At 53.2% G+C, this 57671-nt stretch carries 46 protein-coding genes and 1 pseudogene (2 of these 47 only partly in view); 27 read left to right on the top strand and 20 right to left on the bottom strand.

Annotated elements, in window-relative coordinates; translation table 11 throughout:
* Positions 1-1843 carry the 3' portion of a ferredoxin gene (locus IPK01_04130; protein ID MBK7932681.1) on the top strand. The gene continues 341 nt to the left of window position 1, outside the view, so 1843 of the gene's 2184 nt are visible here — the last part of the coding sequence; its start codon lies beyond the left edge, outside the window; the stop codon is at positions 1841-1843.
* 632 nt (positions 1844-2475) lie between these two features.
* Here IPK01_04130 and IPK01_04125 read toward each other — a convergent pair.
* A complete protein-coding gene (locus IPK01_04125) occupies positions 2476-3930 on the bottom strand; it encodes a hypothetical protein (GenBank protein ID MBK7932680.1) in 1455 nt (484 codons plus the stop codon).
* A 112-nt stretch (positions 3931-4042) separates the two neighbouring features.
* Here IPK01_04125 and IPK01_04120 point away from each other — a divergent pair, with 112 nt between their 5' ends.
* From IPK01_04120 to IPK01_04105, 4 genes are all read left to right on the top strand, one after another.
* Positions 4043-4705, top strand: coding sequence for a Crp/Fnr family transcriptional regulator (locus tag IPK01_04120; protein MBK7932679.1), 663 nt, complete (start codon positions 4043-4045; stop codon positions 4703-4705).
* Between the two features lie 131 nt (positions 4706-4836).
* The gene (locus tag IPK01_04115) at positions 4837-5193 is read left to right on the top strand and encodes a hypothetical protein (protein MBK7932678.1); all 357 of its coding nucleotides are present in this window, start codon (positions 4837-4839) and stop codon (positions 5191-5193) included.
* 96 nt (positions 5194-5289) lie between these two features.
* Positions 5290-6027 (top strand): iron-sulfur cluster repair di-iron protein, encoded by a 738-nt coding sequence (gene ric / locus IPK01_04110; protein ID MBK7932677.1) that lies wholly within the window; start codon positions 5290-5292, stop codon positions 6025-6027.
* 5 nt (positions 6028-6032) lie between these two features.
* Positions 6033-6851 carry a YwiC-like family protein gene (locus IPK01_04105; GenBank protein MBK7932676.1) on the top strand — a complete coding sequence of 273 codons (819 nt, stop codon included), beginning with the start codon at positions 6033-6035 and terminating at the stop codon, positions 6849-6851.
* A gap of 9 nt (positions 6852-6860) precedes the next feature.
* Here the strand turns inward: IPK01_04105 and IPK01_04100 are convergent, their stop codons facing one another.
* The 10 genes from IPK01_04100 to IPK01_04055 are packed head-to-tail and all read right to left on the bottom strand — an operon-like array spanning position 6861 to position 19557.
* Positions 6861-7505: a molecular chaperone TorD family protein gene (locus tag IPK01_04100; GenBank protein MBK7932675.1), complete on the bottom strand. Its 645-nt coding sequence runs from the start codon at positions 7503-7505 to the stop codon at positions 6861-6863.
* 5 nt (positions 7506-7510) lie between these two features.
* Entirely contained in the window at positions 7511-7993 is a 483-nt protein-coding gene (locus IPK01_04095) for a hypothetical protein (GenBank protein MBK7932674.1), read from the bottom strand.
* Positions 7994-8041: 48 nt separating this feature from the next.
* Positions 8042-8851 (bottom strand): hypothetical protein, encoded by an 810-nt coding sequence (locus IPK01_04090; GenBank protein ID MBK7932673.1) that lies wholly within the window; start codon positions 8849-8851, stop codon positions 8042-8044.
* Positions 8852-8861: 10 nt separating this feature from the next.
* The gene (locus IPK01_04085) at positions 8862-10004 is read right to left on the bottom strand and encodes a dehydrogenase (GenBank protein ID MBK7932672.1); all 1143 of its coding nucleotides are present in this window, start codon (positions 10002-10004) and stop codon (positions 8862-8864) included.
* 30 nt (positions 10005-10034) lie between these two features.
* Positions 10035-10490: a hypothetical protein gene (locus IPK01_04080; GenBank protein ID MBK7932671.1), complete on the bottom strand. Its 456-nt coding sequence runs from the start codon at positions 10488-10490 to the stop codon at positions 10035-10037.
* Positions 10491-10495: 5 nt separating this feature from the next.
* Positions 10496-13927, bottom strand: a complete 3432-nt coding sequence (locus IPK01_04075; protein MBK7932670.1) for a molybdopterin-dependent oxidoreductase — start codon at positions 13925-13927, stop codon at positions 10496-10498.
* 23 nt (positions 13928-13950) lie between these two features.
* Positions 13951-15612 (bottom strand): c-type cytochrome, encoded by a 1662-nt coding sequence (locus IPK01_04070; protein MBK7932669.1) that lies wholly within the window; start codon positions 15610-15612, stop codon positions 13951-13953.
* A gap of 4 nt (positions 15613-15616) precedes the next feature.
* The gene (locus IPK01_04065) at positions 15617-17164 is read right to left on the bottom strand and encodes a cytochrome b N-terminal domain-containing protein (protein MBK7932668.1); all 1548 of its coding nucleotides are present in this window, start codon (positions 17162-17164) and stop codon (positions 15617-15619) included.
* Between the two features lie 3 nt (positions 17165-17167).
* A complete protein-coding gene (locus IPK01_04060; GenBank protein ID MBK7932667.1) occupies positions 17168-17647 on the bottom strand; it encodes a ubiquinol-cytochrome c reductase iron-sulfur subunit in 480 nt (159 codons plus the stop codon).
* Complete coding sequence (locus IPK01_04055) at positions 17644-19557, bottom strand: FAD-dependent oxidoreductase (protein MBK7932666.1); 1914 nt, start codon at positions 19555-19557, stop codon at positions 17644-17646. The genes IPK01_04060 and IPK01_04055 overlap by 4 nt, the downstream gene beginning before the upstream one ends.
* 258 nt (positions 19558-19815) lie before the next feature.
* On the opposite strand from IPK01_04055, the gene IPK01_04050 reads away from it, so the two are divergent.
* Positions 19816-21102, top strand: a complete 1287-nt coding sequence (locus IPK01_04050; GenBank protein ID MBK7932665.1) for an MFS transporter — start codon at positions 19816-19818, stop codon at positions 21100-21102.
* Between the two features lie 104 nt (positions 21103-21206).
* A complete protein-coding gene (locus IPK01_04045) occupies positions 21207-22961 on the top strand; it encodes a hypothetical protein (GenBank protein ID MBK7932664.1) in 1755 nt (584 codons plus the stop codon).
* A 662-nt stretch (positions 22962-23623) separates the two neighbouring features.
* On the opposite strand, the gene tnpA is transcribed toward IPK01_04045, so the two are convergent.
* Entirely contained in the window at positions 23624-24076 is a 453-nt protein-coding gene (gene tnpA / locus IPK01_04040; protein ID MBK7932663.1) for an IS200/IS605 family transposase, read from the bottom strand.
* A gap of 181 nt (positions 24077-24257) precedes the next feature.
* On the opposite strand from tnpA, the gene IPK01_04035 reads away from it, so the two are divergent.
* The 4 genes and pseudogenes from IPK01_04035 (at position 24258) to IPK01_04020 (ending at position 27144) form a co-directional block, all read left to right on the top strand.
* Positions 24258-24350, top strand: a complete 93-nt coding sequence (locus IPK01_04035; GenBank protein MBK7932662.1) for a hypothetical protein — start codon at positions 24258-24260, stop codon at positions 24348-24350.
* Positions 24351-24439: 89 nt separating this feature from the next.
* Positions 24440-24715 (top strand): helix-turn-helix transcriptional regulator, encoded by a 276-nt coding sequence (locus IPK01_04030; GenBank protein MBK7932661.1) that lies wholly within the window; start codon positions 24440-24442, stop codon positions 24713-24715.
* A gap of 17 nt (positions 24716-24732) precedes the next feature.
* Positions 24733-26161: pseudogene (gene dcm, locus IPK01_04025) on the top strand (DNA (cytosine-5-)-methyltransferase).
* Positions 26162-26223: 62 nt separating this feature from the next.
* Positions 26224-27144: a hypothetical protein gene (locus IPK01_04020; GenBank protein ID MBK7932660.1), complete on the top strand. Its 921-nt coding sequence runs from the start codon at positions 26224-26226 to the stop codon at positions 27142-27144.
* Positions 27145-27557: 413 nt separating this feature from the next.
* Here IPK01_04020 and IPK01_04015 read toward each other — a convergent pair whose 3' ends face one another.
* On the bottom strand, positions 27558-28148 hold the full coding sequence (locus IPK01_04015; GenBank protein ID MBK7932659.1) for a Spy/CpxP family protein refolding chaperone: 591 nt from the start codon (positions 28146-28148) through the stop codon (positions 27558-27560).
* Between the two features lie 343 nt (positions 28149-28491).
* On the opposite strand from IPK01_04015, the gene IPK01_04010 reads away from it, so the two are divergent.
* The 9 genes from IPK01_04010 (at position 28492) to IPK01_03970 (ending at position 46550) form a co-directional block, all read left to right on the top strand.
* Positions 28492-30417 (top strand): 1-deoxy-D-xylulose-5-phosphate synthase, encoded by a 1926-nt coding sequence (locus tag IPK01_04010; protein MBK7932658.1) that lies wholly within the window; start codon positions 28492-28494, stop codon positions 30415-30417.
* A gap of 3 nt (positions 30418-30420) precedes the next feature.
* Positions 30421-31197, top strand: coding sequence for a thioredoxin domain-containing protein (locus tag IPK01_04005; protein ID MBK7932657.1), 777 nt, complete (start codon positions 30421-30423; stop codon positions 31195-31197).
* Positions 31194-31640, top strand: a complete 447-nt coding sequence (locus IPK01_04000) for a vitamin K epoxide reductase family protein (protein ID MBK7932656.1) — start codon at positions 31194-31196, stop codon at positions 31638-31640. The genes IPK01_04005 and IPK01_04000 overlap by 4 nt, the downstream gene beginning before the upstream one ends.
* An 86-nt stretch (positions 31641-31726) precedes the next feature.
* Positions 31727-38659, top strand: a complete 6933-nt coding sequence (locus tag IPK01_03995; protein ID MBK7932655.1) for a carboxypeptidase regulatory-like domain-containing protein — start codon at positions 31727-31729, stop codon at positions 38657-38659.
* A gap of 55 nt (positions 38660-38714) precedes the next feature.
* Positions 38715-39290, top strand: a complete 576-nt coding sequence (locus IPK01_03990; GenBank protein MBK7932654.1) for a sigma-70 family RNA polymerase sigma factor — start codon at positions 38715-38717, stop codon at positions 39288-39290.
* Between the two features lie 3 nt (positions 39291-39293).
* Complete coding sequence (locus IPK01_03985) at positions 39294-42086, top strand: protein kinase (protein ID MBK7932653.1); 2793 nt, start codon at positions 39294-39296, stop codon at positions 42084-42086.
* 131 nt (positions 42087-42217) lie between these two features.
* Positions 42218-42778: a sigma-70 family RNA polymerase sigma factor gene (locus tag IPK01_03980; protein MBK7932652.1), complete on the top strand. Its 561-nt coding sequence runs from the start codon at positions 42218-42220 to the stop codon at positions 42776-42778.
* Entirely contained in the window at positions 42775-43653 is an 879-nt protein-coding gene (locus IPK01_03975) for an anti-sigma factor (protein ID MBK7932651.1), read from the top strand. Before IPK01_03980 ends, IPK01_03975 begins: the two co-directional genes overlap by 4 nt.
* 119 nt (positions 43654-43772) lie before the next feature.
* A complete protein-coding gene (locus IPK01_03970) occupies positions 43773-46550 on the top strand; it encodes an insulinase family protein (GenBank protein MBK7932650.1) in 2778 nt (925 codons plus the stop codon).
* Positions 46551-46665: 115 nt separating this feature from the next.
* Here the strand turns inward: IPK01_03970 and IPK01_03965 are convergent, their stop codons facing one another.
* Positions 46666-47172, bottom strand: a complete 507-nt coding sequence (locus IPK01_03965) for an RICIN domain-containing protein (protein MBK7932649.1) — start codon at positions 47170-47172, stop codon at positions 46666-46668.
* Positions 47173-47434: 262 nt separating this feature from the next.
* Here IPK01_03965 and IPK01_03960 point away from each other — a divergent pair, with 262 nt between their 5' ends.
* On the top strand, positions 47435-48511 hold the full coding sequence (locus IPK01_03960) for a class I fructose-bisphosphate aldolase (GenBank protein ID MBK7932648.1): 1077 nt from the start codon (positions 47435-47437) through the stop codon (positions 48509-48511).
* 61 nt (positions 48512-48572) lie between these two features.
* Here the strand turns inward: IPK01_03960 and IPK01_03955 are convergent, their stop codons facing one another.
* Genes IPK01_03955 through IPK01_03945 form a run of 3 tightly spaced genes read right to left on the bottom strand, consistent with a single transcriptional unit; the run spans position 48573 to position 49998 of the window.
* Positions 48573-49265 (bottom strand): MBL fold metallo-hydrolase, encoded by a 693-nt coding sequence (locus IPK01_03955; GenBank protein MBK7932647.1) that lies wholly within the window; start codon positions 49263-49265, stop codon positions 48573-48575.
* A gap of 5 nt (positions 49266-49270) precedes the next feature.
* Positions 49271-49555 carry a hypothetical protein gene (locus tag IPK01_03950; GenBank protein MBK7932646.1) on the bottom strand — a complete coding sequence of 95 codons (285 nt, stop codon included), beginning with the start codon at positions 49553-49555 and terminating at the stop codon, positions 49271-49273.
* Positions 49552-49998, bottom strand: a complete 447-nt coding sequence (locus IPK01_03945; protein MBK7932645.1) for a GNAT family N-acetyltransferase — start codon at positions 49996-49998, stop codon at positions 49552-49554. Before IPK01_03945 ends, IPK01_03950 begins: the two co-directional genes overlap by 4 nt.
* Before the next feature lie 72 nt (positions 49999-50070).
* Here IPK01_03945 and IPK01_03940 point away from each other — a divergent pair, with 72 nt between their 5' ends.
* On the top strand, positions 50071-51030 hold the full coding sequence (locus IPK01_03940) for a phosphoesterase (protein MBK7932644.1): 960 nt from the start codon (positions 50071-50073) through the stop codon (positions 51028-51030).
* Positions 51031-51084: 54 nt separating this feature from the next.
* Here IPK01_03940 and IPK01_03935 read toward each other — a convergent pair whose 3' ends face one another.
* Positions 51085-51630 (bottom strand): hypothetical protein, encoded by a 546-nt coding sequence (locus tag IPK01_03935; GenBank protein MBK7932643.1) that lies wholly within the window; start codon positions 51628-51630, stop codon positions 51085-51087.
* Positions 51631-51776: 146 nt separating this feature from the next.
* A complete protein-coding gene (locus IPK01_03930; protein ID MBK7932642.1) occupies positions 51777-53576 on the bottom strand; it encodes an amino acid permease in 1800 nt (599 codons plus the stop codon).
* A gap of 575 nt (positions 53577-54151) precedes the next feature.
* On the opposite strand from IPK01_03930, the gene IPK01_03925 reads away from it, so the two are divergent.
* From IPK01_03925 to IPK01_03905, 5 genes are all read left to right on the top strand, one after another.
* Positions 54152-54535, top strand: coding sequence for a hypothetical protein (locus IPK01_03925; protein MBK7932641.1), 384 nt, complete (start codon positions 54152-54154; stop codon positions 54533-54535).
* A gap of 27 nt (positions 54536-54562) precedes the next feature.
* Complete coding sequence (locus tag IPK01_03920; protein MBK7932640.1) at positions 54563-55069, top strand: hypothetical protein; 507 nt, start codon at positions 54563-54565, stop codon at positions 55067-55069.
* Positions 54951-55631 (top strand): hypothetical protein, encoded by a 681-nt coding sequence (locus IPK01_03915; GenBank protein MBK7932639.1) that lies wholly within the window; start codon positions 54951-54953, stop codon positions 55629-55631. The genes IPK01_03920 and IPK01_03915 overlap by 119 nt, the downstream gene beginning before the upstream one ends.
* Positions 55628-56257, top strand: a complete 630-nt coding sequence (gene terL / locus IPK01_03910; protein MBK7932638.1) for a phage terminase large subunit — start codon at positions 55628-55630, stop codon at positions 56255-56257. Before IPK01_03915 ends, terL begins: the two co-directional genes overlap by 4 nt.
* Before the next feature lie 208 nt (positions 56258-56465).
* Positions 56466-56738, top strand: coding sequence for a TMEM165/GDT1 family protein (locus IPK01_03905; GenBank protein MBK7932637.1), 273 nt, complete (start codon positions 56466-56468; stop codon positions 56736-56738).
* A gap of 174 nt (positions 56739-56912) precedes the next feature.
* Here the strand turns inward: IPK01_03905 and IPK01_03900 are convergent, their stop codons facing one another.
* Positions 56913-57671: the 3' portion of a carboxypeptidase regulatory-like domain-containing protein gene (locus IPK01_03900; GenBank protein ID MBK7932636.1), read on the bottom strand. 528 nt of this gene lie beyond the right edge of the window; 759 of the gene's 1287 nt are visible here — the last part of the coding sequence; the start codon falls outside the window, past its right edge — the gene reads right to left on this strand; it ends in the stop codon at positions 56913-56915.

Below are 57671 nucleotides of genomic sequence, written 5' to 3'. Positions count from 1 at the left end.
GGCCGCACGACTTTCGAACAATGCCGATCCGTCGATGGAAGATTCAGCCAAAAAGTTATGGTCACATTTTGACGCAGCCGGAACGTTGGTCGATGCAGATGCAGAATTTCCGTCACGCGTCGTATATCATGCGTGGAACGCGGTCCAGGAGACCAAAGCAAAGCGGTTTCGGGAGAAGGCGGAGCGGCTAATGCTAAGGCTCCGCGACATTCTCGACGCCGAAACCGTCGGCTCGGCCGCCGGGCGTGCGCCTGACCGGCTTAGAGCGGGCGTCGGAACGTCATTTGGGACAACCTTCGATTTTAATGCGATGTCGCGGATTTTAGTGGAAGGAAAGCCGGGTTTTGAGCTTTCGGGAGAACGACGCACAAGGATCAAGGGCCTTATCGAAGTGTTGGAAAGACAACGATTCTATCCGGTCGGAAAGAACGTTGATGAGCCTTACTCCTTTGCGTTTTTTAAGTGTTGTGATGCACTCGACGCGTACCAGGAGAGGCACGATGAAGCCGTGGAATTGCTGAGAACACTTGCGATTGCCGACCTCGAGACAAAGGGCGAGTATCGCGAATCGGTACACGACGTTCTCTTTGACGGTTTCGGTGCTAACGGCCTCGATGCTGAAGAGCTTGCTGAACTGCCCGACTATCTCGTCTGCACGGATGCCGGAACGCTTGATGCTGTCGATACGGCAAAGATGGTCGAGCTTCTCGCTGCGGGATTGCCGATCAAGGTGCTTGTCCGCACGGATGATGTTCTTGAACCGTCAAAGGTCGCCGAAGGCCACGTTGCACTGGGCCTGCGGGCCCGCCAGATCGTAGACACCGCTATCGGTTTGACGGACGTTTTCGTATATCAGTCCGGTGCATCGCATCTCTTTTCGATGCGTGAATCGATGATCCGTGCTCTGTCGTACGAAGGGCCGGCTCTGTTCAGTGTATTTTCGGGTGCGACCGGCCACAACGCAGATGTGCCGCCTTATTTGGTGGCGGCCGCAGCGATGGAATCGCGTGTATTTCCGGCTATGGTCTATGACCCGTCGGCCGGATCCGACTGGGCGACGCGGCTCGCGGTCAGTGAAAATCCGAGTCTTGACGATGATTGGCCGGTCCACAATTTTGCATTCGAAGACGAAACTCTGCAGGCGGGATCAGAGACCCTCGCGTTCACACTCGCGGACTTCATGTCTATGGACGACCGGTTCTTCGGGCACTTCGCAATAGTTCCGACAGACGAAAGCATCGACGTTCTGATCCCGGTTCCAAAGGCTTTAGAGACCGTGGTTGCCAGTATGCCAAACGAGATACCGGTCGTCATGCTCGTTGACTCAGACGGCTGCGTGCGGCGGGCGATAGTTGATGATCGGTTGCTGCGCGAAACGCGGCGATGCCTTACAATGTGGCACAGTCTGCAGGAACTCGGCGGGATCCATAATTCGCATGCGAAACGACTTTTAGCCAAAGAGCTAAAGTCACGGTTGGCAGAGACGACTGTGCAGCCGCAGACGGCCGAGGCTCCGCAGGCCGAAGCCGCTGCCGCATCGGAACCCGTAGCCGCCGTTGCCGCAACGAACGTCGAACCCGTCGCCGAGAAACACGGCGACGATCCGTACATCGAGTCAACTCGCTGCACGACCTGTAACGAATGCACGAACCTTAATCCGCGAATGTTCGCTTACAACGCCGAGAAGCAAGCGTATATCGCCGATCCCGACGCCGGCACTTACCGCCAGTTAGTCGAAGCCGCCGAGGGATGCCAAGTCTCGATAATTCACCCCGGAAAGCCCCGCAATCTAAAGGAGCCGGGCATAGAAGATCTGATCAGACGAGCCGCCGAATTTAACTAAGAGCTGGGCTGGAAGGCAGCTGGGTTCGAATAAATCTTGGCACGTTGATATGCTGTCGGTTTCCTGTTCCACTATTTTGTGCCGTACCAAATATTTTTACCTACGTGGTGGCGAGAATCGCGGCGACCAAGTGTATATTGCTAGTGTTACCGAGTGAGTTACCATAGATTGTTTAGAGTGAAAACCGCCTCATCGAACTTGGTCCTTTCCTTATCTTGAATTTGTCGATACCGATTTTGCATCGCAACTGGGGTCAACGCTATCCGGTGAATGCCAGCCACTAACTCGAAGCGACCCACTTCATTTCTCAATCCGTTCTCTTGGGTGCTGTATACCTTTCTTTACCTGAGTTACTTCGGTTATCTAGAAAGTTTTCTATGACTGCGGTGTTAACCAATGTTACCGCTTGTTACAAGTAATGACTGAAAATGGCCCTAAATCAAGGGGCAACAAAAGGCTACGGCCACCCATGAACTTTCGTTAGTTAACGTATGTTACAAGAAGGCATCGACTGTTAACCGAAGGGTTGTAAGTTCGAGTCTTACCTGCGGAGCCAATTAGATCAAACCGAAACGGGCACTCAAAAGGTGCCCGTTTTGCAATTCGACCATTCTTGCTGTTGCGCTGGGGCCTTAAAACGAATATGAAGCGCCCAGATTAACATGGTTTGAACTCCTGCGACCGCTAAGGAGGTAGGTCGTTATTATCCGCCGGAATTCGGCGCCAACTGTAAACTGAGGAGTGAACCTGTAAACCAGATTTCCTGCGAACGCCAAATTGCGGGTTCGCCATTCTCGGTTTGATACGGTAATCAAGTCTTTGTCATTTGGATCATCTATCCCCAGAGAGCCGTAGATGCCGAGCCGGTCTTTCATAATCGGCGGTGTGTATCCGAGCTGCACCCAACCACCGCGGGTGCCGATCGAGCGAACGCCGCCCGCGACGAGCGTTGTGCCCTGCCGATATGCAAAATCATTATTGTAGCTCTGAAAAACTCCGGCCTGAAAACCGCCCAGATTGCGGCCAAAAAAGGCTTCGCCCAGAAAGGACAAGCGATCAGCGAGCGGGAAGTTCCAGTCGAGTGCCACTCCCAATGACTCGATATCATTTCTGACGTTCGCTGTTCCGGTAAACACCTTTGATCGGCCGTAATGTGCGGAGATCGCGATCGAGCCAGGTTTTTTCGTTCGAAACCATGCTTTGTCGCTATACGCGAAACGGCTCTGAAAAAACGGGACATTTGAGGCGGCACCGCTGGTTGGCTGAACGGCAAAAGCGGCATTCGCAGCAAAATCGCCGGTTTGCGGAGCGAGGACTGCACCTTGCCAGGTTAAATGGCCGCCAATCTTCTGATCGATCCTGACTTGCGGCAGACGTGCCCAATTGTTACCGGCGGCGGCAAGCTGCGGATTACCGGCAGTTGCCATCGATACGGGATTTACAGGTGCAAAAACCATCCAGTCCTGACCGACGGTTAACGAAGTTCGCTCCCAATCAAGACGGGCGTTAGCCAGACGAACACGAAAGACCCCCATATTCTCACCGATGCCGATCGACGGAAAGCCGCCGAAGAAATCGGCTTCGATCACAGCGGCGAGTCGGGCGCTGCCAACTCTGGCCCCTTCGAGCTTTACGCCAAGCCTTGTCTGGCGCACGCTGGCACTAAAGTTGCCGGTGCCTGCCGGCGTTGCAAATATCGGAACGTCGGCGTTGTTTGTGCCGCTGCTGTTACCAAAGGCGTTAAAAAAGATAGTCCCGTACGGTGTGAGCCTGGCATTGCCGATATCTACGCCGAGGTTCTTCTTCTTTTCATCTGCCGGTTCGGCCTTTGGGGGCGTTACCGCTGTCGATTTGGCTGCGACGGTTTCGGCTGCAGGTAATATTGCCTTGTTTGTGGCGGCAGACGGCTCATTCGCATTTTGTAACTTTACTAGTTCGACGCTGATCGTCCTGAGTTGTTTCTCAAGTTCTTCGATGCGTTTCAAAAGATCTGCGACCGACGGTTGGCCGATCGTCTGAGCCTGCAAGGTGGTAGTAAATATCGCAGCAAATACGATAAATTTCGCTGCTTTTGACCAATTGTTCATTTTGACACCCCATCCATTGTTAAGGATTATCAGTTTTCGCCAAATCGGTTTATGATTTTCATCATAAAACGTGAAATATTAACGAATTAGATCTAGCTTCCAGGATGTTGTGATGAATTCGAACAACGGTTTCAATCAGATCGCAGAACATTTCAGCCCCGAGCTCACAGCGAGCCTTTTTTCAAAGGGCTCAACGAAGCAGGTCGCCGCGAACGAGCATTTGTTTTTCGAAGGTGATGAAGCTACGTTTCTCCCGATAGTGCTCAGCGGAAGGGTCAAAATGATCCGCTATCCTGAGGCTGGAAAGGAGATCATAATCGGGATATTTCAGTCCGGTGAGATGTTTGCGATCCCGCCGGCAATGGACGGGAAGCTTTTTCCAGCTTCAGCGGTCGCGATCGAGGAGACTAAACTGCTAATTCTTCCTCGAGACGAATTTCTACAATTGATGGAATCTTCGACCGAATTTTCGTTGATCGTCATGGGTCGGATGTGCGGCATTTTGCGCGATCGGGCCCATACGGTGCAAATACTTGCGACATCGTCGGCAGAGCAAAGGGTCGCTAACGTTCTGTTGCGCCTTGCCGGCGAATTACACGGCAATGCCGGCAAGAAAATTGCACATCGCCGCCAGGACATTGCCGAAATGGCAGGCCTTACTCTTGAGACGACGATCAGGGTCGTGAGGAAACTGGCAGCCAAGGATTGTTTCAGGATAGTCAGAGGCCGGATCATTCTTGAATCGCTCGAACCGCTTCGCAGATTGGTCAGGTAACATTTGAGCCGTATAGCATCGTTCCAAAGGTGATCTGAATCATAATTCGGCCGTCGCCAAGGTGATAAATTATCTGATAGAGAGGTTCATTTGAATAACGGACAATGAAGATCAGGATCAGAGGAAATACATTGCGTTTTCGTTTAGGCAGGACCGAAGTGGCAGATCTCGGCACGAACGGACGGATCGAAGAGACCGTAAACTTCGGCCCAGGCGATCAGAATAATTTTTATTACAGGCTGGAACGGGCAGACGGCGATGGGTTTGCGGGGACTTTTGCCGGCGGCAGGATAACCGTAAGCGTTCCGGGAATTCTCATTGACGATTGGGCTGGAAGCGAAGAAGTCAGCATTGAGGGAGCTCAGATCATCGACGAACGATCACAATTAAAATTCCTGATCGAAAAGGATTTCGTCTGCCTCAATGCCCATAACGACGAGGATCAATCTGACCGTTATCCGCACCCGAAGGGTGGCGATGCCTGCTGACGATGCGGGTCTTTTTCTAACATGACCCAGATCATATTTTTTTCTCCGATTCTACGCGATGATCATATCGAAGTATCGATTTGGAGGAATTTATAAATGATCAACGTTGTAGGGAAGACTGTGAGGGAAATAGCTTTGGAGATGCCGGTCACGACCCGTGTTTTTGAGGAATTCAAGATCGATTATTGCTGTCACGGAGATACTCTGTTTGACGAGGCTTGTCGAAATGTCGGTGCCAGTCCCGATGTTGTTTTGACCAAGATCGACAGTGTTTTGGATGTGCCCGTGGCGGCGAGCGATGCGTTTTCCGAAATGACGCTTGGAACTCTGATCGATCATATCTTGTTCAAACACCACGTTTATACCAAAAGCGAGATCGAACAACTGACGCCGCTGATGGCAAAGGTCGCGAGCCGCCACGGCGATCACAAGCCGTATCTGCTCGAGTTGAAGGGCCTTTTTCAGGACCTGTGTAACGACCTCGGGCCGCATATGACGAAAGAGGAAATGGTTCTGTTTCCATACATTAACCGGCTCGAATACGATCATGATAATCACCTTACTGCGGCATTTCCGCCGTTCGGAAGTGTGCAGCACCCGGTGAACATGATGAATATCGAACATGAGGAAGTTGGTGAGATACTCTCGAAAATGCGTGAGGTTACAAACGACTACACATTGCCGCCGGAGGCGTGCCCAAGCTTTACGGCGTTATATCACCGAATGATCGAACTCGAACGCGACCTGCACCAACACATCCATCTGGAGAACAATTTGCTCTTTCCTCGTGCGGTGCAGATCGAAAGCGACGTGTTTTCGCCGACGATCCATTAACATTGATGTCATCAGAAGAGGCTAAAGCAGCCCAATACCCCAAGATCCGTGCCAAATCCGTCGCCCTCCCGGTGGAACATGGATCCTGGGGATTCTTGTTTGAACCGCTTGTCGCGGGGATCGCGGTCGCGCCGGCCATCTCGTCGGTTTGGATCGCCGTGCTCGTGATCGGGGCATTCCTGATGCGGCATCCGATGAAAGTAATTCTCGCCGGCGGACGATTTCGACTCGGGTCGCCACAGGTAAGGCTCGCCTCGAAATTCCTGATCATTTTCGCGTTGGTGTTTTTGGTTGGAGCAGTTGGTAGTATTTGGAATGCCCAGCCGGCCAGTTTTATTCCGTTTGCCGTGATCTTGCCGTTCGCTGCGTATCAGATCTATTGCGACGCAACTCGCAGCTCCCGTCAACTGCTCGCCGAGCTGATCGGGTCCGTAGCGATCTCCTCGTCGATCGCCGTTATCGCTCTTGCGGCTGGTTGGGAAACGCCCAAGGCATACGCACTTTGGGCGATAGTTGTTGCTCGTTTGATACCGTCGATCTTATACGTCAGAAACCGCCTCTATCTAGAAAAGGGAAAGCCGTACTCGCATTTTGTCCCGATCGCCGCTCATATACTTGCGTTGGCGGCCGTATTGACATTGGCGGTTTTTGATCTCGGCTCATATCTGCCGACCATGATCTTTGCGATCCTATTTCTTAGATCGGTCATCGGCCTTTCCTCATATCGCAAAAAGGTCAAAGCGATGAAGATCGGCATTTGGGAAGTGATCTACGGGACGCTCGTAGCGGTGTCGATAATCGTGGGCCATTACATCGGTATTTAGGATCATACCTTAGCTCAGACCGCACGACATTTCGGATTCTGTATCTTGGTCCTCGAGAACCGGTAAATAGACCTGCCTTTCTTTGTCTTTGTCTTTTCCGACTCGTTCAAATAGAGCTTTACCCGCAAGCGACAAGTACTCGATCCCCGAGTTTGAAAGGATCTTCGACATTTGTTCTGCGTATTTTGACAGATGTTCGTCGATGAAAGTTCTAGACGCTTCTGCGGTGATCTCGGCGCTTTCAGCGTCTGAGTTTTCTAGAGCAAACGCTTCTTTTAACCGCAGATAAGCAATGAATCCCGTTTCGACAGCAATGTGATCGGGAACCTCTTTAGTCTCTGGTTTATAAGAAAACGCATCGTAGAAGCTCGAAAGTTCCGACAGCATATATCCTGGCTGAACCCAGCCGCGATAACTTATTTCGCGTCCCGGTGCCGGGCCGCCGGGACCGAAGATCGAATGAAAAAGCCCTTCGGCTGCTTCCTTTTGAGCCGATATTGCCGCTCGTTTCAGGTTTTTGTCGCCGATCGTCCGACTGAGCAAATCAATGTGTTCGAGCCAATCGGGGTTCGGACAATCGAATAGCAGACTCAAGAGCCGCCATTCGGCTGCCTCCTTTAGCAAATTCAGGTTTTCTGCCTTTTTGGTTTTCATATCATTCACCGTTTTTGATGTTTTTCGCCCCGAAGTGCAACCCTATCGAGAAGCCCGACCTTGTCCGGTTCGGACAGCACTGACTCTAGGATCGGATATAGATAATCGGTTTCACGCCGATCGTGGTGGCTGCAGAGCCGAAGGTAAAACGCCTCGCGATCGAGCAGCTGAAGCAAGGTTCTTTCTATTTCTGGTTCCGATGCCAAGCGTGCCGTCGTTTCGGCAAAGAGATCTATGAACGAACGCATCTTCTCATGATCGTCGAAGTAGAGCTTTGGAGCACCCGCATCCGGAAACTCTCCGCGTTCTGCGTATGCAGGGAGTAAGATCTCTTCCTCATCTCCCATGTGACTGAGCAGTGTTGATCGATGCGCCTCCAATAAATGCAGAGCTTTATCGAAATCAAAATGGAGTAAAGCTTTTTGATGCTCGAAGAATAGATCGTCGATCACTTTGTGAACCTTGATCAAGCTGCTAATTGACGCCATATCATTCTCCGCTCATTTGTTTTATGATCAACGGGACCCAGCCGGTTCTCATTTTTCGTGCACCAACTTCGGTGTGCGAACCTTCCCAGATCGCAAATGCGATCTGGGAGGGAGTGCCGGCGGAAAAGCCAGCCGGCGATGGCCTTGTGATAACGACTGCCCATCCTTTTTTCGTGCCATACCTTTTCCCTTTGAGATTGAATTTGGAGCAGGCGAGAGAGTACTCGGCCCTTCGGCGATCAGGTCCTCGACAGGTTGGTCACGAGGCCCGGCTCGGCGATTTCCCAATGCTCGGGCCGGTGCATACCGCAGAGCCGCTTCGGCCTGTGCCTTGGGGTCGGACTCAAGCGGCTTCGCCTCAGACGGATAATGATCGACCGTGGCGTTAGGGTAAAGTGCATTGATGTTATCGGCACGGCCTTCGACGATCGCCTGCCAATCTGCTCGCCAGAACGATATCTCGACATTCTTGCCGACTTCGCCCATTTGGGGTGCCGGAATGTTCGGATCTATCTTTGCCGGCAGCTGAACGGCACAGCCGTCAATGAAGTGCTTAGGTCCGGGCATATCGCTCTGAGTCTCATCGATCCATTCAAGCCGAAACGCGATCTCGCTTCCATTAGTGATCGCCTTGACGTTTACTTCGGCGGTTGACGCCTCCATCAGCCGAGGATCGACAAGGTCCTGAAGGATCATCTTGGACGTGTGCAGGGAGACATCATTCCAAACGGCCGCAGCCGGATCGAGTGTAATATCTTTTACCTGAACGACATTCACCTCCGTGGTCGGAACCTGAGCCTTGTGACACGAAAGCGAGAATGTTATCGCCAAAATGATAACGAAAATTATTGATCGCATAAATACCTCCTCACGGGCAATTGGTGCGCGTGATCTGGTAGAGCTTGTCGTATGCCGGGCGAATGTGAACAGGTTCTTTGAAGGGCACATTGACCAACTCCTTGCCGTTCTCATCCATTCCGATCGCTTTGTCACCGACTCGTTTCCATTTGCGGACGATCGCCTCGGTGGAACCAAAGAGGCCCAGCAGACTCGTAAGATCCTGGTCATTCGGGGCGTTGCGGTAGATCTCAACCGCTTTTTCGGTGCCGGGGCCGAACATTTGCCGGGTGAAAGCGGTCGGAACGTGGATCGGCGGAATGTAGTAAACGTTTGGCTCGAGCCCGAACTGAGGGAATAGCGGCAACGCGACCTTTTTAATATGGACGAGATAGTCGATCGGATTGTCTGCCTGTGCTTTGTCGGGAGTATTGATGTAGCCTGCAATGCGGATTTTTCCGATGCAATTGGCAAAGCACTGTGGTGACAGGCCCTGCTCGACTTTGGGAAAACATGCGATGCACTTTTCGGATGTTGATGTGAGCGGATTGAAGAATACCTTTTTATAGGGACATCCTCGAACACATTCTTGATAGCCGCGGCATCGGTCTTGATCTACGAGTACGATGCCGTCCTCGGGCCGCTTGTAAATTGAACCACGAGGGCAAGATGCAAGGCAGCCGGGATATGTGCAGTGATTGCAGATACGTGCCAAGTAATAGAACCACGCCATCGCATGCGGAATCTGGATGCTCGCACCATGCTCAATACCGCCGGCACAATCGTCTTCGCCGACATTAGGATAGGCGTAATCTTCTTCGTCGGGCCGCCAGCCGAGAACGCGTTCACCCGCCGGAGCCGATTCGAATATGGTACTGCCCTTGTAAACATGCTGACCGTTCTCCTGGCCCCAATTTTGGCCATCAAGGAGGCTCAGGAGATTGAGATCCCACGCGAGCGGGTATGAGCCGTATGGCTTCGTCTCAACATTATTCCAGAGCATGTACTCCTGGCCTTTGCCGGAGGTCCAGGTCGTTTTGCACGCCAGCGTGCAAGTCTGGCAGGCGATACACTTGTTCGTGTCGAAAACGGCGGCGAATTGTTTTTGCGGCCGGCTCTCCGGATACCAATAGGACATTTCCCGTCCGAGCTGCCAATTATGTACGCGTGCCATAGTTTTCTTCTCCCTTTAACAGTCTCTTCTTCACTTAGAAATCGCTGCCGAACCAACATCGGCGAATTTTATCTGCCGCCCAAGCAATGTTGTCCGTGTGACCAAGATCGAACCCGCGATCGCGATGATCAGTGCGATGACCGCAGACCATTTCGTGATCGCAGATTTGCGATAGCTCGTGACCAGGCCAAAAACTGACGCCAGACCGGCACAACCGATCGATAGGAACGCTAGCCTTGATGCCTGCTGATGTGCACGAACGGCGTCGCCGGCCGGGCCCGTGAGCATCCTGTTTTGGTGGCCGGCGATCTCTCCGGTGGCGAATGATGCCGTGCCGATCAGCATCACCGCAGCGAAGATCCAATACGCCGCTCGTGTGGACTTGTCATGCTTTCGCCAGATACCTAACGCGATGAGGATCATGCCGACGAAAGTAAGGATCATCGGATAGTGATTGATAAGTATGTGAAACTGTGATGCTTCCATCTCCCCTACTTAATAAAGTCTCCAGCGAGATATCGCTTCATTGCCTCTGATTCAGTCCGCGGCCGGATGCCGAGCTTAGTGGGACGCCATAGCGGCTCGTCGCCGATGCCGCCCGGCTCAGCCTTCGTGATCTTCACAAAAGATTCACGAGGTGCTCCCGTCGGGCAGTGAATATCGGCGGCAAAGCCCTTGCCCATTTCCTGACCGAACATCCCTTTGCGGACAAGCGAATCGGTCATCCAAGTCGGCTTAAGCCAACCGCGGGTCGCAGATTGGTGTGAACCGGAACGGAACATTGCCTGATAGTTCGTTCGCGGGTTCTTTGCGAGACCGTCCTTGCGTTCGCGTTGGCCCTGCATCGAGCCCGGAGTAGCAGCGTACATGTTGAACCACATACGCGTAACGCCCCTTGGCGTGCCGGGATAATATCTTGCACGGCAAAGCAGTCGGGCAAATTCGTAATTTTTCTTGTCTTTTTGCCATCCCCGGAACGGACGATCTTCGGGGTCGGCGTCGATCCAAACATAATCGCCGTCGTTCACACCCATTTCCTGGGCGTCTGTCGGATTTATATCGACGTAGCCCTCGGTGACGAACGGCGCCCGTTTGTCACGGCGGTATATGTCGCCGAACGGGCCAAAGAGCATGGCGTTCATATCCGTATCGATCGGCGTCGTATGTGATCCGTGGCGGAATTTCGGTGTGTGGAAAATGAACTTGTAATCATCCTTGATCAGCGGATGAGGCTTGGTTTTGGCTTCCTCCCAAGTGTAAACGACATTCCGTCCGCACCGAGTTTCGCATGAGAGGTCGTCGCGTTTTGCGCCATAGTCCTCGGGCCCCATTGGACGCATTGCCTCGTGCGGTCCTGAGATGATGATGTTCGGTTCGTAAAATGTCGAATCAACCGGCTCGCGATGGACCGGCAGATTTTCACCGGCCTCGATGAACTCGTCTTCCTCACGATAAAACTCTAGCCGACCGCTCTTGGTGTACCAAGGCGTCATATCGGTCAACTGGTCGTAGCCGACATTTTTCGGCGTCGTGCGGCTGTTAATAATCGCCGGAACGCCATTTACCGCCTTGTCGTGTAAATCGCCAAACTTGTAGCCCTTCGTATTCGTCGAGTGGTCAAGTATCCGCTGCAGATACACATCGGTGCGGTCCTCGCGGACGAATTTCCAATAGTCGTTGAACCGTTGGTCGCCTGTCAGATCGGCAAACTTCGACGAGACAAGCGAATAAATCTCGATGTCGCCCATCGTGTTGAAGATCCGGGGAATCGGCGTTTTGGGAAATATGAGCAGGAACGGATTTGTGACCGACGCGGTCATGTCAGGATGTTTCAATTCGGCCCATGAATCAACACCAAAGACGACGTCCGCCCATTCGCACGACGTGGACCACCACCATTCGTTTACTATGATCGATTCAATCTTCGGCAAAGCATTGACAACCATATTGTAGTGCCATTTGACGTTGCCGAGAATCGAATTCGCGTTGGCGAACCAGAGTGATTTCGTTGGGCAAGGCATGTGTGTTTTGCCGGTCAAGAGCTTATTGCCGACGCGGAGCGGATGATCTTCGTGATTATAATAGTGAGCCGACTCAGCCTTCCAATATTGTTTCGAACGTGCGGGTTTTGTCTCATCAAGCTCGATGTCGAAAGGGTTTTCGTTGATATACTGCGGTGCACCGTTGAAAAGCGCCGTGCGATAGTTGCCCGCGTACGAACCGACGTTGCCGCCGATCTTGCCGACGTTGCCGGTAAGACAGGCGAGCAGAAAAACGTCGCGGTCCTTGTTGTCGCTGTTAAAGAACTGATTCGGGCCCATTCCGACCGCAAAGAGCGTAGTTCCGAAATCTTTCGCAAAGTGACGGGCCAGATTCTGTACCGCGGCAGCTGGAGCCCAAGCAAGTTCCTCGACCGTTTGCGGCGTGAAATGCGACGCGTAGTCCTTGACCAGGTCAAAAACCGGCCGGCATTTTACCTTCGTGCCATCGGCGAGCGTGACTTCGATTGAGCCTTCGAGCATAGCGTCAACGGCCTTTGAGTTCTTGCCGACATCATCTCGGGTAAGAGCCTGAGCGGCGTTCTTTTTCGCATCCCAGAATACGTAGTCACCCCATTCGAGTCGGAGCTTTTCGGGCACAACGTTCTGCACTGTCTGCTGGATCGGCGGAGGAGCCTTTTCGCCGTCTTTGACGATTAATGTCTGTTTCAAAACGGCCGGATCACCGCCGAAAACCTCAGCCGCCTTCAAATATTTGAGCGTATCCATTCGAACAAGGATCGGCAGGTCGGTCCACTGCTGAACGTATTCCTTATCGTATAAATTCTCCTGCATTATGACGTTGGCAAAGCCGAGTGCAAGAGCAGGAGTTGTGCCGGGGCGGACGACTAGAACGTCATCTGCCTTTGTCGCAGTTGCCGAGTATTCGCAAGCAATAACGATGACCTTGGTACCTTTCATTCGGGCCTCGGTCAGCCAGTGGGCGTCGGGCATTTTTGTCGTGATCCAATTCATACCCCAGACGACGACCGTTTTTGCCTGTTCGACGGAATTGAGGTCAAATTCGACTGTCTGCTGTCCGGTAACCATCGTATGTCCAGGCGGAAGATCGGTGTGCCATGAGTAATTATCAAAACCCTTACCGCCCATCGCCTGATCAGGCCCGACGCCGCGGATCTTCGAATCGAGCAATGCCATCGAATTTGCCATTCGGTACATTCCGAAAACTCGTGTCATGCCGAGCAACGGCATGCCGCCGCGGAATTTCATCACCTGCGTGCCGACGCCTTGTGTGGCCTCGATCGTCGCTTCGTCATAGTGCTGTTCTGTTAACCTGCGTTTACCTTCATCACCTGTGTACGTCTCGGCGATGTTACTGAGGGCGGCAGCCACGATGGCCGCAGCATCGTCATGCGACATTCGAATCCATTCATCACGGCCGCGATTAAAATAGCTTTCGTCAGGCTTGCCGTCCTTGCCTCGAGGGAAGCCGTCATCGTGCCATTTCTTGTAACCGGCGCGGACCATCGTCCCGTTGACGCGGCGGTCGCCGTAGAATCGGCGCGTCAGAGCGAGTCCTTTCTGGCAGACACGAGGGTCCCAACGGTGCGATGTGCCATTGCCGAGCAGATCAACCGCCTCACCGTACTTCATTGTCGGGCCGATGCGTGTGATCACGCCCTGACGAACGTGAGCGTTGAGCAGGCAATTGTGCGTGTCGTTCGGCGCACAGGTGAACGTATATCGTGAATCGTATGCCCACAGGTCACGATATACCTTTTCCCAATCGCGATTCGGATATGCTGCAAGCGGATTTGTTACTGCCTCGAGGCCCCAGGCATTAGTTGTCGATGCGACAAGTGCCCCAAAACCCGCAGCTGATACCCTCGCCATGAACTCACGCCTAGAAATTTCGTTTTTCATATCGATCCTCTTCAATTATTTGCCTATCTAGAACCCATTGAACGCAGAAACACCACGATCGATTCGATATCCGCCTGCGTTAGCTCCCTCCGAACGGGCGACGAATTGCCAAATCCGAGCATTGTAGTTCCGCCGCGTCCGCGCCGGATCATCTCGACCAAATAGGTATCCGAAACACTTGTTAGAAATGCCTTATTGCCGAGAGCCGGTCCGTCGGCGCCGACACCGTTCTTTCCATGGCAGCCAGAGCAGTTGGACGCAAAAATAGCTTCACCGATCGCTGCATCGCCCGTCGCCCAGATCTGCGGCTTTGAATCGGGAATCGCCTGAATATTTCCGCCGAGTTGCCGTACGTAGGCGATGACCGATCGTATTTCGTCATCGGTGAATCCATTCGTTCTTTCGCCCCAGGGCAACATCGGACGTCCGGGACGGCCATTGCGAATCGACTGTAATAGAAAATCGTCCGATCCATACTGAAGAGCTTCCGGTGCGACGATCGACGGATTTGGTACAAGGCCAGGAAAGCGTTTTCCGCGGCCATCAGTTCCGTGGCAACTCGAACATACGGCTGAGTAGATCGTCTGGCCGTCATTGGCAAATTCTCGTTCGCCAAATCGCATCGCTCTTACACGATCCTTAGGAAGAAAGATATCGGGCAATGTCCTTCGACGCAGCGAGAGTGTGTAAAGCGTGAGCAGGTCTATCTGATTCTCATTTAGGCCAAGAGACGGCATCTGTGAACCCGCGACAGTTGATGCCGGCAAACGGAAATGCTGAACAATCCAATTGGTTAGCGTGTGGTCGCCGGGAACGCGACTAAAATTCAGTTGGTTAGGGTCCTTAAATCCGGAAAGTGAGAGGTTTACGCCCGCGTCACCGCCAAAAGATCCGACCGTATGACAACCTGCACATCCGACCGAATTGAACTGTGCCTTGGCCTCGATCAATTTCGGTGCACCCATTAATGTATCGAGGAATGTCTTGAGCGACGCACGGTCGGCATCGGTAATTTCGCGGAACGATGACGTCCAGGCGGCATCGGTCGCGGCCTGCGATTTGGCGAGATGTTTTTCGTACCAGTCCGCCTTATAGCCCTTGAGGCCGACGTGCGATAGATCCGGACCTTCCATACCGGTTAGATTCCCGCCCGGGCGAAGGGTGCCTCCGCGGCCGTCGAGGCGGTGGCATGCATAGCAATCAAGCCGCTCGAATGTTTTTCGTGCGTTCTCGAGCGTCGGCAGATTTGGGACGTTGAGCGGCGTGTGACAGGTTCCGCAGCTCGCGTACGCATATCTTGCGGGAAGCATCGGCTCGGTCCAAAAATGGACATTTCCGTGAGCATCGTCTTTCTCCGTTGCCTGGCCTTGGCCGCCGTGACAGGTCGTACATCCGATCTCGGTCGGTGAATGAACGACCGGTTTGTGAGCGGCTCCGACCTTCTGATCGGTCGTGATCTGTTCGCCGGACGCCATGCCGACATGGCACGTCACACAGCGGTCGGTGACCTTTAGATTCGGGTTGACTATCTGCCTCAGGCGAACGTCTATCGGCCCTTCGGCTGACTTGGCACTATTTTGGATCCCGTGCCAGTCCTTCATGAAATTTTCCGAAACGGCCGCTGCTGCGAGGAGCAGGAAAACGCCGATACTTGAGACCATCAACAAATATTTATTCTTGTTCATAGCGTCAATGGCCTCCCCAATCAGACGGCGACCAGAAGAAATCCCAGTTCGGCCCGCGGAAATATGTTCCGATCACAGTAAGGACGATGAATCCACACAAGAAGCACGTGAACAGTGCCAATGCACCAGCGCGTGTCGAGTTGTACTTCTTGACTGCCCAGATCGAATAAGTTGCGTAGATCGCCGTCAAAACAGTGCCGGGATTAATGAACGTTATAAACAGCTGAGGAATATCCGGGAACCATTCGCGGAGCCAACCGAATTTGATCGCAAACGCTTCGACAGCGATCGATGCAGCGAATCCAACGACGACCGACCATTTGACCAGTTTCCAGCCGCCGGGGCCGCCGAACCACTCGCCTGTGCCTTCCTTTTCACGATCCAAGAACGGAATAAGGCCGAGCCCGATCACGCATAACATCGGAATTCCGATCCCGCCCATGAAAGCGGAAAAAGACACGATCTCTTGCAAACCAAGGAAGTACCATGGTGCCTTTGCGGGATTTTCCGGAACGAGCGGATTTGCGAGTTCCTTAAGTGGTGCATCCGACACGAATGCCAAAGCGAGACAAATGAGCGTCGTCAGCATCAGAACACCGAGTTCGGCGTAGAAAAGATGGGGCATCGACGGAACGGTGTGTTCGGGGCCGCTGCCGACTGCGGGAGTTTTGCCTTTTACTACTGCGGCGAGATGGTATGTCTTGGTCGGGGCGTCGGTGAAAACAGGATAGAATTCCTTCGCTTCTTCCGCAACGCGTTCATCTGCGTCAGCAGGCTTTGCCAGGCCGCCGTCTTTTCGGATACGCCAGAAATGTACCGCCATCAGCATCAAAAGCGTCAACGGCAAGATCATCACGTGAAGAAGATAGAATCTGATCAACGCCTCTTCGCCTACCTTGTCTGAACCGAGCAAGATCTCACGCTGCAGTCCGCCGATATCTACCCATTGCGTGATCCCCAATGCGTCGGTTATTTCACGCGGAGACTGGGCAATATTCGCACCGATCGTGATCGCCCAGTACGCGAGTTGATCCCACGGGAGCAAATAGCCCGTGAACGAAAGGCCGAGCGTTGTCACCAACAGTCCCCAGCCGATAAACCAATTAAATTCACGCGGTTTGCGATACGATGACGTGTAAAACGCCCTCGCCATGTGAATGATGACAGCGATGACCATCACATTCGCGGCCCAGCGATGGATATTTCGCATAAATCGTCCGGTCGGCACGATAAAGTGAATGTCCTTGATCGATTGATACGCAACGTCCGGGTACGGCTTGTAGTAAAACATCAGCAGAATGCCGGTGATCAGCGTGATCAGAAATGCGGCGGTCGTCATTATGCCCAGGCCCATTGTTGTGCTCCACCTTAGGCTCCAGAGATGCGTTCGGACCGAGTGAAGATGGAGAAAGACATTGCCGAATATAAACGACGAACGTGTCCGATCCGTTTTTGGTGCTCCGCCGCGGAACATCGCCCGATAGACGTGATCCGGGATAGCCCGCAGGTTGATCCAAAATTCGTGTAATGCTGAATAGCCCTCTGCTTTCATGATCTACACCTTTGTTCCGGTCTTTACAGTCGCTTCCTCGTCAATGGTGAGTATTGAACCGTTCTTTGACACCTTTAGCCACGGCAGCGGTGTCGGAGCTGGGCCCTTTCTCACCGTACCGTCCTTTTGAAAGCCCGAACCATGACATGGGCAATCAAATCCTGCTGCACTCGTCTTAACAATGCAGCCCAAATGCGTGCAGACTGTCGAGATCGCGAAAACGCCTTCGCCATCACGAAAGACTGCGACGTTGCGTCCTGGCGGAACAAACGGCTCGCCTTCCGGCAGCGTGTCAGGGAGAGCAACGTTGAATTTCTTCGCCGGTGAAGCCGAGACCGCGGCTTTTGGCAGTTTGAGCATTCCGAAGATCGAAAGGGCAAAGGCAGCTGCCATCGAGCCAAGTGCGAATAGGCCCAAAAAATCACGTCGCGGCAACGGCTCGGGATCAAATCGTGATTGCTTCTCACTCGGATGTGTTGTCATTGAGAACTCCAGTTTGTCGAAAATGTGACTCTTTCCATTGATATGGCATCGACCGGGCAGCGGATCGCGCAAAGAGAGCAGCGGATGCATCGGTCCTCGTCCTTGAGGATCGCTGAGTTTTCGCTCAGCTCGACGTCAGCGCCGATCGATGAGCTGATCATCTGATCGATCTGGGTATCAAATTCAAGCCGATCCAACAAGATCAGTTTCAGGCACTCGGTCGGGCAGACATCCGCACAGCCTCCGCACAGAACACATCGGCTGCCGTCAAAGACCGGCGTCACGCCGCAGTCAAGACAGCGTGAAGCCTCCCGCATCGCCTCGTCCCGGCTATATCCGATCTCAACTACGTTTTCGGGATGTTCCAGACGTTCGGACGGTTCGATCGTCGGCACTTCGACTCGGCGGATCGATTCGTATCCGCGTTCGCGGCGGTAACGGTCGAGGACGATGTGGGTTTTTATGAGTTCTTGTTCGAGCGTCTTACCTGTCAGATATTGATATACGGAACGCGCCGCTGCCTTGCCAGAAGCGACGGCGTCGATCAGCAGACGCGTTCCGTGGGCGAGATCGCCGGCGACAAATACGCCTTTGCCGGTAGTTTGGAGCGTGATCTGATCGACCTTGAGCCAATCACCACGCATGCGTTCGATATCTTTGCCGCCATCTTCAAGGAACGAGAGTGCCGGTGCCTGGCCGACTGCGAGCAAGACCGTATCGCAGGGAATTACCTTTCTTTCCTCATCGTCATAGAGAGGTGAGAATTTCCGTTCTTCGTCATAGACCCTCAGGCATCTGCGAAACGCAACGCCGGTCACCTTGCCGCTTGCATCACGGACGATCTTGGGCGGGCCCCAGCCGTTACTGCGCCGGATGCCCTCTTCGTCGCCCTCGACGATCTCGATCGTGTCAGCGGGCATTTCTTCGGCCGCCCCGAGTGAAACGAGATGTACATTTGCGGTATCCGACAGCCTCGCGGCCGTTCGGGCAGTATCATAAGCGATCTGGCGGACGACGGATCGAGCGACGTCATACGCGACATTTCCGCCGCCGATTACGACGATCTCACGGCCCATTTCGAGATCTTCGCCGAGAGAGACCGAACGCAGAAGGTCGACACCGCCGATCACGCCCGGGCCATCTTCTCCCGTTAAATCAAGGCCGCGTGATGATTTGGCACCGACTGCGATGATCACTGCCGAAAAATCTTCTCGAAGCTCAGAGAACTTGATATCTTCGCCGACCTTCACACCACAACGGATCTCAACGCCTAAAGCCTCGATCACCGCGACTTCTTTTTCGATCAGGTCGCGGGGCAGCCTATACGCCGGCACGCCGACTGAAAGCATGCCGGCCGCTACAGGTTCGATCTCGAAAACGACCGGCTTGAATCCCAACAACGCCAGATCGTGTGCGGCCGAAAGTCCCGCCGGCCCGGCACCGATGATCGCGATCTTTTCACCATTTCCCGGTTCAACCGCACCATTGGCTCCGGCCCGGAGCAGGGCAGCCAGTTCCTCGACATCAGCCGCGACGGGCGGTATGAAATTCTTGACCGAAGCTAGAACTTCGCTCACCGGTCTGGCCTCAGGCCCAAATTGATCACAGGCGAAACGCTTTAACGCGCGGATAGCAATCGGCCGATCCTGGCCGACGAACTTGCCGTCGTCATTTACTTTTGGGATCTTGCCTCGGCGGCAGGCGATCTCACACGGGGCCCCGCAGATGCGGCCGCAGATCGAGGCGAATGGATTGGGGCCGCGGGCAATCAAATACGCCTCTTCGAAACGGCCGTCGACGATCGCGCGGACATATCCGCGAGCGTCCGTGTGCACCGGACAGGCTACTTGGCAGGAGATCAGGTTTTGATGGTAGTTCGCGTCCGGGACGTGAACATTCAGCGGTACCATACAATATCACCGTCAACAGATCTCAAAAACACCTTGAATTCTATTGTTCTTTCGGTCGGTGAAATATGACTTGGATCATAGAATGCGTGACTTATCACAGAAGTTGTTGGTTTGAGATCACCGAACAAGAAATTAGCTGCGATGCAATGGACAAAGGCCTATCAGCCAAACTTTAAGCCAATTATCAGAGCGCGTTTCGGCGTTTTGATTCCAAATTTTCTATAATTTAGTTCACGATGCCGCTCGGGCTTGAGAATTATGAAACAAACAAGAAGTAGCGGATTTTTTTACGGATGGATCATCGTAGCCATTTCCACTCTCGCATTGGTGATCAGCAACGGCGTTTCCATTGGCGGTTTGCCGGTTTTCTATAAGCCGATACAAGAGGATCTTTTAGCTATCGGCAGCGTGACGGCTCAGACCAAGGATGCCGTTACAGGCCTCGGCGCAGGACTTACGTTCTTGCTTGCCGGTATCTTTTCACTCGTAATCGGATTTCTGATCAATCGCTCGGGATCGAAACGCTTTATGATCGCCGGAACGCTGAGCCTGGGCAGCGGACTTGTCTACTATTCGTTCGCCGCCAAACCGCTTGACGTTTACCTGTCACATTCGCTGCTGGGGCTTTCTTTGGGACTGGTCGGTGTGATGATCCAGACGGTTCTGATCTCAAACTGGTTTCGCCGCCGCCGCGGACTGGCCATGGGCGTTGTGCTGACAGGAACCAGCTTTGGAGGGGTTCTGATACCGATCATCGCCACGCCGCTCATTTCAAACTATGGTTGGCGAGCGGCACTTCAACTGCTCAGTTTGTTGGTTTGGCTCGTTCTTTTGCCCGGAATTATACTCTTCGTCAAAGATCGAGCTCAGGACATCGGTCAAAATTACGACGGGGACGAGATACAGACGCCGGATGCAGATGAGACCGCTCCGGCTGAGGGAGCCACGTTTGGCGAAGCACTTAGATCACCCTTGTTTTGGCTGATCGGACTGTGTGCGATCCTGATCTTTTACCCGATATTTACTATCAGTCAGCAGTTCAATCTTTACCTTCAAAACAATGTCGGCGTCTCCAAAGAACTGGCGGCAACGGCACAGAGCGTATTGTTTGTGACCAGCGTTGGCGGCAAGTTCTTGTTCGGTTGGCTTTGTGACCGGTTCCCGACCCGGCTTGTGATCACGGTCTGCTGTTTTATTATGTTCCTGTCGACCGTAATGCTGGTCGGGTTCATTACCCATGCCACGATATTTATATTCCTGATACCATTCGGTCTCGGCTACGGCGGAACATTCGTCCTCATACAATTACTGACGGTCGAGAGCTTCGGACTTAAGGATATCGGCAAGATCCTCGGTGCGATCACGCTGATCGAAACGACCGGGGGCTTTCTGGGATCATTGATCACCGGGAGGTTGGCGAGTATGAACAACGGCGACTACACGCTTGCATTTTACGGTGTGACGATTGCCGCCGGCCTTGCGTTTTTATCGACCTTTGCGGTCAATATCTTTAGTAAACGCCGGCACTTAGCTGAACAGAACTGACTTAGATAGATCTGCGCAGACCATCGATATCAAATAAGAAAATATTTGTGAAAGCCGCGGCCTACTAGGTGTTTTATTAGCTTGCAGGTTCGAGAATTTGTACGATGACCCTGATCGCCGGAATTGTTAGCCGAAAACCAAATACGCCGCCGCCGGTCTCGATATGCGAGACATTGCGGCAGAAAATATCGCGCCTTGAGGGCCAAAAGATCGACGTGTTTGCGGATGAGCGAAGTTTCCTTGTCAAACTGGATATAGGTGCGTTTGGCGAATCGGCCGTTCACCGAGGCAGTGGCGGCTCGATCACGCTTGTGACGGGCGACCCGCTGCTTGGCCGCGAAACGGGATCTGATACCGGCCGCGAGGCGGACACGGCGGCGATCGATCTGGACATGGAGTCGGGAACCTACCGGAATCTGACTGCAGCAAACGGGGCATTCAGCGCCGTCAACTATCGGCCAGAGCGGAACGAAATAAGACTGGTCGCGGACAAGCTCGGGTTGAGGCCGCTGTATTACTGGATCGGCCCTGAATTTGTCATTTTCGCAAGCGCGATGCGTATCCTCGAAAAGGTCGATGCGATACCGAAACGCCTCGATGTCCGGGCCGTGACGGAGCTGGTCGGGCTCGGATATCCGCTTGCCGATCTGACGCCGTACACCGATATTCGCTTGCTCAAGGCGGCCGAGATACTGTCGGTGGCCGGCGAATCGGTATCGAGCGAAACGTATTGGAATTGGGACCTGATCGAAGAAGCGGACAGGCCCGAGGATGAGGTTTTAACGGAACTCTATTCCTCGTTTATGGGCGCGGTCGACCGACGCAACCAACGCGACTCGGTCACGGCGGCATACCTTAGCGGCGGGCTTGACTCGCGGTGCATCGTAGCGGCTTTGGTCGAACAGAAAGCCTCCGTCCACACATACAATTTCTCGCGGTCGAAAACACAGGATCAGGTATTCGGCCGCGAATTCGCCCGTGCGGCCGGAACAACGCACTACGAAATTCCGAAACAGGCGGGCGACCTGGTGCCTGATTACTCGATGTTGATGGCGGATGCCTGGCTGACGGAACAAGCCGCCGGGACCATTGCCGAACACCCGAACATCGTCTGGAGCGGCGAGGGCGGCAGTGTGGCTCTCGGCCACGTTCATCTGACCGAGAACATGGTAGAAATGCTGCGCAGCGGGCAGACGGACGCTGCCATCGAAGAGCACCTGGCACTTGAATTTGCTCAGGTTTCGCCGAAGCTCTTTCGCAAGGAGATCGCCGAGCGGATCTCGTCGATCATACACGACGGCATCCGCGAAGAGCTGTCCAAATTTGACTGTAATGACAAGGCCCGCGGCTTTTATCTTCACTTGCTCGTTAACGATCAGCATCGCAAACTTGCTAAGCATTTTGAGAATATCGACCTGCACCGGCTCGAGTTTCACCTGCCGTTCTTTGACAGTTCGTTCGTTGCGTTGATACTAACCGTCCCGCTCGACCGATGCCTGCTGCACCGGCTATATGTAAAGCTGCTCGACCGGTTTCCGCCGGCCGTCAGGAGTGTGCCGTGGCAGGCATATCCGGGGCATGTGCCGTGTCCGGTGCCTGTGCCCGAGGGGCTGGCGTATCAATGGGAAGACAAATATCAGTCGGCCGAGCGGGCCGCTCAAAAACGCGTCGTGATGGAGCAGGCAGCCAAAATGCTCGACTCCGAAACGTTCCCCGACGAGATACTGAACAAACGCACTCTGCGGCTGGCAAAGTGGGCGCATGCCACGGGGCTTCGCGACTACGGCTATATTATCGGACCGGCGAGCACGTTCTTTGAATACTGGAAGATGTGCGGCGGCGATCACCTGCTGCCTTAAGCCAAAATGCGGATCTGCGGATCGAAAATGCGCGTTTTCGGCGATGACCAAACGTGTATTTTTTCACCTCACGTTCAAATTGTGGTACGTACCACAATTAGATCAACAAAAAGCGGGAAAATGCCATAAAATCGCGTTCTGCAACAGTTTTTTAGGGGCCCGGCGACAATGTAAATAGGGGTCAGCGACGATCAGAACATGGGTCAGCGACAATAAAAAACGGCCCAGCGACAATCCAAAAAACGCGTCTTAAAAACTGTTGCCGGCTGCCGGTGCCGCTGTCGCTGTCCGAAAAGACAATTTCCCCATCGCCGTCCAGCGTCCCCAACCGAAAACTCAGATCCCAACCGCACGCGCCGCCGCTCCATCTCGCACCCATCGAGCCCAGCCGCACCATTGCCCCCATCACCGCCAAGTGTCGCGAAGAATAAGTCTCGCGGCTGTGCCGACGACGATCGGGACGGCCTTACGACCAAGGATGTTCTCGAAGACGAAAACACCGCATTTGTCTGTACGAAATGGGAGCTGCTCGAATTGTGGCCGGATGGTAAAGGAAAGGGGCGAAACCGTTTTCGTCGCATAGCGACGTTTGACTGTAGCCGTGGGTAAGAACCCACGGAAACGATAAACAAAATCATCTCGTCGCGTTAGCGACGCTTGAATCAGTCGAACAAATACCGCTCATCATATTCGATGCCGTGCTTCTGAAGGAGAGCAACATATTCCTCCTCAAAGCTCCGATTTGAATGATGCTCGCGTTGGTCCTTTATATACTTTGTCACCGATGAGATCGCGGAGTGCGAAACGGAAAACACGCCGTAACCATCTTGCCATCCAAAATTCGACATTCCTTCAAATTCCCGACGAATCCCGTACGACGAATCTCCCTTTAGTGCTTTTGCTCCCTCACTTGAAGACATCGTCGTAGGCAAACCTACGAAAGCGTGCACGTGGGTCTCAATACCACCGATTTGAATCGGAGTCATTCCATGGTGTTTGGCAACGCCGGCAATGTATGACCAAACACGCTCTTCAATATTCGCCGAAATCAACTCGGCACGATTTTTGGTGCTGAATACAAAATGTAAATAGACTTGGGAATATGTATTGGCCATCTTCAATCGTCGCTACGCGACGCGGACATCGTAACCCATTTTCCGTGGGTTTTCACCCACGGCTACAATCAAATATCGCTACGCGATGAATTGCACTTCATCTTACTGATATGATTGGACCTTGAGCTACATCCGCGACAAACGATCTCCCGTCCCGCTGAGCGAAACCACCTCACGCGTAATGGCCGCCAACCGCGACCGCCACACAAAACCCGAACTACGTTTGCGCAAAGCCCTCTGGGCAAAAAACCTCCGCGGCTATCGCCTCAGTTAGTAACCAATCAACCCACAACCATCAACAAATAAGTCGATTTTGGACTATTCGAAATCCGACTATAGGCTTCGCTTAGAAGAGAATCACCAATGGAAAAATCTATTTACTCAAGGGAGTACTCCCTTTTTCTTGAACAGCTTCGAACCGCCCGCGAGGAGAAGGGCTTGACGCAGATGGACTTGGCAGAACGACTCGGCCAAACGCAGAGCTTTGTGAGCAAAGTTGAACGCGGAGAACGACGGGTAGATGTGGTCGAGTTAAGAGCATTTTGCAAATCAATCGGCGTTCCATTGGCTAAGTTCATTTCGATTGTCGAGTCCATTCTCGATAGTCCGGACTCGAACCGAGAGCGTTCGACGATCTAATTTTACGAAAACCTGAGATGAGTACATTCGAAGAACATTTAGGCGTTTCTGATGTAAGTCTGGACGAAGTGAAGTCACTCGTCGAAGAGGACTTGAAGGAATATCAGCTTGAACTCAAAAAGAAATCAACAAAGCGGCGAGTTTTGAAAAAGGCTATTGATATTCCCATTTCTCGTTTTGTTAACGGCGAGGCTAATCCGATCGTATCCAGATCGGTATCAAAGGAATCGGTCGGTAGTTCATTTTCCTTAATTGACTTATTTGCGGGCTGTGGCGGTCTTTCACTTGGACTTGAAGCCAGCGGCTTTACGCCATTACTCTTCAGCGAAATTAGCCAACACGCTGCCGAAACGTATATTGCAAATCGGACGGCTTTGGATTTAGTGCCCGTAGGCGATGTCTACAATTTAACGGACGTAGATCTCCAACTTTTAAAGACATTTTGGCGATACAAGGGGATCGAAGATATTGATCTTGTTTGTGGTGGGCCGCCGTGTCAAGGGTATTCCGGGATTGGGCATCGAAGAACATTTAAGCTCGATAAGAAAGACATTCCATCGAACCACTTGTTCCAAGAGATGGTTCGAGTAATCCGAGCCGTCCGTCCCAAGGCATTTCTGTTTGAGAATGTTCGAGGCCTTCTCAACGCACGGTGGACACCTGCCGGAGAAAGCGGTGAGATATTCCGGGCGGTATTGGCCGAATTCGAATCGCTAGAGGACTATCGCATTCGATGGGAACTTGTTCACGCCAAAGACTATGGCGTTCCGCAAAATCGTCCAAGAGTAATAATGGTTGGAATCCGTGCGGACGTTATTCCGGATCATCTGTTGTATGCGGCTGGCCGAGACTCACATCCTCGTCCGGGAGCAGTCGAGGATGGATTTCTGCCAGCTCCGTCGGGTACGCCACCGACGCTCGTGGAATTACTATCGGATTTGGAGGATCCACGCTACCTCACACGGGATGCGACTACGGAATATGTCAACGAACCGGTAACCGAAATCCAAAGGAAGCTGCGGACCGGACCGGGCGGAATCGTCGCGAATAAGGGTTCAAGATTGACAGAACAGGAATATTCCCGCCATTCAAAGCACGTAAGCGACAAGTTTATTCACATGCTTCGAAACGGAGGCGAAATTCCTGAAGAATTTCAAACTAAGAAATTTGCCCAGAGGGTTTTTCCTCGGAGTTGGGATGCAAACGGCCCCAATCTAACAGTTACATCCTTGCCCGAGGACTTCGTTCATTACAGCCAACCTCGATCTCCTACGGTACGCGAATGGGCAAGAATCCAGACTTTCCCCGACTGGTACGAATTCAAAGGCCCCCGCACAACTGGCGGCCGTCGGCGGGCTGGCGATCCAAGTCTCGACAAATGGGATCGAGATGTTCCGCTATACACAGATTGGTAATGCTGTTCCGGTAATGTTGGCAGAAAAATAGGTCAACATTTGGCAAAATTCTGCGCGAAATTGATTCCGGTGTTGAAGATACTAAGGACTGAAATGACATCACTCATTGAACAATTACGCACCGAGGCGGTATCTGACCTTTTTCGACTTAAGGGTTTCGGGACTCATTGGAATCTACGCCAAGAGTTCTTTCTTAACAAACTAGCTGGAGCGACTAAAAAGTCTGATTTAATTAGACTTGGGGATTGTTTGTCAGGAGCTTTCAAACTTGCGGGAAGTGACGACCGTTCCCAAGGAAGTCTCTCAAGTGCTGGTTCTACGTGGGAGGCTCTTGTTGTCTGGTATCTAAATCTTTGTTTGGTTGGAACCCACGCTGTTTGTGTGCGCGGAGGGCCATTGTGTCCAAAACCAATCAAGGATGCGTTGAGCGTTTGCTTTGAAAATTCAGTCCTTAGAAGTGAACCTGACGTGATATTGATTAGTTCTAAAGCACTTGCAGAATCCACGGTCGCCGATACTAGAAAAAATTTACTTCTCAAGGCAAGCGACATTGTCGAAGAAACATTTGATAAAACGGGTGTCGTCAATTTCCAATGCAAAACGAATTGGAATGATAATGCTCAGATACCGATGCTTTGGAATATGCTTTACAATCAGGCTCGTAAAGGGGCGTTAATTCCAAATGGCTTTTCTATAGGGCGCAACGGCTTTTCACTGCAAAATCTGGGGATTTTCGGGTATGCGTTTGCAACTGTTCCAACTCAGAAAAAGGGTCCGCAGGGTTACAAAGCCGAAAATCTAGATGTGATGCGCGTTAAAACAATGTCTGCTGGCAACTATTGGGGTCATCCGTCAAGAAATGGAATTTGTTTATCGCTTGCAGAGTTCTTTAACTTCTTTAATAGAAATTCCACTGTATTTCCTAACGTGGCAGATGTTGGAAAGGAAGCAGCGCTGTTTCTAAATTCCGGTTCGTCAGGTACTAAGAATATTTCTGCTTTTCAATTATTTTAGATCCTTTCACAAGACCTCGTCGTAAATACTGGGAGATGCCTTTGGCGGTGCGGAGGTGGCGGATGCGGTGGCCGAAGGCTTTTAGGAGTTGTTCGTCGGGCATATGATCTCGCGTTGAGTGTTACGCCCTTATTAACGTGCGGGCTTGTGCAATGAGATCAAAACTATACTTATTGTATGCGTGGGATCAACAGACAATTAGTAGCGTTTGGGGAAGGGACGAGGGACGAGGAGAGCAAGGCGGAATGCGGAATGCGGAATATCGAATGCGGAATTCAGAATATCGAATATAGAATGCGGAATTAAGATTCTGAGATCAGGAATCAGAAGAAAAGGCGTGGAGCTTTTGCTTCACGCCTTTGGTGTTTACGGAACCCGGTCGCTACCGCTCGCGGTTCTGACAAGAATACCGACTAGTTCTTGGGTTTGTCGGTGGTGGTTGTGGCTGCCGGGGTAGCGGCTTTGCGTTCCATACGCTGTTTGCGGCGTTCTTCCATTTTGAGCTTCATTTCAGCTTTTTTGGTCTCGATCTGGGCTTTCTGCTCGGGGGTCAGGATGGCCTGGATCTGTGCTTTGACAGATGCGTGCTTTTCCTTGGCCTGAGCTTTGAGCGTGTCGATGCGGGCCTGCTGGTCAGCGGTGATGGTGCCGGCACGTTTTGCGGTGCGAAGCGTCATCATCTCGTCGCGAAACTCCTGGCTCGGCTTGTTGGCTTCGTGGATGGCCTTGAGCTGCACCTTTTGTGCTTCGGTCAGTTCGACGAAGCGGAACATTCCCATACCGCGATGTCCCATCATGCCCTTGCCGCCGCGTCCGAATTTGCCGCCAAATTCGCCGCGTCCCATGCCGCGTTTGCCGTGGCCGCGATGGTCGCCTTTTACTTTCTCGACCTTGTCCGGCGTGGTCGTGGTGGTCGTTACTTCCTGAGCCATGCCGATCGCTGAGAATGCGAAAACTGCGGCTCCGAGTGTGATACCTGAAAAGAATTTATTTTTTAATGACATTGTTTTACTCCTTATGATCTTGTCTAGCATTTACGCTTTCGGTACTAAGACGCGCTTCGAAAGCGTTTAGTTGAAACTATTTACGTCGAGATGTGCAAAGAAATGTAAAGGGGCTGGGGAAGTGACGAGTGATGAGTGACGAGTGGCGAGGGATGAGTGTTGAGGGGGTGAGTGATGAGGTATGAGGGATGAGGGGCGAGGAGGGGATCGATGTTAGTCAACGGTTCATTATTATTTCGACTACCGACTACCGACTACCGCTACCAACTACCAACCACTGCCAACTTGCACATTTAGGGCATAAAATGCGAAATTTGAATGTTCGAGTGCGGTTTTTTAGTACATGAGATTTCTGAACGAAATAAATTCGCCGGCCGATCTGCGGCAGCTTAAGGTCGAGGATCTGCAGGAGGTCGCGGATGAGGTGCGTCAGTTCATCATCGACACGTGTTCGCTGATCGGCGGGCATACGGGTGCAAGCCTTGGCGCGGTCGAACTGGCGGTGGCGATGCATTATGTTTTTGATACGCCGGACGACCGTCTGGTGTGGGACGTCGGGCATCAGGCATACGCGCATAAGATATTGACCGGACGCCGCGACCAGCTGCATACGATCAAGCAGCCGGGCGGTTTGTCGGGATTTCTGCGGCGTGACGAATCGGAATACGACACGTTCGGTGCGGGGCACGCCTCGACGTCGCTGTCGGCAGCGTTGGGGATGGCCGTGGCGAGGGACAAGCAGGGCAAGGACTTTCACGTCTGCGCGCTGATAGGCGATTCGTCACTCGCGGGCGGCATGGCGATGGAGGCGATCAATCAGGCCGGGCATCTGAAATCGCGAATGATCGTCGTGCTCAACGACAACGAGATGTCGATCGCTCCGGCGGTCGGTGCGCTGTCGCGTTATCTCAATCGCATCAAAGAAGCTCAGAGCTATCAGCACATCAAAGAAGAGATCGGCGATGCCCTCGAGAGCGTGCCCGGAATCGGCGGCAAACTGCGTGCGGCGGCGAAATCGTTCAAAGACGCGATCGCGGCGGCCGTTCTGCCGGGAGCGTTGGTCAACGAGCTCGGGTTCAAATATATCGGCTACGTCGACGGCCACAACGTGCCGATGCTCGTGCGGGCGTTAGAAGAGGCAAAGAAGGTCGACGACGGCCCGGTTATCGTTCACGCGCTGACGACCAAGGGCAAGGGATTTCCCAATCCCGAGAAAAATTACTACGCGTATCATGCGACCGGGCCGTTCGACCCGAAGACAGGTTTGCCGTACAAATCGGGCAAGGCAGCTGCACCGTCGTACACCGCAGTTTTTGGCGACACGATGTGCGAGCTGATGGCCAACGACGACAAGATCGTCGCCCTAACGGCCGCGATGCCGGACGGAACTGGTGTTGATAAGGTGCTCGAGAAATTTCCCGAGCGGGCGTTCGACGTCGGTATCGCCGAGCAGCACGCAGTGACATTTTGTGCCGGCATGGCCTGCGAAGGCATGAAGCCGGTGGCGGCGATATATTCGACATTTTTGCAGCGTGGCTTCGATCAGGTGATACACGACGTTTGTCTTCAGGACCTGAACGTGACGTTTGCGATGGACCGTGCCGGCATCGTCGGTGCCGACGGGCCGACGCACCACGGTCTGCTCGATATCGCGTATTTCCGCGGCTATCCGAACATCGCTCTGATGGCGCCCAAGGACGAGGCCGAACTTCGCGACATGATCCTGACGGCGATCGAATATCCACATGCGGCGGCGATCAGATATCCGCGGGGCAACGGTTTCGGCGTCGATATCAGTGCTCCGCCGAAGCTGATCGAGGTCGGCAAGGCCGAGATACTTCGCGAGGGCAAAGATGCGGCGGTGATCGCGTACGGATCGATGCTATATCCGGCGGTCGAGGCTGCGGAAAATTTGGCGAAAGCCGGCGTGCAGGCAACCGTTATCAACGCTCGGTTCGTCAAACCGCTTGATGCCGAGACCATTCTCGCAACGGCGCGCAAGACGCAGTTGATCGTGACGGTCGAAGAGGCGTATCTCGCTGGCGGTTTTGGTTCGGCAGTGTTGGAACTACTCGAGGAGAACGGCCTGCAGGACGAAGTAAAGGTGGTGCGAATGGGCGTGCCGGACGAGATCGTTACGCACGGCGACCCGAAGAAACTGCTCGCCGATTACGGCCTTGACGCCGACGGCATCGAAAAACGCGTTCTTGCGTCATTGGAAGATCTGAAAAGCGGCCGGGGCTCGAAAAGCCGGCTGAAAGTAGCATAAAAGATGAGCAAACAGGTACAGAAAAAGAAGAGCAACGCTCCGTTTATCATAATCGGGCTGTTGGCGGTCGTGGTGGTCGGTGCCGTATTGTACGGCGTCGGAGCGTTCGGCGGCGGATCGAAGAATACCAATACGGCAGCGAACAAGCCGGGAAATTCGAATGCGGCAAAAACCTCGGCTATTCCGACCAACGCACCTCCGGGAGCGATGCCGCCGCAATATGCCGGTTCGCCGACCGCGACTGTTACGATCGAGGAATTTGCCGATTTTCAGTGCGGTTCGTGTGCCGCGACCTTTCCGATCATGAACGAGATCAAGTCGATGTACGGCAGCCGTATCAAGTTCATATATCGCAATTTTCCGCTGGCGATCCCGCAGCATGACAAGTCGTATGACGCCGCCGTCGCACTCGAAGCCGCCGGGATGCAGGGCAAATATTGGGAGATGCTAGCGCAGCTCTTCCAAAATCAGCAGAAATGGACCAGCGATCCTAATTTCAGGCAGATCTGGAACGATTATGCCAAACAGATCGGGCTCGACGTGAATAAATTTACGACAGACCTTGCCGGCATTGCCGCCAAAGGCCGTGTCGATGCGGACATGGCCCGCGGACGGGCTTTGAACGTGAATTCGACGCCGACGCTGTATATCAACGGCGTGATGGTTCCGTATAACGACGTCAAGGTCGATTCGCTCAAGGTCATCATCGACGCCGAATTGGCAAAGGCGGCGGCTCCTGCAGCGGCAAACCCGGCGACGCCGGCCACTCCGAGCAAGTGACGAACGAAGACTCGATAGAAAGCAGTTCGAAACCGTGGGCGGCGATCCTGGCGGCGATAGTTTCGCTTGCCGGCATCGCCGACGCGGCATATCTCACGATCCATCATTACACAGCCGAGCCTGTCCCGTGCAGCGTATTCGAAGGCTGCGAACAGGTCCTCAACAGCCAATGGGCAACGATCGGCGGCGTGCCGCTGGCGATATTCGGCCTTCTCGCATATTTCACAGCATTCTCGCTCGCTCTGCTCACGATCTTCGGCAACCGGATGATGTGGAAATTCTTCGGCGCACAGGTCGTTATCATGGCCGGCGTCTCCGCCTGGCTCATCTACGTCCAAGCCGCTATCATCGGCGCATTCTGCCAATTCTGCCTGCTTTCAGCTCTCATCACGACGACGCTCCTCGTCATCTTTATCGTCTCGCTTTTTAAGCGATCAAAATAAACCTAAAGAATCTGAGCCTTTTCATCTAGCTTTTCTGCGTTATTGAATAGAAACCAAATTTCAATTCAAAACGAGGAAAAGCCAGAATGTATTCGCATGTATTTCGACGCCGCCCGCTATATTTCACTACCGCCAGTTCGACATACTTCAAGATCATTCTTGTTGTCAGCCTTTTCCTATGTGTAACGGTGGTGAGCAGTGGGCAAGCCAAGCACGATTCTGAAAGATTTTGGATCGACAAAACGGCAGGATCAAATACCTCGTTCGAAGGGGAAACGATCGACAAGTGGGAAATGCGCCAGCACCTCGTTCCCGGAACCTATCGCGTACTGAAACTGGACGCCGCCTCGTTCAGGGCCTTTCTGATGAGGGCACCGATCGAATCTGAGACGGCTGTCGAACGAGGCGGACTGGTTGTTTCGTTACCGCTGCCGGACGGCCGATTTTCGCAATATCGGGTATTCGAATCCTCTGTTTTTACGCCCGAACTAGCGCTCCAATATCCTGATATCAAGACCTATAAAGGATTTGGTATTGATGATCCGACGGCGACGACGCATTTTGAAATGACGTCGGAAGGTTTTAGAGCGATGCAGGCGACCCAATTGGGCAACCTGTTCATCGATCCCGCGATCAACTCAGATCGCGACACGTTAGTCGTGTATAACAAGCGCGATTACTTTCGGTCGGACAAGGACAGCTTTTTTTGCAGCGTTGGCGGCGAGAACCGCAAGATAACAGGTGGTGACATTTCGGAGGCGATCCCGCAGCCGCCGGTCCGGCCTAACAGGCTGCGCACGTATCGGCTCGCGATGGGTGTTACTTGGGGCTATGTCTCGTTTCATTTCAATCGCGGCACTACGGCGGCGAATGCGATCGCGACGACCATTAGCCGAAATAACGTCATGTACGAACGTGATCTGGCTATCCGTCTCCTAATTAGCGCGACCATCATACCGACAAGTGCTGCCAACGACCCTTATGTCAAATCAGACGGAACGCCAATGACGGGTAACGAAGCCTATGCGGCGAATCAAGGAATTATTGACGGCCAGGTCGGCAGCGGAAATTACGACATTGGGCATGTAATGGGCACAAATGGCAGTGGCGGGCGAGGCGATATCGGACAGGTTTGTAATAGTGGAAACATCTTTATTGCGGGCAGAAAGGCCAATGGAATGACATTCACGGCCTCGCCAGTCGGCGATCCGTTTGATGTTGACTATGTGGCTCATGAGTTCGGGCATCAATTTGGCGGTAATCATACCTGGAACGCCATAAACTCTGGGTCTTGTGTTGCCGGCGGGCGAAGTGATATTGCCTCGTACGAGATAGGCGGCGGGACGACGATCATGGCATACGCCGGAATTTGCGGTGACGCTGATCTGCAGCAAAATTCGGACTCCTATTTTCACGCAAAAAGCGTTGAGCAGATACTGCTAACGACGACGACCGGAGATTGCAATTGCGGGCAGGAAATAGGCGCGGTGAATCAATTGCCATTTGTAGACGCCGGTACGGGCTATAACGTTCCGGCGTACACGCCATTTGCTCTAACCGCAACGGGCAGCGATCCGGACGGACAACCGCTGACCTATTCGTGGCAGCAATCGAATCTCGGCGATTCAAATCCGCCGTATGGTGACAACGGCAATCGTCCGCTGTTTCGAGCTCCGGCCGGACTGCCAAGCACGTCACCCACCAGAACCTTTCCGAGTATCAATTACGTCCTAAACAACGACAACTCCCCGCCGGACAACTATACATCCAGCAACGGGAGCATATTCCGCACAGGCGAAGTAATGCCGTTCGTCGATCAGACAATGGATTTTACGGTGACTGCCCGTGACGGTGCGGGTGGCGTCGCGCTCGATACGACTTCGGTCTACATTACGAATACCGGCCCTTCGTTCAAAGTTTTGGTCCCTGACGGAGGTGAAGTATGGAACAGTGGTGCAGACCATATCATTCAGTGGCGAGTGAGCGGAACCGACGCTCCTCCGATCAGCGCAACGCATGTAAACATACTCCTCTCGGTTGACGGCGGCGTGAACTTTTCGACGATCCTCACGAACACGCCGAACGATGGAAGTGAGACGGTATATATCGGAAACCAGTCAACATTTTATGCCGCCGCAAGGATCAAGATCGAGGCCGCTGGTAACATTTTCTTCGATATCTCGAATGCCAACTTTAGCTTGCGACCGGCATACGCAGTGTCGGGACACGTGCAAAACCGGGCTGGGCAGCCTGAGCCCAGCGTCACGATCACGCTCAATGAGCTCGGAACAACGACGACGACGAATGCGGGCGGCAACTTTACGATCATCGTTCCCGGCAGTAGCACGTTTTCGCTAACACCGAGCAGGGCCGGAACGACATTTTCGCCCACTACCTTAACGCTGCCCGTCTTATCGGGCAACTATTCGATCCCGGACCCATTTCTGACCAACGGGGAGGTGCAGATCTCGGGCCGTATCAAAGACCAGAGCGGAGCAAATCTCAGCGGCATAACTGTTGACCTGAATGGCGGCGAGCAGACGGCTGTTACAAATGCGAACGGAATTTATCAATTCGATGATGTGATCGAGGGCAGCAACTACACAGTGTCACCTCTATCGGGCGATCACCAATTTACACCGCTCAACCACTTGATCATGAATCTCTCGGGTAATACAACGGTGCCCGATTTTACGGGGCGAAGCCTGCGGCACAAACTGGTCGGAACTATTCGCGAACAGGGCACGAACCAGCCAGTCGTGGGCGTGACGGTCACTTTGAGCGGAACACAGTCGGGCACTGTTCAGACGAATCCTATGGGTCGTTACGAATTTCCAAACTTGCACGAGACGGGGACGTACACGGTAACACCGACCTTCGGCTATTGGGAATTTGTCCCGCCAAGTCAGACGTTCAACAACTTTCCAGGCGATCAAACGCAGGATTTTGTCGGTATCAGTCCGCCGTTGATCATCGGGACAATTAGGGACATTTGCGGTGACACGGTTAGCGGCGTCGCTATTACGGCTAACCCGTCCGGCTCGACCGTCGCGACCGACGGAGCCGGGAATTTCTCGCTTCCTGTTCCTCGCGGCGGTACTTATACGATCACGCCTTTGCTCGCAGGCTGGAGCTTTGATCCGGCGAACAGGAATATTCCCAGCATCGCCGCAAACGTTCCCGGCCAGAATTTTCTCGCAACTCCGCCGACCATTGACTACGTTTGGACGGGCATTGGCGCAGGAACGGGGCCGAATTTTGATGCTTCGTGGGCGAATCCGAATAACTGGACCGTGAATAACCAGCCGACCAACGGGCGGTTTCCGCGGTGTGTTGATTACGCGACGATCGAAACTTCGACGGCGGTGCATTTAGCGGGGCCGCGGACTGTGAAGCGATTTACTTATAGAGCAGGCGAGGTTTATGGCGGGGAGCTAACCGTAACTGAGCGGATGGACTGGCACGGTGCGGGTGCGGCGAATCAGAACGCTTTGATCTATAACGCAGATCTGACCATCCCGAACGGTTCGGAGCTGCATCTGCAAGGCAGCGATCGCAAGGCCTTGCACGGGGGCGTGCTGACGAATGAGGGCACGATAGTGTGGACCGGAGAGTACATTTCTCTGGACTCAACCGCGCTGAACAGCGTTTGCCGGATCGATAATTTCGGGACTCTTCGGCTCGAATCGACGATCGACTTCCAGCTTTTTCTGAACGGTGGGACTACCTGCGTCTTTAATAACAAAGCGGGAGCTGTGATCACAAAGCCGGTAGTAGCCAATTATGCTCCGAACACGGTTTTTCAACAGTTCAGCAGTTTTTCGAATGCGAAGCTCAACAACGAGGGAACGATATCTACGAATGCCGGTCGGCTGCTGATCTTGGGCTCGGCCCAGTTTAAGAACGGGACACGGTTCGAGGGTGGTGGAGTCACGCTGCTGAACGGCGGGTTGACGACTAAGAAAGTTTCCGGACAAGTAACGATCGCAAACGGTGCAACGCTTGAGACCGGAATTGGCGGGCTCGACGGGAACGGCTACGGCGGTGTGACGCTCGAGGGAACTCCGGCAGGTTCGATCAATACCGAAGGTACGGGAACGTTTTTGGTCGGCAGCTTTACCGATTTTGACGGGACGATCAATCTTTACGGCAAAACCGATATTGAAGTCACTACCAACACCTCGAACCCGAGCGTTAGTCTCGAGACCGCTAATAACGGCATCGATACGATCAATAACAACGGAACCGTTAACTGGCGCGGCAACACGCTTTATATCGGAAGTTCGGTGTTTAACAACCACGGAACATTCAATATTTTGAGTGACGATATTCTTCAGTCGCAGGGGTCGGTTCCGGGCGTTGGCAGTGTATTTAACAACTTTTCGGACGGAACGGTCCGCAAGAGTAACACTTCGGGCGTGACCGATTTTATGACCTATCCGTTCCTGTCGCGATTTGATAACAGTGGGCTTGTGGACATTCAAACCGGCAAGATGCTGATCCACAACGGCCTCAGCAGCGGCAAATTTAGGACGGCCGCAAATACCGAGATCGAGATCCAGCAGAACGAGATGTTCACGTTTCTCGGTGCGGATCTGGAGAGCGGCGGAGTTTTTCGTAACAACGGCGGCACGATGTCGGGCAGTTTCCGCGGCACGCTGCAGATGCTGAGCGGCAATGTGGCGGGAGATATGACGGCTTTGTCGCCGACATCGACGTTGCCGGGCGGCACGTTTGACTGGCGTGGCGGACTGATCGGCAATGCCAATATGAGCCCAACACCGACGATATTCATTATCCAGGCCGACGCGGCGATGCTGATCGATGCAAGCGACCAGGCGACCTTTAGCGGCAGTTTTGGGAATACTGTCGTAACCAATAATGGCACCGTGCAGTGGACAGGGCAGGAAAACACGAACATCGGGGTCGGTGACGGCGGCAATAATACGGGGCTGATCTTTCACAATAACGGGACTGTGTTTTTGCAATCGGACGGAACGCTGTTCCGGCACGGCGACAGCAGTATCATGACGTTCAACAACAATGCATCGGGCATTTTCAAAAAGAGCGGCGGTAATGGTTCAACGAATCTCGACGTTTTTGGCCACGACTTTAACAACTTCGGAACGATCGAGATAAATTCGGGGGTGATCGAGGGCGGCAGTGTTGAGTTCGAGTTCAAAAACAACTCGCGGATCAAGAGCGGCGGAGGCCGTTTGTCGCTCAACGGCGGCGGCGGAACAAGCGACGCTGTTGGAACGGTAACGCTCGAGGGCAGCGGTGATCCTGATAATTTCGTGCTTGAACTCGGCGGCGAAAGCAACGGCGTTACGCTCGACGGTAACGGGCTGACATTCCTATCGAGCAATAGCGGTGGTTTTCTGTGGACAGGCGGCACGATCAAAGGCAATGTCGTGCTCGGCACCGGTCTGCGGACCAAGATACGTTCGGCCGGAATTGTCAGCAATGTCACGCTCGACGGTTCGCTTTCGAACGGGGGAACATTCGCGTTGGAAAACGGTATGGATTGGCACTTCGGTTCGTCCGGCAGTTCAACATTTACAAATCTGGCGGGCGGAACGTTCGATCATCAGACGGCCGGAATCATCAATAATCAATCAGGGTTTGAGTTCAATTTCGTTAACGCCGGAACGATGAATATTGGTGGGCCGACGGGCGTTTTCAACGTCAGCGGAGCCGGTGTGAATGCGGTCAATTTTACCAATCAGACAACCGGCGTGGTGAACATGGACATCGGCGGTGCCGCCGATTTTGACAAACTGATGGCTCCAGCGTCGATGAATTTCGGCGGCAGGCTAAACGTCAATTTCACCGGCGGTTTTGAGCCGACGGTGGGCGACGAATTCAAGATATTCGACGGGCAATTGACCGGAATGGCGAGGCAGGGAGCGTTCTCGCAGGTTTCGGTGCCGAACATTAACGGCAAGTCGCTGCGGCTCGATTACAATGACGATGACCTGACGCTGCAGACGGCGGCTGTATTCATTTGGTCGGGTGCGGTGGACGGCAATTGGAACGACCCGGCGAATTGGCAGGGCGGACAGGTTCCGACGGCCGATGGCCTTGTGGAGATCCCGGAAACGGGCGTGGTAAATTCGCCTGATCTCGGTTCGATGAGCGTAAACGTCGCAAATCTCGTCGTCGGTGACGGCCAGAACGTGATCGTCGGTGACGGGCAAACGATTACGGTTGACGGCGTCTTAAAACTCGATGGCGGCGATGTCGATACGACCGGAAGTTCGCTGCGACGCCTTGGTGGTGCTAATGGCGGCCTGCTCGTCATCGGAGCGAACGGAGCGGTCGATCGGACGGACGGGCAGGTAAACGGAAAAATGAGTAAGATATTCGCCGGGCCATCGAGCTTCACGTTTCCGGTAGGCACTGCAAGCGGATATTCGCCGGTCGATGTAAACGCCACGGCTGGAAACGGCCAAATGACGGTGGAAGCAAAGCAGGGCATTCATCCGAACGCGAGTGCGACGAGTGCAATCTCGCGTTTTTGGACTCTGCAGGGCTCAGGAATCACGTCGAATCTAACGTTTCATTACCTCGACGGCGACGTAAACGGTATGGAAAGCCTGTACCAGATATTGAAGGTTAGCGGCGGTACATCCACCTTTTATCCTCATAGTCCGCCGCAGGTAACAGTCGATGCAGTGAATAATTCAGGCTCGGTCAGCGGCGTCACGAGCTATTCCGATTGGACGATGAGCGCCAATCTCGGGCCCACAGCGGCGAATGCCTCGATCAGCGGGCGGCTAGTCACCGCAAGCGGAAACGGCATGGCGAAAGCGGTTGTTACGATATCGGGCGGAAACCTCTCGGCACCTCGACAGGTCACAACAAGCTCGCTTGGCTATTACCGGCTTGACGGCCTGACCGTTGGTGAAACGTACGTCGTCACGGTCGCCAGTAAGCGATATACATTTCAGACTCCGTCGCGGCTGATCAGTCTTTTGGACGATGCGGTCGATGTCGATTTTACGGCAGATCAATAGGACGCTTTAGTTTTCTTCGCGGTTCACGTTAGAATGTCGCTAAACGTGAACCAAGATGAGTGAAGGCGAAACCTCACAGACCGAGGCGACAAACCTCTTGATCGGATACAGCCGCGGGAAGCGCGACGGTCTCGATGAGTTGTTTCCGGTCGTCTATGAGGAACTGAAACGTCTGGCGCGCAATTACCTCAACCGCGAGCGGGCCGGACATACGCTACAGCCGACGGCGCTTGTTCACGAGGCATATATGCGGCTGATCGACCAACGTACCGTCGATTGGCAAAACCGGGCACAGTTCTTTGGCATCGCCGCACAGATGATGCGGCGGATATTGATAAACCATGCCGAGACGCGTACGGCTGAAAAACGCGGCGGTGATGTGACCAAGGTCGGGCTCGATGCGGCGTCGAACTTTTTTGAGAAGCAGGAACTTGATGTTCTGGAGTTGGATGATGCGTTGTCGCGTCTTGCTCTGATCGATGCTGATCAAGCGAGGATCGTAGAGTTGAAATTCTTTGGCGGAATGACCAACGAAGAGGCCGCCGAGGTGACGGGCGTTTCGCTCGCGACCGTAAAACGCGAATGGAGCATGGCCAAGGCGTGGCTGCTGCGTGATCTGTCGAGCAAATAGTTTATGTCGGAAGATTGGCAAAAGGTCAAAGAAATCTTTCAAACCGCAGCGGCGATGGACACTTCTGCGCGGAACGAATTTCTCAAAAAAGCGACCATCGGCAACACGACTCTCCGTTCCGAGGTCGAGTCTTTGTTGAATTTTCACGATCGGTCTGACGACTTTATCGAAGAATCGGCGTTTGGTGTTGCCGCTGAGGTACTGATCCGAACCGACGAATGCTCGATGATCGGCAGGCGTATCGATTCATACAGCATAAAGCGAGAGATCGGACACGGCGGTATGGGCGCCGTGTATCTGGCCGAGCGCGACGACGGCGCGTTTGAACTGAAGGTCGCGCTCAAGATCGTCAAACGCGGAATGGACACCGACGCCATCCTGAAACGCTTTGTGATGGAGCGGCAGATACTTGCGGATCTCGAACATCCATTCATCGCGCACCTCGTCGACGGCGGCGTAACGGACGAAAACTTGCCGTTTTTGGTGATGGAATACGTCGATGGCGTGCGGATCGACGAGTTTTGCGAGACAAATGAGCTGTCGATCGACTCGCGTCTTGATCTGTTCATCAAGGTCTGTAACGCAGTAGAATTTGCCCATAAAAATGGCGTTGTCCATCGAGATCTTAAGCCCTCGAATATTCTCGTTACAGAAAACGGAACGCCGAAGCTGCTGGATTTTGGTATTGCTAAACTGCTTGCGACGGCAGGCGAGACGGCAACGCAATTTCAGATATTCACGCCCGAATACGCCTCTCCAGAGCAATTGCGTGGCGAATCGATCACGACCGCGACCGATATTTACGGCCTCGGCGTCCTGCTCTACGAATTATTGACGGGCGAAACTCCGTTCAAACCTGCAACCGACAATCCGCGTGAGGTCGAACGGCTGATTTGCGATTCACAGCCCCTGAGGCCGAGTGCGGTTTCGCTCAGCGGGCGAACGCGTCTTGGCTTGAATCGTGAAACTGCAGATGAGCAACGTAGTGTTTTTGAACGCACATTCGCGTCTGAGCTAAAAGGCGATCTGGACAATATCGTTCTCAAAGCCCTCGAAAAAGAGCCTGAGGACCGGTACTCATCGGCGGCTGAGTTTGCGAAGGACATCCGGCGACATCGCGAAGGCTTGCCGATAGCGGCGCGTCCGGCATCGATCGCGTATAGAGCAGCGAAATTACTCAAACGCAATCGAGCGTTGTCCTATGCATTAGGATCGCTGGCTCTGGTCATTTTGCTCGGTACGGGTGCTCTGTCCTGGCAGGCTGCAGCAAAACAGAGCGAGAAAGCAAAAGCCGAGCGTCGGATGAGTGATACTAGGGCGCTCGCCACTACTACACTTGAGCGTCAAGCCGAACTTGCAAAACTTTCCGGCACGATGGAGATCAGGAAAAAACTGATCGAGGATGCCATCGGCCAACTCGATTTGCTTTCGGCAGAATCGGGCGGCGATGGTTCACTTCAGACAGAGATCGCAGCGGCATATGTCCAGATGGGCGATATTCAAGGGCAGCCGTTTGCGGCGAATTTGGGTGATTCCGAGGCGGCAAAAAAGAGTTATGAAAAGGCCCGATCAACTCTCGAAGATCTTCGAAATTCAGGAAAAGGGAACGCCGATATCGACAAGTCGCTGAGTCTCGCTATCCAAGGCATCGGTAATATTGAGCTGCGGAAAGCTCGGCCGGAGCTTGCGATAGAACATCACCAACAGGCGTTGGAACTGAGGGAGAACTTATTGGCCAATGAGCCGGGCGACGTATTGATCCGGTCGCTCACGGCAGATTCGTATCTTAATCTCGCCGATGGATTCGCGGTGCTGGCGAATGTTAAACAGGACGATCCGACCTTTGACCAAAACAGCTCATGGAACGCGCGATTTGATGCCCAACAGAAAGCCCTACAAATCTACGAGCAGCTAAAGATCGAAAATCCGGGCGACGTCAAGGCAAACTTCGGGCTCGCAAAATCATTTCAGCGCATCGGGTACACCTATCAGCGGAAGGGCCAGATGGAGAACGAAACGCTGCCGGGATCAGGGGCCGCTTCTCTCAAACAAACACTCGCCTATTACGACCGCACAACCGCCATCCACAACGAAATCCTCGCCCTCGATCCGTCGAATGCAAAGGCTCTTCGGAATCGAGCTGACCAGTATCTGATGCGGGGCGAAGCGTATGCTTTTTCTAATCAAGACGCCGCGGCCATTGGGTCATATCAGCGATCGATCGAGATGTTCACCGAACTCTCTCTTCGTGAACCTGCAAATAACGAGCTAAAACGCGACCTTGTAAATGCATATGAATATACGGCCCGTCAACTCGTAAAGGTCGGCAGAGATCCAGACGCTATTGAGAAATACCGTCTAGCCTTCGATCTTTTACGACAGATCGTCGATGCCGACCCGGAAGTGACGATCGAGGAAGCCTATCTCGCGAACAATGGCACTCGCCAGGCCGAATTGTTTCAAAAGACCAATGACTGGCAGTCAGTTGCTGACGTCTATCAGGCCATCTTGCCGGCGTCGATGGCGTTTGCCGATTCGCCGAATGCGATGCCGCGATTTAAGGAGAATGTCGTCGGCTATATGCACGAGATCGCAAAGGCACACCGTAATGCCGCGAAACACGGAACCCACGAGACTAGGGAGAAGAATATCCGCGAATCACTCAAATGGCTGCAGGATATTCGCACTTTGCTGCAAAATGAAGCGGACCCGCAACGCATCTCCGAGAACTTCGCTGCATCAAAAATGTCGGCCGTCGATGCCGAGATCGCTGAATGTGAAGCCGCCCTGAAATGAATGCCGAATTCGCCCCTTTCTCTAGTTGAATCTAACCTCTGCAAATAATCGAATACTCAATTGACGGTCGCTGGTGATTTGGCAATCGCGAGTGAAATCGGTTAGCTTAGATATATCGAAACTGATTGATTGTGAGCCAGACCATTTTACAACGCATAGCTGCCGGCGATAAGTCCGCTGTCCAAGAGTGCCTAAGCACCTACAGCGGTCTAGTTTGGTCGATCGCGCGCAAATTGCTGCGTAATTCGGACGATGCCGAGGACGCAGTGCAGGAGATATTTGTCGATGTCTGGAAAAATGCCGGGCGTTTTGACGAAACTCAGGCATCGGAGACGACGTTTATTGCGATGATCGCCCGTCGGCGAGTAATAGACAGGATCCGCCATTCAACGCGGCGTATATCTGCCGACTCTCTGGATGATGTTCTGCTCGAACCGTTTACGCGATCCGATCAGACGATGCAGTTGAGCGTGGAGGCCAACGAAGCGGCCAAAGCGATGAGAACCCTCCGGCCCGAGCAGCAACAAGTGTTGCGGCTCTCTATAGTACAAGGAATGTCGCACCAAGAAATATCAGATGCAACAGGGATGCCGTTGGGGACAGTGAAAACGCATGCGCGTCGCGGTTTGACGCAGGTCAGAGAAGTGTTGGGGTTAGGAAACGCAGGAAACTTAAAGGAGGTCACAGTATGAACGAAGAAATACACGAAATATTGTTTGACCTCCTGACCAAACAGGCGACATATGGCCTCGATGCGTCGGAACAACAACAGCTCGAAGAATTGTCGGCCAACCTGAATTTCCGCACCGACGATTCGTTTGACATTGCCGCAGCAGCGATCGGCCTCGCCGATCTCGAGATCGAGCCGATGCCCGCACATCTAAATGCGAATATCCTCGCATCTGCAGACAGCTATTTTGCATCGGCCGAGTCGGCCGCAGGATCAACAGAGCGCGCAGTTGAAACGGCCGAAGCGGACGACATGCAGCCGACATTCGGATTTGAACCAAAACGTAGTTCGTTGAGCTCGTGGCTCGGTTGGGCGATAGCGGGAGCGGCGTGCATTGCTTTGGCATTCAATGTCTACACAACCAGATTCCAAGGGCCAACCGAGATCGTCAAAGGACCGACGCCGACCGTAACACCCGAAAAGCCAAGTCCCGCAAAGCTCTATGAAGAGATCGCCAGTATGCCGACGGCGATAAAGGCGAACTTTGGTGCCTTGCCGACGGCACCTGCCGATCTTAAGAATGTAGGCGGTGATGTCGTCTGGAGCGATGAAAGACAGGCCGGCTACATGAAGCTCCGCAATTTGCCTAAGAACGACAAGAACTTGTCGACCTATCAGCTTTGGGTGTTCGAGGAAAACCAGGGCGACAAGACCCCTATCGACGGCGGCACATTTGATGTGGACGCAGACGGCGATGTGATCATTCCGATCGATGCAAAGCTGAAGGCAAAGAATCCGGCGATGTTTGCTATCACGGTCGAGAAGCCCGGCGGTGTGGTCGTTTCAGATCGAAAGAAGATCGCAGCTCTCGCCAAGGTCGCCAAGACTGAAACCTAATTTCGCGGTCACGCGTAATAAAATCAAGCCTAGATGCGGTTGTTGAGCGTCTCGCAAAATGTGAGAGTCCGATGGCCTATTTCTGCACATATCAATAATCCAAATCAGAGGAGTTTCCGATGCGAATCAAACGTTTTTCTTTCCTATTTCTGATCCTTGCGATCGCAGCATCAAGCAGCACGTTTGCGCAGGTTAAATTACCGCCGGTCAATGTCAAAGAATACAAGTTGAAGAACGGCATGCGTGTGATCACGCACGTTGACCGTTCAACGCCTGTTGTTACGGTTGGAACCTGGTATCACGTCGGGTCCAAGAACGAGGTAGTAGGCCGTACCGGTTTTGCACATTTGTTCGAGCATATGATGTTCCAAGGCTCGAAAAACTATGATTCAGACTACTTTACACCTCTGCAAGAGGCAGGCGGTTCGATCAATGGAACCACGAACCAGGATCGAACCTGGTATTTCGAGACGGTGCCTAAGAACTTTCTTGAGCTTGCACTCTTTATGGAAGCTGACCGACTCGCCAATCTCCTGCCGGCAATGACGCAGGAGAAACTGGACAATCAGCGAGACGTCGTGAAAAATGAGCGCCGCCAGCGTGTCGATAATCAGGCATACGGAGCGTCGTTCGAAAAGATCGGCGAGATCATGTTCCCGAAAGGCCATCCCTATAACTGGACAACGATCGGATCGCTGGAAGATCTACAGGCCGCGTCGCTCGAAGACGTCAAAGACTTCTTCCGGCAGTATTACACTGCCCGCAATACGATCCTGGTGATCTCCGGCGACCTGGACGAAAAGCAGACCGAGAAATGGGTCAAGAAGTATTTTGGCCAAGTCGTCAAGGGTGACGAGATCAAACGTCCTAACCCGGAACAGCCTAAGCTCGAAAAGGAGATACGTGTCAGCGTTGACGACAGCCTTGCTCCGCTGCCGCGTCGGTATATGGTCTGGCATGGTGTCCGGCAATATGCTCCTGACGAGCCGGCCCTGGACATCCTTAGCAACATTCTCTCGTCCGGACGCGGTTCGCGCTTGCAGAGTAACCTGATCTATTCGAAAGAGCTGGCGCAGCAGGTATTTGCCAATAACGGAACAAATGAAATTGCAGGAACATTTCAAATTCAGGTGACCGCACGACCCGGAAAATCGCTTGATGATATCGAAAAGGAAATAAACGCTGAGATCGAACGAATCAAGAAAGATCCGCCGTCCGAAGAAGAGATGAACCGTTCGAAAAACTCGATCGAATCACAGACCATATTTGGACTGCAGACCGTGCTTGGCAAGGCTTCGCAGCTAACCAATTACGCCGGCTACGTTGGCCGTCCGAATTACTTTCAGGAAGACGTGGACCGCTATTCGAGAGTGACAGCGGCCGATGTTCAGCGGGCCGCAAACACCTATTTGACGGCAAATCGTTTGGTGATGACCTACAACCCTAAACGGGCGGAAGGGTCGCGTGCGAGCAGTGCGGCAAACCAACCGACCTCGGTTAAATCGGAGAAACGTGACCAGGCAAAGATCGATGCACAGGCCGCTCTGCTACCGAAGCCGGGCCCTGACCCGAAACTCTCTTTGCCGGCCATCGAAAAGACGAAATTGGCAAACGGCCTCGAGGTATGGATGGTAGAGCAGCGTGAACTTCCGATGGTCTCGATGAACCTGGTGTTCAAGACAGGTTCTTCGAACGAGCCTGACGGTAAGACCGGTGTTGCCGCAATTACCACATCACTCGTAGACGACGGCACTAAAACACGTACTGCGGTCGAGATCGCAAACCAACTGCAGTCGATCGGCGCCAATCTAAACGCCGGCGGGACTTGGGATTCCACGAACGTGTCGATGCAGACACTTACAAAGAACCTCGACAAAGCTCTCGAGATCTTTTCGGATGTTGTACAGAATCCGACATTCCCTGCGGCCGAATTTGAAAGCCTAAGGGCACGTTCGCTGGTTGGCCTGCGACAGCAGAGATCGAATCCGAATGCTATCGCCAACACGGTTTACAACAAGGTGCTGTATGGCGATCATCCTTATGGACGCGACAATAATGAAGCGACCCTCAAGGCCTTAAGCCGCGATGACGTCGTCAATTATTATCAGAACACGTTTCGTCCGGACAATGGGGTTTTGATCGTTGTCGGTGATTTTGATAAGGCGGCGATAAAGGCAAGTTTGGAAAGGTCATTTACCGGCTGGGTAAGCAGCGGAAAGGTGGGAGCAAAGGCACTACCGCAGGCCAGGATGCTCGACAAGACCGGCGTCTATATCGTCGATCGTCCAAATTCGGCACAATCGGTCGTCTCTGTCGGCCAGGTCGGTGTCGACCGAATGAATCCTGATTACATGCCGGTCGTGATGATGAACTCGATCCTCGGAGGAGCAATCACATCGCGAATTTCGATGAACCTTCGCGAAGACAAAGGCTACACTTACGGTGCGAACAGCGGCTTTCAGTTTCGACGCGGAGCCGGGCCGTTCCGTGCCGGCGGTGACATGCAGACCGCTGTGACAAAAGAATCTGTTTGGGAACTGATGAAAGAGCTGAACGGCATCCGCGGAGCGATACCGATCACGCAGAAGGAACTCGATTACAACAAACAGAGCCTGATCCGCCGTTATCCCGCCGGATTCGAAACCGTTGGTGCGATCTCAAACCAGCTCGCGAACCTGGTCGTGTACGGACTGCCCGATTCGTACTTTAACGATTACATTTCGATGGTGAACGCAGTTACGTTAGATGAGGTAAATCGCGTCGCGAATAAATACCTCGACCCGTCGAAAATGGCGATCGTCATCGTCGGTGACCGAAAAGTGATCGAACCGGGGCTGAAAGAACTCGGTTATCCGATCACTATTTTGGATACCGACGGTAATCCGGTCACGCAATAGGCCTGGTTAATGCAAAATACAGCAACGGCGCGGAACATAAAGTCTCCGCGCCGTTCCTTTTTGTGCCGCGTACGATTTCGTGATCGTTACCTGGCAATTCAATTCGTTTGACCGATCACTTTAGCGCCGTGATCTTCCAATACTGCCCCGTGACGTCCTCGGTCTTGGCTAATTGAATTTGGTTATTCTTTCCGTCATTGACAACATCCAGGGATTTTCCTTGGCCTTGCCACTTGGTGGTCAAGCGATAAAAACCGTCACCAAGCGAAGTGATCTTCCAATATTGGCCCGTGACATCATCGGTGGCCGCCAGCTGGAGTTTATTGTTCTTACCGTCATTTACAACATCCAACGATTTTCCACTCCCCATCCATTCGGTGGTCAGACGAAAATAACCGGTGTCGCCAATTGGTGTGATCTTCCAGGCCTGCCCTGAGACCTTAGCAGTCTTGGCTATTTGCAGCTGGTTATTAGTTCCATCGTTGACGACGTCCAACGACTTTCCGTTGCCGAGCCATTGGGTCGTCAAACGATAGTAGCCTTCACCAAATGTCTGCGAATAGATGCCTTGAGCCATCAACAGAAGACATATGACGAAGAGAATCCTAGATCCTGTTTTCATGTTTTTCTCCTCTCTCTGAAAATTGATCCACAACCTCAACACTGTGGAAATACTTCAAGTTGAAATGGCTGCTTCGTTGGAAAACTTAGCAAAACTAATCTAGGATTTCAACTCTACGTTCATACAAACCGTCTGCAACTATCAGCGGCTTGGACGAGATGCCCGGCCTTTTTTGTATTCGATGCGTTGGTTTGGCCTTGTGGTATAATTCTCAAAAAGCAGTTTGTTTTAACAAAACTTTAATTAAATTAGGAGATCAATAATGTCTGTTGACCATAGTAAAATTCAAGCGCTATTGGGCGATGAAGCCGACACGCTCTTGAACCACGTATCCACTACCATTCCAAAAGAGAATATTCATGTACCGGGCGGCGATTTTGTCGACCGTGTTTGGTCGCAGTCCGATCGGAATCCTCGCGTATTGAGATCACTTCAAACATTGCACGATCATGGCCGACTTGGCGGCACCGGTTATGTTTCGATCCTGCCGGTCGATCAGGGTATCGAGCATTCGGGCGGAGCGAGCTTTGCACCGAACCCGATGTATTTCGATCCGGAGAACATCGTCAAACTCGCGATCGAGGGCGGCTGCAATGGTGTCGCGTCGACCTACGGCGTACTTGGTTCGGTAGCACGTAAATATGCGCACAAGATACCGTTTATCGTTAAGATCAACCACAACGAATTGATGACGTATCCAAACCAGTTCGATCAGGTTATGTTCGGAACGGTCGAACAGGCACACAATATGGGCGCCATTGCGGTCGGAGCGACGATCTACTTTGGGAGCGATCAATCAACGCGTCAGATCACTGAGGTCGCGGAGGCATTTGCCTACGCACACGAACTCGGCATGGCGACGATCCTGTGGTGCTATCTGCGTAATTCGGCGTTCAAGACCTCCGAAGGCGATATGCATACGGCCGCTGATCTGACGGGACAGGCCAACCATCTCGGCGTAACGATCCAGGCGGATATTATCAAACAGAAACTGCCGGAACGTAACGGTGGTTATAACGCCCTTAATCAAAGCGGCAGCTACGGCAAAACGCACAAGAAGGTCTATTCTGAGCTTACAAGCGATAACCCGATCGATCTCGTGCGTTATCAAGTGGCGAATTGTTATATGGGACGTTGCGGCCTGATCAATTCGGGCGGCGAATCTAAAGGCGAAAGCGATCTCGCTGATGCGGTTCGTACCGCGGTTGTCAACAAACGCGGCGGCGGCACCGGCTTGATCTCGGGACGCAAAGCATTCCAGCGACCGATGGCCGAGGGCGTCGAATTGCTCAATGCTATTCAGAACGTTTATCTCGATAATGAGATAACGGTCGCATAGTTATTCGATTGAACGTGAGAAAAGAGGGGCGTGTTTTAACACGCCTCTCTTTGCATATTTGTTACATATATCGTCCGCGAGCGGGTTGATAGACGCCGGTAAGGAACGGATTAGATGTGCGTTCGCGGTCGACCGTGGTCTCGGGGCCATGGCCTGAATACACGACTGTTTCGTCGTCAAGCGTCATTATCTGTTCCGTGATCGACTTGATAAGTGTGTCGTAATCGCCGCCCGGCAAATCGGTCCTGCCGATCGAGCCCTGAAACAGGCAATCGCCAACGAACACCTGCTTTTCGGTTTCTTCAGCGAGTACGACATGGCCGCGAGTGTGGCCGGGACAATGTCGGACGGAGAAGCGTAGTTCACCAACGTCATACGTTTCGCCATGTTTCCAATTTCTGGTTAGTTTGGGCGGGGCGTCGTAGGCAAATCCTAGAGCAGCGAGCTGTGAGGCAGGCATTCCCATCATCAGAGGCTGTTGAGGAAGCCCGTAGTAGAGATCTTCGTCATCTATGTGCAGCAGGATTTCGGCATCGGGAAAGCTCTTTTTAAGGTCTGCTGTGCCGCCAATGTGATCGAGATGGCCGTGAGTCAGCGTTATCGCCTGGAGCGTCAGTCCGCGAGTATTGATGTAAGCAACCAGTTCATCAGACCGTTCGCCCGGATCGATACATATCGCTAGCTTCGTCTTTTGGCACGCAACGACCCGGGTGTTTTGCTGGAATGGTGTAAGTGGAAATTTCGCTACGATCATTTAGTTCAATTCGTCAATCTCAGGAGATATCCGTTGACCTCAAAAGTATCCTCCTTCCGCTCGTTCAATACAAAATGTATCGCATTGCGATAGGTGTCAGCATCTGGTTTGTTGTTGAAACACGGAGTCTCAACATCGCTGAGATTCAAATAACTGATCAGGCAGCTGAGAAGCATCCAAAGCAAGATCTCGTCGGGCGGACCGATCGGATTGTGTCTGATTATACTCTCGCGATCCTCATAAATTCCATCGCAGATGCGGGCGAATTCGGCTTCGCTGATAGTGGTCATAGCTCCTCGTGGTACATGAGGTAATGCGACTGTTCCATGCCGACCTTTTCGTAGACGCGTTGGGCGTGGACGTTTTCAGTTTCTACGTAAAGCCTAATTCCATATATATTTCCGGCCGCTATTGCTCTTTCCTTGACGAAATCATTTAGCTGACTATAGACTCGCTTTCCGCGTGCTTCAGGTCGTATGAATACGCTCTGTATCCACCACCACCATGCGTTGCGCCAGTCACTCCATTCATAAGTGACCATCAGGCCGCCTACAATGACACCACCATCCTCGGCAACGACATAGAAGCCCTTATTGGGGTCGTCAAAGACGGCTTTGACGGCGGTTTCGATGACGGTTTGATCGAGTGTTTTGCCCTCGGTCTCTAAGGCCATCGCCTGGTTAAATTCGACAAAATATTGTGCGTCCTCGCGGCGGGCGAGCCTGATATTCATATTCGATTCCTTGACGAAACGCGCTTCGTCCTCTAGCCTAAAATGTTTTGCGATACGCAATATTTGGATCTTATGAAACTCAGAATACTTTATCACGGCAATTGTTTTGACGGAGTGTCGTCAGCCGCGATCTTTACAAAATTCTATCGTGCCACCGTCGATCCGACCGCCGACGTTGCCTATACACCAACGATGCATCGTGCCGGTAATGCCTTTGACAAAGAGCAGTTTGACGGCGACGAGAATGCTATTGTTGATTTTAAATATTGCCCGGACGAGCGTTTAAATTGGTGGTTCGATCATCATCAATCGGCGTTTTTGACCAAGCCCGACGAGGAGCATTTTCTGGCCGATACGTCGGGCAAGAAGTTCCTCGATACGACGAGCAAGTCGTGTGCTGAGTTTATCGCACGTATCGCTAAGGAGAAGTTCGGGTTCGAGGACGAATCGCTTGCCGAACTAATCCATTGGGCGCATATCATTGACGGGGCGTTGTATGAATCGCCTGCTCAGTGTGTCGAGCTTCGATCGTCCGCACTAAAATTGATGCAGGTGATCGAGGGCGAAAAGGACCCGGCGTTCGTTGAGGAGATAATCAAGATGCTCACGAAAATGTCGCTGGATGACATAGTCGGGAGCGAGGCGATCCAAACCAAATTGACACCCATACTCGAACAGCACTGGAGCACGGTCGAGCTGGTCAAAAACCGTTCGACCGCTGAGCGGGGCGTTGTGCATTTTGACCTGACGGGCACTGGGGTAGAGGGTTACAACAAATTTATTCCGTACTATTTTCACCCTGAGGTTACGTACGTTGTTTCGTTGAGCCAGAGCTCTTTCCGGACCAAGATCTCGGTCGGTTCAAATCCGTGGGCGCCGCGTCCGAGGACGCATAACATCGCCGAGATCTGCGAACGCTACGGCGGCGGCGGGCACGCGGTGGTCGGTGCGGTGAGCCTCAAACCCGAAGATCTCGATCTCGGAAAAAAATACATGGCCGAGATCATCGAGGAATTGCAATTCGCCGACTAGCCAAATAAAAAAGGCGGCCCGAGAGCCGCCCTTTTTTATTTTATACTCAATCAACTACTGCTTTTTTGTGAATACCTTGGTCGAGGTGTCCATGCCGCCGTCGCGGTTCGGTCGCTGCGATTCGATCGAGAGCGTGCCGTCGGTGCCGAGCGACCATGTTTCGCTCGAAGTGCGGTCACCCATTGGCGTTGAGGTCGTTCGTGTGATCGCGATTTTTTGGCCGTCGAGTTTTGCCTTGGTCGAGACCTGCATGCTTCCCATTCCGGTCGTCACCTCCGACTTAACTTCTTTGCCGTCGAGCGTGTAGGTTGTTGAGCCGTCCGGACTTCCGCCGCCCATTCGGCCGCCTCCCGGAGGGCCTCCGGCCGGTGCACCGGCTGGCGGTTCATTGCGTACAGTTGCGGTCACGACCGTAATATCGGCCGCGGTTTGAGTCACGGTCAATGTTTGAGACTTGATACTGGCCTTTTCGCGGTCCGAGAGCTTAGATTTAGCGAGGTCGAGGTTCCAGGTGCCGCTGAAATTGGCGGTCTGTGCCGAGGCCGAGATCGCCATAACGAACAGCGAGAAAAAGGCTGCGAGAACGAGATTCTTCTTCATATAAATTGCTCCTAAACTAAACTAACAATGTGATATCCAATAGCTAAGACGCAAGTCTACCTCATTTGGTTTTGGTTAGTATGTAAAGAATTGTAATGCACCGCCGTCAGCCGCAGAGCAGCGGCTGACGGCGGTCGATAGATCGGCTATGCGGCCGGTTCGGCGTCTTCGGCGGCACGGTTGAGGCGGCTGTGCTTATTGCCGTAGAGAAAGTAGATGACCATACCGACGAGCAGCCAGGCACCGAAGCGGATCCAGTTCGTCACGCCGAGCTCGGTCATCAGATAGAGACATGAGAGCAGGCCGAGGATCGGTATCAGCGAGAGTTTCTTGGTCAGGCTGAGAAAGACCAGAACGACGGAAACGATGACAAAAAATATCATCGGTATCTTGTGCGAGAACGCACCGAGCATCGACTCGCCGTCCTTGGGAACGATCGTTATCAGATCGCTGTAAAACGTCGGGCTGAAATAATAGATGGTATAGCCGACGATGATCAGGATAACGGGCAAGAGAAACTGCGAATTGATGTACGGCACGAATCGGGTGCCGCTCTCCTTAAACTCTTTTTCCTTGAACAAAACACCTGCACAGACGACGACAAACGCAAAGAGCGTGCCGATGCTGGCAAGATCGGTGACCTCTGTCAGGTTCATGAACAGGGCGGGAATAGCGACAACGATGCCGGTAATGATGGTCGCGAACCACGGCGTGTTGAATTTCGGATGGATCGACGAAAAGATGCGCGGCAGCAGGCCGTCGCGGCTCATCGCCATCCACAGACGCGGCTGGCCGATCTGAAAGACGAGAAAGACCGTTGCCAGGGCGATCACGGCACTGACAGCGATGATGCCCGCGACCCACGGAATATTTGCACCTTCGGGGCCGAAGACGAAAGCGAGCGGATCGCCGACGTCGAGCTTGGTATAGCTGACCATGCCGGTCAGAACGAGGGCGATCGCAATGTAGAGTATCGTACAGATCACCAAGGAGAGGATCATCGCTATCGGCAGGTCACGCCGCGGATTCTTACATTCCTCGGCGGTCGTCGAGAGGGCGTCAAACCCGATGTATGCAAAAAATACGGCCGACACGCCCTTGAGCACGCCTTCGACACCGTTCGGTGCAAATGGCGACCAGTTGGCCGGATTGACGTAATTGAGGCCGAGGAAGATGACGAGCAGAATGATGGCGACCTTGAGAACGGTCATTATGTTCGACGCAAATTTTGATTCTCGAATGCCGATATATACGAGGCTGGTGATCAGGACAACGATCATCGATGCCGGCAGGTCGGCGACAATCGGCATCGAACCGATGTGCGGGGCATTGAGCCAGGCGGAATAGCCGTCCATTTGGGCACAGCTTACGACGGCGTCCTTGGCGTCACAGGCGGCTGTCAGAGCCTCGGCAGTAGCACCGCCGGTGATGGCCTCGGTCGCGGCAGCGTAACCGCGTTTTGCGGTCAGGAAATCCATCGTGAAATGCAGCGGAATCTCGATGCCGTAACCTTTCATGAGGCCCGTAAAATAATCGCTCCACGAGATGGCGACGGCGATGTTTCCGATGGCGTATTCGACGATCAGGTCCCAGCCGATTATCCAGGCGATAAACTCGCCCATAGATGCATATGCGTAGGTATATGCCGAGCCCGCGACCGGGATCCGTGAGGCGAATTCGGCATAGCAAAGTGCCGAGAAAGCACACGCAGTGGCCGTAAAGACAAACAGCAGAGCGACCGCGGGGCCGCCGTTGTACGAGGCCTTGCCGACCATGGCAAAGATGCCGGCACCGATGATGGCGGCGATGCCCATGAGCGTCAGGTCAAAAACGCCGAGGGTGCGGCGGAGCGTTCCGGCCTGTGCATGGGCCTGTGCATGTTCGGTCAAGCCGACGGCGGCATCGGCCTGAATTTGTGAGATCGACTTGGTCCTGAATAGATTCATAACGGTCCTCGCTGCCTTAAATTTTGCTAGTGCTAACTTGTCTAAACGGTTGGGTTACCGCGAATTTTGAACCAAATCAGGAAAAGATGCAAGGCGTGAAGAAGACGGACGACGGGAGACCGGAGGCCGGAGGCGGATCTGCTTGAACGTGCGACAGTCTTGAGATCATTTGCGACAACTATTTCGATGGTCTGCGACAACGCAAAAGTGCATCAGCGACAATCCGAAACCGGTCTGTGACAATTGGTTTTTTGCCGATCTTTACCTCTCGTCAAGAGTATCGTGTCCAAAAAAAGGTATTTTCCCATCGCTTTCCAGCGATCAACGGCTTTCCAATTTTCCCATTTTTTCGCCCATCATTTTTGGCATCTGCTAACCGGCTCAGCCCGTCTGCACGCTCTGCGTTATACGACAAAGCCTGCAAAGTACGTCAAAACCTGCATTTTGATACAAAACCTGCAAAGTACGTCAAAGCGCGAAAAGTCGGCTTTAAATTGGTAGTCGAAATGCGCCAACGTTTATTTACGGGCATTTTTCGCCCGCAGATCTTTTGTTTGAAAATGAGGGACCAAATTATGGAAGAAGAATGGGAAGAGTTCGAATACGGGCCGCGCACAGACTACGGCGAATTGCGCGTGACGATGAGCCGTGTCGGGCAGATATCTCTTGGGGCGAAGGCGATGAAAGATCTGGGCGATCCGAACGCCGCGATGCTGTTGTATAAGCGGAAAGAACGAATGATCGGCGTTCGGCCGGTGCATCCGCGACATCCAAAGGCGATCCCGTTCAGGTCGAATTTTCGAGACAAGTACCGTTTATTGCGAGCGAACCGATTCTGTAAACGCTACGGCATCGAGATCGAGCGGACGTTGATGTTCAACACACCGGTCATCGAGGACGGCTTGTTGATGCTGGACCTAAAGGCTGTCACATACATCGGGCGAAAACGCCAAGGCTGAAACATAGCGGCATGGCCGCGAGGAGTTATGCGAGAAGATATTCCACAAAAAATGATAGATGACGCCTGCGAGAGCTATTTGAAGCACGGCGGGCTGCAACACGAACAGATCGAATGCGAGGTAAGGGCAAGAGGCTGGCGGTTTCACCGGAACATGCTCTACAGGCGAAGCACTTCTTCAGGCCCAAGGTCGGCGTGGCCGGAGCGGTATGGTTGGGACGCAATGTTGACGCCTGAGCAGCGGGTACGTCTCGAACAGGTCCGGAGCCGACGGGCAGCCGGCGAACGAGCAAAATTTCCGGGCTGGCTAAGAGCGGAGTTTCCGGAGTGGAAATGGGCGTGGCCGTTTCAGCGGCATATTTATAAACGCCTGGCGAGTGTGACCGCGGGGGGAAACGAAGCGGCTGATGATATTTATGCCGCCGCGGCATGGCAAGAGCGAGATGGTGACGATCAGGTATACAGCATGGCGGCTGCTGAGAGATCTGAGGCTGAACGTGATCTTGGGCAGTTACAATCAACGTTTAGCCGATAAGTTTTCGCGGAAGATCAAAAGAATCGTCGCTCAGAGTGCAAGCTTTAGCTTGTTTTCGGCGACGGATGAAGCGGGAGGAAAGAGTAAGAGACAAGCTAAAGCTTGCACTCTGAACACTGCTTCGGAGTGGGAAACGCGGGGCGGCGGCGTTGTGCGGTCGGTTGGCGTGGGAGGCGGGATCGCGGGGTTTGGTGCCGGGCTGGTCGTGATCGACGATCCGGTGAGGAACAGGGCCGATGCCGAGAGCGAAGTGTTTCGAAGCCGCGTTTGGGATTGGTTCAACGACGATATTTACACGCGTTTAGAGCCCGACGCGGCCATCATCCTTATTCAGACGCGTTGGCATGAGGACGATCTGGCCGGAAGGCTGCTGAAAGAGATGGAGGACGGCGGGGAGAAGCGGGAAGTGGTCTCGCTTCCGGCGATAGCCGAAAGCGAAATTGATAATGGAGAATTGACAATGAAGAGCAGATTCTCAATTCTCCACTTTCAATTATCAATTCGTCCGATCCGCTTGGCCGTAAGCCGGGGAAGGCGTTGTGTCCGGAGAGGTATGACGTGAAGGCTCTTAAGCGAATAAAGCGGAAGCTCGGGTCTTATTCGTTCTCGGCACTATATCAGCAATCGCCTGCTCCGGCGGAGGGCGGGCGGTTCAAACGGGAATGGTTTCGGAATATCGTGGACGAAGCTCCGCCGAATCTGCGTTGGAAACGCGGTTATGACCTGGCGGTCTCGACGCGGACCTCGGCAGATTACACAGCGTCGTTTCGGTGTGCAAAGGACAAGCTCGGCAACCTATACATCGCCGACGGTATGCGGGCTCGGATCGAATATCCTGAGCAGCGGCGTTATGCGATCGAGCGGATGCGTGACGAACGCAGTACCGAACACGGCATCGAATCGGCATTGCACGGAGCGGCTTTTGTGCAGGACATCAGGCGTGACATGCGGTTCGGGCATATCGCACTGCGGAAGGTCAAGGTTGATGTAGACAAGCTGACACGAGCGCTCGCTTGGTTAAATCTGGCCGAAGAGGGCAAGGTCTACCTTGTTCGCGGGCCGTGGATCGACGAATTTGTCGACGAGGTCGCACGCTTCCCGACCGGCCGCCACGACGATCAGGTCGATGCCGTCTCGCTGGCCGTAAATATGCTCTCGCAGCCGAGTAAGAAGGCGTTTGGGTTTTGAGGAAGACTCGAGGATCTTTTGAAGGTTAACGACGCCGGAGGCGTCGTATGTTTATAGAATCCGAGGTTATGAAGAAACATTCGACCCCGGCCGGGGTCGCACCATTCTTCGCGCATTTTCTAGCTATAAACATTTGATGCCGCCGGGATCGAGCTATAAATTGCAGATGCTTTTTCAAACTCACCCTTTTGTGCTTTAAACTGTGAAAATGGACTGGAAAATATTTGGGACGGCATTTTTGACTTTGTTTTTGGCTGAGCTGGGTGACAAGACGCAGCTTGCGGTGATCACGATGACGGCGAGTACCGAGTCGAAGATCTCCGTTTTTCTCGGGGCGAGCCTTGCACTGATCACGGTGACGCTGCTCGGCGTGCTGTTCGGCGGTGTCCTCAGCCAGTGGGTTCCCGTCGAGTGGCTGCAGCGGATCGTCGCAGTGGCGTTCATCGTCATCGGTGTGCTGATGTTATTTGGGAAGTTGTAACAGACGAACCACCCCGTCACCGAGGCGGTGCCACCCCCCTCGTTCTGGCACAAACGACGTGCCAGTGTTGCGCATAGCACCGCAACCGTTCCAAGGAGGGGAGTTTTGGTAACAAAAAAAGGGCTGCCGAACGCTCGGCAGCCCCGCATATAGGACAGTTTTTGCCTGGAAAAATTACTCGTTCGAGACCCAATCAAAGTCTGCCAGATCCTCGTTCAGGCTGACAATGCGGGTGGACGGGCTAAAGGTGTAGCTCTTCGACGTCAGGCTTACCAAGACGGTCTGGCCTGCCGGGATGTCTTCGAAACGGTAGTAGCCGAACGAACCGGTCTTTGTGAGGTGGACGGTTCCGTCCGCCTCGATGAGCGCGACCTGGACATTTCGGATGCCATTGCCCGCAGCGAGCGAGACGCGGCCCGAAACATATGCACCTGCCGCCGACGGCGGATTGGTGATCGACGCGATCACGAACGTTGACGAAAAGTCGCTATTGTAGTGATAGCTGCTGCCTGAGAAGTCATAGATCAGCGTGTTGAGCGTACTTGCCGTTCCGGCACCCGACAGGACCTTTACGGTGTAGGTAATAGATACGGTACCGCCCGCTTTGTTTCCGGTAGGCACATTCGCCGGGCCGATGCACGATCGGTAATCGGGGCTGGTCGGAACCGGATCCCAGCCGCAGGCATCCTCGTAGAGCTTGGTGCCCGTGTAGCCCGCCGGTGCTGTGTAGGTCGATGTTACGCCCAGCGTCTGAAAGATCACGTTGGGCAGATTGATAAAACTCTCGATCTGCTCGTAACCATTGGTAGCGGTCGAGGCGTTGAGCTCGATCGTGTAGGTGTTGCCGACGACCATGTTCATCGTGCCGCCGAAAGGTATGGTGGCGCCGTTGAGTTTGATCGAGTTGACGCTGTTTCTGTTCTGCGAGACCAG

It is taken from the genome of Acidobacteriota bacterium (genome assembly GCA_016713675.1).
In the GTDB taxonomy this organism is placed as follows: Bacteria; Acidobacteriota; Blastocatellia; order Pyrinomonadales; family Pyrinomonadaceae; genus OLB17.
Note: the sequence above shows the minus strand (reverse complement) of the source record. Positions and strands in the feature narration are given on the sequence as shown.

Bases quoted from the DNA above. Each gene is read 5' to 3' on its own strand.
- IPK01_04125 (MBK7932680.1), bottom strand. From the start codon at position 3,930: ATGAACAATTGGTCAAAAGCAGCGAAATTTATCGTATTTGCTGCGATA.
- IPK01_04120 (MBK7932679.1), top strand. From the start codon at position 4,043: ATGAATTCGAACAACGGTTTCAATCAGATCGCAGAACATTTCAGCCCC.
- ric (MBK7932677.1), top strand. From the start codon at position 5,290: ATGATCAACGTTGTAGGGAAGACTGTGAGGGAAATAGCTTTGGAGATG.
- IPK01_04105 (MBK7932676.1), top strand. From the start codon at position 6,033: ATGTCATCAGAAGAGGCTAAAGCAGCCCAATACCCCAAGATCCGTGCC.
- IPK01_04100 (MBK7932675.1), bottom strand. From the start codon at position 7,505: ATGAAAACCAAAAAGGCAGAAAACCTGAATTTGCTAAAGGAGGCAGCC.
- IPK01_04095 (MBK7932674.1), bottom strand. From the start codon at position 7,993: ATGGCGTCAATTAGCAGCTTGATCAAGGTTCACAAAGTGATCGACGAT.
- IPK01_04090 (MBK7932673.1), bottom strand. From the start codon at position 8,851: ATGCGATCAATAATTTTCGTTATCATTTTGGCGATAACATTCTCGCTT.
- IPK01_04085 (MBK7932672.1), bottom strand. From the start codon at position 10,004: ATGGCACGCGTACATAATTGGCAGCTCGGACGGGAAATGTCCTATTGG.
- IPK01_04080 (MBK7932671.1), bottom strand. From the start codon at position 10,490: ATGGAAGCATCACAGTTTCACATACTTATCAATCACTATCCGATGATC.
- IPK01_04075 (MBK7932670.1), bottom strand. From the start codon at position 13,927: ATGAAAAACGAAATTTCTAGGCGTGAGTTCATGGCGAGGGTATCAGCT.
- IPK01_04070 (MBK7932669.1), bottom strand. From the start codon at position 15,612: ATGAACAAGAATAAATATTTGTTGATGGTCTCAAGTATCGGCGTTTTC.
- IPK01_04065 (MBK7932668.1), bottom strand. From the start codon at position 17,164: ATGAAAGCAGAGGGCTATTCAGCATTACACGAATTTTGGATCAACCTG.
- IPK01_04060 (MBK7932667.1), bottom strand. From the start codon at position 17,647: ATGACAACACATCCGAGTGAGAAGCAATCACGATTTGATCCCGAGCCG.
- IPK01_04055 (MBK7932666.1), bottom strand. From the start codon at position 19,557: ATGGTACCGCTGAATGTTCACGTCCCGGACGCGAACTACCATCAAAAC.
- IPK01_04050 (MBK7932665.1), top strand. From the start codon at position 19,816: ATGAAACAAACAAGAAGTAGCGGATTTTTTTACGGATGGATCATCGTA.
- IPK01_04045 (MBK7932664.1), top strand. From the start codon at position 21,207: ATGACCCTGATCGCCGGAATTGTTAGCCGAAAACCAAATACGCCGCCG.
- tnpA (MBK7932663.1), bottom strand. From the start codon at position 24,076: ATGGCCAATACATATTCCCAAGTCTATTTACATTTTGTATTCAGCACC.
- IPK01_04035 (MBK7932662.1), top strand. From the start codon at position 24,258: ATGGCCGCCAACCGCGACCGCCACACAAAACCCGAACTACGTTTGCGC.
- IPK01_04030 (MBK7932661.1), top strand. From the start codon at position 24,440: ATGGAAAAATCTATTTACTCAAGGGAGTACTCCCTTTTTCTTGAACAG.
- IPK01_04020 (MBK7932660.1), top strand. From the start codon at position 26,224: ATGACATCACTCATTGAACAATTACGCACCGAGGCGGTATCTGACCTT.
- IPK01_04015 (MBK7932659.1), bottom strand. From the start codon at position 28,148: ATGTCATTAAAAAATAAATTCTTTTCAGGTATCACACTCGGAGCCGCA.
- IPK01_04010 (MBK7932658.1), top strand. From the start codon at position 28,492: ATGAGATTTCTGAACGAAATAAATTCGCCGGCCGATCTGCGGCAGCTT.
- IPK01_04005 (MBK7932657.1), top strand. From the start codon at position 30,421: ATGAGCAAACAGGTACAGAAAAAGAAGAGCAACGCTCCGTTTATCATA.
- IPK01_03995 (MBK7932655.1), top strand. From the start codon at position 31,727: ATGTATTCGCATGTATTTCGACGCCGCCCGCTATATTTCACTACCGCC.
- IPK01_03990 (MBK7932654.1), top strand. From the start codon at position 38,715: ATGAGTGAAGGCGAAACCTCACAGACCGAGGCGACAAACCTCTTGATC.
- IPK01_03985 (MBK7932653.1), top strand. From the start codon at position 39,294: ATGTCGGAAGATTGGCAAAAGGTCAAAGAAATCTTTCAAACCGCAGCG.
- IPK01_03975 (MBK7932651.1), top strand. From the start codon at position 42,775: ATGAACGAAGAAATACACGAAATATTGTTTGACCTCCTGACCAAACAG.
- IPK01_03970 (MBK7932650.1), top strand. From the start codon at position 43,773: ATGCGAATCAAACGTTTTTCTTTCCTATTTCTGATCCTTGCGATCGCA.
- IPK01_03965 (MBK7932649.1), bottom strand. From the start codon at position 47,172: ATGAAAACAGGATCTAGGATTCTCTTCGTCATATGTCTTCTGTTGATG.
- IPK01_03960 (MBK7932648.1), top strand. From the start codon at position 47,435: ATGTCTGTTGACCATAGTAAAATTCAAGCGCTATTGGGCGATGAAGCC.
- IPK01_03955 (MBK7932647.1), bottom strand. From the start codon at position 49,265: ATGATCGTAGCGAAATTTCCACTTACACCATTCCAGCAAAACACCCGG.
- IPK01_03950 (MBK7932646.1), bottom strand. From the start codon at position 49,555: ATGACCACTATCAGCGAAGCCGAATTCGCCCGCATCTGCGATGGAATT.
- IPK01_03945 (MBK7932645.1), bottom strand. From the start codon at position 49,998: ATGAATATCAGGCTCGCCCGCCGCGAGGACGCACAATATTTTGTCGAA.
- IPK01_03940 (MBK7932644.1), top strand. From the start codon at position 50,071: ATGAAACTCAGAATACTTTATCACGGCAATTGTTTTGACGGAGTGTCG.
- IPK01_03935 (MBK7932643.1), bottom strand. From the start codon at position 51,630: ATGAAGAAGAATCTCGTTCTCGCAGCCTTTTTCTCGCTGTTCGTTATG.
- IPK01_03930 (MBK7932642.1), bottom strand. From the start codon at position 53,576: ATGAATCTATTCAGGACCAAGTCGATCTCACAAATTCAGGCCGATGCC.
- IPK01_03925 (MBK7932641.1), top strand. From the start codon at position 54,152: ATGGAAGAAGAATGGGAAGAGTTCGAATACGGGCCGCGCACAGACTAC.
- IPK01_03920 (MBK7932640.1), top strand. From the start codon at position 54,563: ATGCGAGAAGATATTCCACAAAAAATGATAGATGACGCCTGCGAGAGC.
- IPK01_03915 (MBK7932639.1), top strand. From the start codon at position 54,951: ATGCCGCCGCGGCATGGCAAGAGCGAGATGGTGACGATCAGGTATACA.
- IPK01_03905 (MBK7932637.1), top strand. From the start codon at position 56,466: ATGGACTGGAAAATATTTGGGACGGCATTTTTGACTTTGTTTTTGGCT.